Source organism: Pseudomonas sp. PWP3-1b2 (assembly GCF_049896045.1).
GTDB classification, from domain to species: domain Bacteria; phylum Pseudomonadota; class Gammaproteobacteria; order Pseudomonadales; family Pseudomonadaceae; genus Aquipseudomonas; species Aquipseudomonas antarctica_B.
Genome location: NZ_JAFCTN010000016.1, coordinates 1 through 54,616, shown reverse-complemented (window position 1 = coordinate 54,616; position 54,616 = coordinate 1). Strand labels below are relative to the sequence as shown.

Annotated in this window: 59 protein-coding genes (1 of these 59 cut by a window edge); 30 read left to right on the top strand and 29 right to left on the bottom strand. The window is 60.1% G+C overall.

From position 1 onward, the window contains the following. Positions 1-179 carry the 5' portion of an ABC transporter ATP-binding protein gene (locus ACP7A2_RS12895; protein ID WP_426134495.1) on the bottom strand. It extends 748 nt beyond the left edge of the window, so the window shows 179 of its 927 coding nt (coding positions 1-179); it begins with the start codon at positions 177-179; its stop codon lies off the left edge, out of view. A gap of 239 nt (positions 180-418) precedes the next feature. Between ACP7A2_RS12895 and ACP7A2_RS12890 the strand changes: the two genes are divergently transcribed. Both ACP7A2_RS12890 and greB read left to right on the top strand, forming a co-directional pair. After that, complete coding sequence (locus ACP7A2_RS12890) at positions 419-1,420, top strand: hypothetical protein (protein ID WP_426134494.1); 1,002 nt, start codon at positions 419-421, stop codon at positions 1,418-1,420. A 125-nt stretch (positions 1,421-1,545) separates the two neighbouring features. Then, entirely contained in the window at positions 1,546-2,019 is a 474-nt protein-coding gene (greB, locus tag ACP7A2_RS12885; protein ID WP_426134493.1) for a transcription elongation factor GreB, read from the top strand. Between the two features lie 45 nt (positions 2,020-2,064). Here the strand turns inward: greB and ACP7A2_RS12880 are convergent, their stop codons facing one another. Both ACP7A2_RS12880 and ACP7A2_RS12875 read right to left on the bottom strand, forming a co-directional pair. Further along, positions 2,065-4,575, bottom strand: coding sequence for an ABC transporter permease (locus tag ACP7A2_RS12880; protein WP_426134492.1), 2,511 nt, complete (start codon positions 4,573-4,575; stop codon positions 2,065-2,067). Then, entirely contained in the window at positions 4,575-5,258 is a 684-nt protein-coding gene (locus ACP7A2_RS12875) for an ABC transporter ATP-binding protein (protein ID WP_005786391.1), read from the bottom strand. The genes ACP7A2_RS12880 and ACP7A2_RS12875 overlap by 1 nt, the downstream gene beginning before the upstream one ends. Before the next feature lie 10 nt (positions 5,259-5,268). Between ACP7A2_RS12875 and ACP7A2_RS12870 the strand changes: the two genes are divergently transcribed. The 3 genes from ACP7A2_RS12870 to ACP7A2_RS12860 all read left to right on the top strand — a co-directional run bounded on the left by ACP7A2_RS12870 (position 5,269) and on the right by ACP7A2_RS12860 (position 7,281). Then, positions 5,269-5,874: an arylesterase gene (locus ACP7A2_RS12870; RefSeq protein WP_375068950.1), complete on the top strand. Its 606-nt coding sequence runs from the start codon at positions 5,269-5,271 to the stop codon at positions 5,872-5,874. 58 nt (positions 5,875-5,932) lie between these two features. After that, positions 5,933-6,226, top strand: coding sequence for a hypothetical protein (locus ACP7A2_RS12865; protein ID WP_003189866.1), 294 nt, complete (start codon positions 5,933-5,935; stop codon positions 6,224-6,226). 83 nt (positions 6,227-6,309) lie between these two features. Then, the gene (locus ACP7A2_RS12860; RefSeq protein ID WP_426134491.1) at positions 6,310-7,281 is read left to right on the top strand and encodes a L,D-transpeptidase family protein; all 972 of its coding nucleotides are present in this window, start codon (positions 6,310-6,312) and stop codon (positions 7,279-7,281) included. Between the two features lie 122 nt (positions 7,282-7,403). Here ACP7A2_RS12860 and oprI read toward each other — a convergent pair whose 3' ends face one another. Then, complete coding sequence (gene oprI / locus ACP7A2_RS12855; protein ID WP_003172710.1) at positions 7,404-7,655, bottom strand: outer membrane lipoprotei OprI; 252 nt, start codon at positions 7,653-7,655, stop codon at positions 7,404-7,406. A gap of 612 nt (positions 7,656-8,267) precedes the next feature. Here oprI and ACP7A2_RS12850 point away from each other — a divergent pair. After that, a complete protein-coding gene (locus ACP7A2_RS12850) occupies positions 8,268-8,549 on the top strand; it encodes a GNAT family N-acetyltransferase (RefSeq protein ID WP_003233387.1) in 282 nt (93 codons plus the stop codon). 58 nt (positions 8,550-8,607) lie between these two features. Here ACP7A2_RS12850 and ACP7A2_RS12845 read toward each other — a convergent pair whose 3' ends face one another. Beyond that, positions 8,608-9,684, bottom strand: a complete 1,077-nt coding sequence (locus ACP7A2_RS12845) for a 3-deoxy-7-phosphoheptulonate synthase (RefSeq protein ID WP_060753323.1) — start codon at positions 9,682-9,684, stop codon at positions 8,608-8,610. A 131-nt stretch (positions 9,685-9,815) separates the two neighbouring features. Then, positions 9,816-10,250, bottom strand: a complete 435-nt coding sequence (locus tag ACP7A2_RS12840) for a PilZ domain-containing protein (RefSeq protein WP_426134490.1) — start codon at positions 10,248-10,250, stop codon at positions 9,816-9,818. On the opposite strand from ACP7A2_RS12840, the gene ACP7A2_RS12835 reads away from it, so the two are divergent. From ACP7A2_RS12835 to cysB, 5 genes are all read left to right on the top strand, one after another. Continuing rightward, a complete protein-coding gene (locus tag ACP7A2_RS12835; RefSeq protein ID WP_426134489.1) occupies positions 10,249-10,635 on the top strand; it encodes a thioredoxin in 387 nt (128 codons plus the stop codon). The two genes, ACP7A2_RS12840 and ACP7A2_RS12835, sit on opposite strands and share 2 nt — an antisense overlap. Further along, positions 10,632-11,594, top strand: coding sequence for a putative 2-dehydropantoate 2-reductase (locus ACP7A2_RS12830; RefSeq protein ID WP_426134488.1), 963 nt, complete (start codon positions 10,632-10,634; stop codon positions 11,592-11,594). Before ACP7A2_RS12835 ends, ACP7A2_RS12830 begins: the two co-directional genes overlap by 4 nt. Positions 11,595-11,621: 27 nt before the next feature. Then, positions 11,622-12,539 (top strand): 5'-nucleotidase, encoded by a 918-nt coding sequence (locus ACP7A2_RS12825; RefSeq protein WP_426134487.1) that lies wholly within the window; start codon positions 11,622-11,624, stop codon positions 12,537-12,539. 66 nt (positions 12,540-12,605) lie between these two features. Further along, positions 12,606-13,112 carry a universal stress protein gene (locus tag ACP7A2_RS12820; RefSeq protein ID WP_426134486.1) on the top strand — a complete coding sequence of 169 codons (507 nt, stop codon included), beginning with the start codon at positions 12,606-12,608 and terminating at the stop codon, positions 13,110-13,112. A gap of 97 nt (positions 13,113-13,209) precedes the next feature. Beyond that, entirely contained in the window at positions 13,210-14,184 is a 975-nt protein-coding gene (cysB, locus tag ACP7A2_RS12815; RefSeq protein ID WP_348056370.1) for an HTH-type transcriptional regulator CysB, read from the top strand. Positions 14,185-14,395: 211 nt separating this feature from the next. Here the strand turns inward: cysB and ACP7A2_RS12810 are convergent, their stop codons facing one another. Together ACP7A2_RS12810 and ACP7A2_RS12805 are read right to left on the bottom strand one after the other, a co-directional pair. Further along, positions 14,396-14,878 (bottom strand): GreA/GreB family elongation factor, encoded by a 483-nt coding sequence (locus tag ACP7A2_RS12810; protein ID WP_426134485.1) that lies wholly within the window; start codon positions 14,876-14,878, stop codon positions 14,396-14,398. A gap of 5 nt (positions 14,879-14,883) precedes the next feature. Continuing rightward, positions 14,884-15,252: a hypothetical protein gene (locus ACP7A2_RS12805; protein ID WP_426134484.1), complete on the bottom strand. Its 369-nt coding sequence runs from the start codon at positions 15,250-15,252 to the stop codon at positions 14,884-14,886. A gap of 132 nt (positions 15,253-15,384) precedes the next feature. Between ACP7A2_RS12805 and earP the strand changes: the two genes are divergently transcribed. After that, complete coding sequence (gene earP / locus ACP7A2_RS12800; RefSeq protein ID WP_426134483.1) at positions 15,385-16,518, top strand: elongation factor P maturation arginine rhamnosyltransferase EarP; 1,134 nt, start codon at positions 15,385-15,387, stop codon at positions 16,516-16,518. 49 nt (positions 16,519-16,567) lie between these two features. Continuing rightward, on the top strand, positions 16,568-17,140 hold the full coding sequence (locus ACP7A2_RS12795) for an elongation factor P (RefSeq protein ID WP_071487782.1): 573 nt from the start codon (positions 16,568-16,570) through the stop codon (positions 17,138-17,140). A gap of 67 nt (positions 17,141-17,207) precedes the next feature. Here ACP7A2_RS12795 and ACP7A2_RS12790 read toward each other — a convergent pair whose 3' ends face one another. The 3 genes from ACP7A2_RS12790 to ACP7A2_RS12780 form a co-directional block, all read right to left on the bottom strand. Beyond that, complete coding sequence (locus tag ACP7A2_RS12790; protein ID WP_348056378.1) at positions 17,208-17,627, bottom strand: organic hydroperoxide resistance protein; 420 nt, start codon at positions 17,625-17,627, stop codon at positions 17,208-17,210. A gap of 198 nt (positions 17,628-17,825) precedes the next feature. Then, positions 17,826-18,278 carry a MarR family winged helix-turn-helix transcriptional regulator gene (locus tag ACP7A2_RS12785; RefSeq protein ID WP_375068925.1) on the bottom strand — a complete coding sequence of 151 codons (453 nt, stop codon included), beginning with the start codon at positions 18,276-18,278 and terminating at the stop codon, positions 17,826-17,828. An 80-nt stretch (positions 18,279-18,358) separates the two neighbouring features. Continuing rightward, on the bottom strand, positions 18,359-19,309 hold the full coding sequence (locus tag ACP7A2_RS12780) for a LysR family transcriptional regulator (RefSeq protein WP_426134536.1): 951 nt from the start codon (positions 19,307-19,309) through the stop codon (positions 18,359-18,361). A 109-nt stretch (positions 19,310-19,418) separates the two neighbouring features. Here ACP7A2_RS12780 and ACP7A2_RS12775 point away from each other — a divergent pair, with 109 nt between their 5' ends. Continuing rightward, positions 19,419-20,168 (top strand): sulfite exporter TauE/SafE family protein, encoded by a 750-nt coding sequence (locus ACP7A2_RS12775; protein ID WP_375068923.1) that lies wholly within the window; start codon positions 19,419-19,421, stop codon positions 20,166-20,168. On the opposite strand, the gene ACP7A2_RS12770 is transcribed toward ACP7A2_RS12775, so the two are convergent. Continuing rightward, a complete protein-coding gene (locus ACP7A2_RS12770) occupies positions 20,158-21,039 on the bottom strand; it encodes a LysR family transcriptional regulator (RefSeq protein ID WP_426134482.1) in 882 nt (293 codons plus the stop codon). The two genes, ACP7A2_RS12775 and ACP7A2_RS12770, sit on opposite strands and share 11 nt — an antisense overlap. A 70-nt stretch (positions 21,040-21,109) precedes the next feature. Between ACP7A2_RS12770 and ACP7A2_RS12765 the strand changes: the two genes are divergently transcribed. Beyond that, a complete protein-coding gene (locus ACP7A2_RS12765; RefSeq protein ID WP_426134481.1) occupies positions 21,110-21,316 on the top strand; it encodes a DUF1127 domain-containing protein in 207 nt (68 codons plus the stop codon). A 45-nt stretch (positions 21,317-21,361) separates the two neighbouring features. Beyond that, a complete protein-coding gene (locus ACP7A2_RS12760; RefSeq protein ID WP_426134480.1) occupies positions 21,362-22,582 on the top strand; it encodes a winged helix-turn-helix domain-containing protein in 1,221 nt (406 codons plus the stop codon). Between the two features lie 80 nt (positions 22,583-22,662). Here ACP7A2_RS12760 and ACP7A2_RS12755 read toward each other — a convergent pair whose 3' ends face one another. Next, positions 22,663-24,009 carry a class II 3-deoxy-7-phosphoheptulonate synthase gene (locus tag ACP7A2_RS12755; RefSeq protein WP_426134479.1) on the bottom strand — a complete coding sequence of 449 codons (1,347 nt, stop codon included), beginning with the start codon at positions 24,007-24,009 and terminating at the stop codon, positions 22,663-22,665. A 124-nt stretch (positions 24,010-24,133) separates the two neighbouring features. Between ACP7A2_RS12755 and ACP7A2_RS12750 the strand changes: the two genes are divergently transcribed. Next, complete coding sequence (locus ACP7A2_RS12750) at positions 24,134-24,889, top strand: spermidine synthase (protein WP_426134478.1); 756 nt, start codon at positions 24,134-24,136, stop codon at positions 24,887-24,889. A 117-nt stretch (positions 24,890-25,006) separates the two neighbouring features. On the opposite strand, the gene ACP7A2_RS12745 is transcribed toward ACP7A2_RS12750, so the two are convergent. Continuing rightward, on the bottom strand, positions 25,007-25,798 hold the full coding sequence (locus ACP7A2_RS12745; RefSeq protein ID WP_426134477.1) for a crotonase/enoyl-CoA hydratase family protein: 792 nt from the start codon (positions 25,796-25,798) through the stop codon (positions 25,007-25,009). A gap of 422 nt (positions 25,799-26,220) precedes the next feature. On the opposite strand from ACP7A2_RS12745, the gene ACP7A2_RS12740 reads away from it, so the two are divergent. Next, on the top strand, positions 26,221-27,894 hold the full coding sequence (locus tag ACP7A2_RS12740) for a DEAD/DEAH box helicase (protein WP_053255160.1): 1,674 nt from the start codon (positions 26,221-26,223) through the stop codon (positions 27,892-27,894). A gap of 197 nt (positions 27,895-28,091) precedes the next feature. Here the strand turns inward: ACP7A2_RS12740 and ACP7A2_RS12735 are convergent, their stop codons facing one another. Then, on the bottom strand, positions 28,092-28,859 hold the full coding sequence (locus tag ACP7A2_RS12735) for a DODA-type extradiol aromatic ring-opening family dioxygenase (RefSeq protein ID WP_426134476.1): 768 nt from the start codon (positions 28,857-28,859) through the stop codon (positions 28,092-28,094). A gap of 103 nt (positions 28,860-28,962) precedes the next feature. Between ACP7A2_RS12735 and ACP7A2_RS12730 the strand changes: the two genes are divergently transcribed. Then, positions 28,963-29,619 carry a thiopurine S-methyltransferase gene (locus ACP7A2_RS12730; RefSeq protein WP_426134475.1) on the top strand — a complete coding sequence of 219 codons (657 nt, stop codon included), beginning with the start codon at positions 28,963-28,965 and terminating at the stop codon, positions 29,617-29,619. 171 nt (positions 29,620-29,790) lie between these two features. Here the strand turns inward: ACP7A2_RS12730 and htpX are convergent, their stop codons facing one another. Together htpX and ACP7A2_RS12720 are read right to left on the bottom strand one after the other, a co-directional pair. After that, entirely contained in the window at positions 29,791-30,678 is an 888-nt protein-coding gene (htpX, locus tag ACP7A2_RS12725; RefSeq protein WP_012723005.1) for a protease HtpX, read from the bottom strand. Positions 30,679-30,981: 303 nt separating this feature from the next. Continuing rightward, positions 30,982-32,193, bottom strand: coding sequence for a pyridoxal phosphate-dependent aminotransferase (locus tag ACP7A2_RS12720; RefSeq protein ID WP_058411776.1), 1,212 nt, complete (start codon positions 32,191-32,193; stop codon positions 30,982-30,984). A 201-nt stretch (positions 32,194-32,394) separates the two neighbouring features. On the opposite strand from ACP7A2_RS12720, the gene msrB reads away from it, so the two are divergent. From msrB to ACP7A2_RS12705, 3 genes are all read left to right on the top strand, one after another. Next, the gene (msrB, locus tag ACP7A2_RS12715) at positions 32,395-32,787 is read left to right on the top strand and encodes a peptide-methionine (R)-S-oxide reductase MsrB (protein ID WP_426134474.1); all 393 of its coding nucleotides are present in this window, start codon (positions 32,395-32,397) and stop codon (positions 32,785-32,787) included. Between the two features lie 237 nt (positions 32,788-33,024). After that, positions 33,025-33,510, top strand: coding sequence for a glutathione peroxidase (locus tag ACP7A2_RS12710; RefSeq protein WP_426134473.1), 486 nt, complete (start codon positions 33,025-33,027; stop codon positions 33,508-33,510). Next, complete coding sequence (locus ACP7A2_RS12705; RefSeq protein ID WP_426134472.1) at positions 33,507-33,971, top strand: MarR family winged helix-turn-helix transcriptional regulator; 465 nt, start codon at positions 33,507-33,509, stop codon at positions 33,969-33,971. Before ACP7A2_RS12710 ends, ACP7A2_RS12705 begins: the two co-directional genes overlap by 4 nt. Here ACP7A2_RS12705 and ACP7A2_RS12700 read toward each other — a convergent pair. Further along, on the bottom strand, positions 33,952-36,261 hold the full coding sequence (locus ACP7A2_RS12700; RefSeq protein ID WP_426134471.1) for a response regulator: 2,310 nt from the start codon (positions 36,259-36,261) through the stop codon (positions 33,952-33,954). The two genes, ACP7A2_RS12705 and ACP7A2_RS12700, sit on opposite strands and share 20 nt — an antisense overlap. A gap of 165 nt (positions 36,262-36,426) precedes the next feature. Here ACP7A2_RS12700 and ACP7A2_RS12695 point away from each other — a divergent pair, with 165 nt between their 5' ends. Beyond that, positions 36,427-37,317: an ATP-binding protein gene (locus tag ACP7A2_RS12695; protein WP_348058830.1), complete on the top strand. Its 891-nt coding sequence runs from the start codon at positions 36,427-36,429 to the stop codon at positions 37,315-37,317. Further along, positions 37,314-37,796, top strand: coding sequence for a GAF domain-containing protein (locus ACP7A2_RS12690; protein WP_426134470.1), 483 nt, complete (start codon positions 37,314-37,316; stop codon positions 37,794-37,796). The genes ACP7A2_RS12695 and ACP7A2_RS12690 overlap by 4 nt, the downstream gene beginning before the upstream one ends. A 39-nt stretch (positions 37,797-37,835) precedes the next feature. On the opposite strand, the gene ACP7A2_RS12685 is transcribed toward ACP7A2_RS12690, so the two are convergent. From ACP7A2_RS12685 to ACP7A2_RS12650, 8 genes are all read right to left on the bottom strand, one after another. After that, positions 37,836-41,474 carry a transporter substrate-binding domain-containing protein gene (locus ACP7A2_RS12685; RefSeq protein WP_426134469.1) on the bottom strand — a complete coding sequence of 1,213 codons (3,639 nt, stop codon included), beginning with the start codon at positions 41,472-41,474 and terminating at the stop codon, positions 37,836-37,838. 8 nt (positions 41,475-41,482) lie between these two features. Then, positions 41,483-42,106, bottom strand: coding sequence for a response regulator transcription factor (locus ACP7A2_RS12680; RefSeq protein WP_348058824.1), 624 nt, complete (start codon positions 42,104-42,106; stop codon positions 41,483-41,485). 269 nt (positions 42,107-42,375) lie between these two features. Then, a complete protein-coding gene (locus tag ACP7A2_RS12675) occupies positions 42,376-42,759 on the bottom strand; it encodes a response regulator (protein WP_426134468.1) in 384 nt (127 codons plus the stop codon). Between the two features lie 173 nt (positions 42,760-42,932). After that, positions 42,933-44,264: a deoxyguanosinetriphosphate triphosphohydrolase gene (locus tag ACP7A2_RS12670; RefSeq protein WP_426134467.1), complete on the bottom strand. Its 1,332-nt coding sequence runs from the start codon at positions 44,262-44,264 to the stop codon at positions 42,933-42,935. 72 nt (positions 44,265-44,336) lie between these two features. Beyond that, positions 44,337-45,500 carry an EAL domain-containing protein gene (locus ACP7A2_RS12665; protein WP_426134466.1) on the bottom strand — a complete coding sequence of 388 codons (1,164 nt, stop codon included), beginning with the start codon at positions 45,498-45,500 and terminating at the stop codon, positions 44,337-44,339. A 93-nt stretch (positions 45,501-45,593) separates the two neighbouring features. Further along, a complete protein-coding gene (locus ACP7A2_RS12660; RefSeq protein WP_348058816.1) occupies positions 45,594-45,929 on the bottom strand; it encodes a hypothetical protein in 336 nt (111 codons plus the stop codon). After that, positions 45,926-46,312, bottom strand: a complete 387-nt coding sequence (locus ACP7A2_RS12655) for a phage holin family protein (protein WP_078741520.1) — start codon at positions 46,310-46,312, stop codon at positions 45,926-45,928. Before ACP7A2_RS12655 ends, ACP7A2_RS12660 begins: the two co-directional genes overlap by 4 nt. A 4-nt stretch (positions 46,313-46,316) precedes the next feature. After that, complete coding sequence (locus ACP7A2_RS12650) at positions 46,317-46,631, bottom strand: DUF883 family protein (protein WP_078741521.1); 315 nt, start codon at positions 46,629-46,631, stop codon at positions 46,317-46,319. A 358-nt stretch (positions 46,632-46,989) separates the two neighbouring features. Here ACP7A2_RS12650 and ACP7A2_RS12645 point away from each other — a divergent pair, with 358 nt between their 5' ends. Beyond that, a complete protein-coding gene (locus ACP7A2_RS12645; protein ID WP_426134465.1) occupies positions 46,990-48,198 on the top strand; it encodes an ammonium transporter in 1,209 nt (402 codons plus the stop codon). Here ACP7A2_RS12645 and ACP7A2_RS12640 read toward each other — a convergent pair. Continuing rightward, entirely contained in the window at positions 48,185-49,906 is a 1,722-nt protein-coding gene (locus ACP7A2_RS12640; protein ID WP_426134464.1) for a cation:proton antiporter, read from the bottom strand. The two genes, ACP7A2_RS12645 and ACP7A2_RS12640, sit on opposite strands and share 14 nt — an antisense overlap. A 153-nt stretch (positions 49,907-50,059) precedes the next feature. On the opposite strand from ACP7A2_RS12640, the gene ACP7A2_RS12635 reads away from it, so the two are divergent. The 3 genes from ACP7A2_RS12635 to ACP7A2_RS12625 all read left to right on the top strand — a co-directional run bounded on the left by ACP7A2_RS12635 (position 50,060) and on the right by ACP7A2_RS12625 (position 51,668). Continuing rightward, complete coding sequence (locus ACP7A2_RS12635) at positions 50,060-50,296, top strand: glutaredoxin family protein (RefSeq protein ID WP_375068882.1); 237 nt, start codon at positions 50,060-50,062, stop codon at positions 50,294-50,296. A gap of 74 nt (positions 50,297-50,370) precedes the next feature. Continuing rightward, a complete protein-coding gene (locus tag ACP7A2_RS12630; RefSeq protein WP_348058809.1) occupies positions 50,371-50,706 on the top strand; it encodes a transcriptional regulator in 336 nt (111 codons plus the stop codon). Positions 50,707-50,777: 71 nt separating this feature from the next. Beyond that, positions 50,778-51,668: a pseudouridine synthase gene (locus ACP7A2_RS12625; RefSeq protein WP_426134463.1), complete on the top strand. Its 891-nt coding sequence runs from the start codon at positions 50,778-50,780 to the stop codon at positions 51,666-51,668. Positions 51,669-51,724: 56 nt separating this feature from the next. On the opposite strand, the gene ACP7A2_RS12620 is transcribed toward ACP7A2_RS12625, so the two are convergent. Next, positions 51,725-51,946: a YgdI/YgdR family lipoprotein gene (locus ACP7A2_RS12620; RefSeq protein WP_065901933.1), complete on the bottom strand. Its 222-nt coding sequence runs from the start codon at positions 51,944-51,946 to the stop codon at positions 51,725-51,727. Positions 51,947-52,025: 79 nt separating this feature from the next. Next, on the bottom strand, positions 52,026-52,628 hold the full coding sequence (gene mobA, locus ACP7A2_RS12615; RefSeq protein WP_426134462.1) for a molybdenum cofactor guanylyltransferase MobA: 603 nt from the start codon (positions 52,626-52,628) through the stop codon (positions 52,026-52,028). Between the two features lie 76 nt (positions 52,629-52,704). On the opposite strand from mobA, the gene moaB reads away from it, so the two are divergent. Together moaB and glp are read left to right on the top strand one after the other, a co-directional pair. Then, a complete protein-coding gene (gene moaB / locus ACP7A2_RS12610; RefSeq protein ID WP_426134461.1) occupies positions 52,705-53,244 on the top strand; it encodes a molybdenum cofactor biosynthesis protein B in 540 nt (179 codons plus the stop codon). Between the two features lie 22 nt (positions 53,245-53,266). After that, a complete protein-coding gene (gene glp / locus ACP7A2_RS12605; protein ID WP_426134535.1) occupies positions 53,267-54,454 on the top strand; it encodes a gephyrin-like molybdotransferase Glp in 1,188 nt (395 codons plus the stop codon). Positions 54,455-54,616 lie beyond the last annotated feature (162 nt).

Below are 54,616 nucleotides of genomic sequence, written 5' to 3'. Positions count from 1 at the left end.
AGCGTGATTTGCCCGCCTGTGGGCTTTGCCAAACCGGCGATCAAGTTCAGCAGGGTTGTTTTACCCGCGCCACTTTCTCCGAACAAACCAATACATTCCTCGCGCCCGGCGCAAAACGAAACGTCATTGATGACGGGTCTCTTATTCAGCTGTTTAGTCAGGCCGCTTATCTCGAGCATTTTTTTACCGAATAAATTAGGCAGTGCGTAGGAAAAGTGCTCGCGGTGAACGGTTGAGCCTTAAAAAGCCTACGTTTAATAGTTGCTCTTGGGAACGACGGGGCGCGTTTAACAGAAAAGTCCTACGTCAAATCGGATTACTTGCTGAAACAATTGCGGTGTTTCGAGACTTATAAATAGTCAGATGTTTATCTGGCGCTTATGTAAGGTTTGCTCTTTTGTAATGAGGCCTGATTACCATGATGCTTCTACGTACTCTTGTTCTGGAACGCGACGGGCAAGATGCACTGGTCAACGGTGCGTTGCTCTGCGGTTTTGCTGTCGCTCAGACCGACTCCAACTTTCTCGTTTACAGCCTGGATGAAGAGACCGAGCCCGGTAACTCCAGGGTCTATATTGCTGCGCTGCGTAAAAAACTCGACCGGTACTTTCTGGGGGGGGTTGAATCCAAGGAAGACTTGCAAGTGGCCATGCAGGTGTTTAAACAAATCCTGATGGCGGCAGCAGCCTCGGGCACCAAGACAAGTGCCGCGCTTGACACCTCGATGGCCTACCATTTTATTGATCTGAAAGGTTGCAAGTTGCCGCCGGCCAGGCCCGAGGATCATCACTCGATGATCATCAAGAAAGCCCTGGTCATGAAGGTGATTACCCTGGGTATGTCGGCTCCCACATTGCCGGCAATCGAGAGCGCTTCGTTGATCGTGCCGTCCATTCGTTTCTCTTCGCAAATGGTCTCGCCGCCCAGAATCAGGAGCCAGCCTGAGCCCGCTCAGCCGCCTGTGCAGGAGCCTGTCAGTGAGGTAATGGAAACGGCGGATACCGCAGTTGAAGTGTCGCCGGTTGAATCCAGTGCGCCGCCTGTTCCGGTGGTTGAGCGCAGTGAACCTGTGCCAGCCAGACCCTCTGCCCAGATGGAACAGGCTTCGTTGGTCGAAGTTGACAGCACACTCACCAGCCTTGCCAGGGTTGCCCAGGAACTGACGCAACAGAAGCGCGCGGTCACTGAGCGTGAGGAGATGCTGGAACAATGGCAGGCTCGACTGGAGCAGGCGCAACACGAACTGGATGAAAAGGATCGTGAGGTGGAGCAGCGCGTCTCCAGGCTTCAGAGCGAGCAAGTGGAGCTGAGCCACAAAGCCGAGAAAACCACGCTGGCGATGTCGCAGTTGGTTGGAATGCGCGAGCGTTTGCGCGGTGCGCTCCTGGAGTTGGATCAGGCGTTGGAGGGGCAGGCTTGAATCGAGGTGTTATCCGATCTGGCTACTTTTGCCGGTTCATTTATCATCAACCCCTGCCCGCCGACGCCAAGGCATGATGCCCTGGCGTTTCGGCACCATTGGACACTGCCTGGGGATGCGAGCGTTTGAGTACCAAGCTGATTACCAAAGAAGGTCATGAGGCGCTGAAAAAGGAGCTGGATTACCTGTGGCGTGAAAAGCGCCCGGATACCACGCGCAAAGTGACCTGGGCGGCCTCGTTGGGGGATCGCAGCGAAAACGCGGACTACCAGTACAACAAGAAATTGCTGCGTGAGATCGACCGGCGGGTGCGCTACCTGCGCAAACGCCTGGAAGACATGCGCGTGGTGGAGTACATGCCCGAGCAGGAGGGCAAAGTCTTTTTTGGCGCCTGGGTCGATATTGAAAATGAGCGGTGCGAGACCAAACGGTTTCGCATTGTGGGGTACGACGAGATTTACGATCGGATGGATTACATCTCCATCGACTCGCCCATGGCGCGGGCGCTGCTGCGCAAGGAAGTCGACGATGAAGCCATGGTCCAGACGCCGAGCGGAGAAGTGTGCTGGTGGATCACCGGTATCGAATATGAAAAGTAGAGGCTGATGGCCCGCTCCCTGATGAAGGGGCGGGCCATTTGCTTTTCAGCCTTCGCGCAACACCGTCAGCGGGCTGGCATTCAAGGCGCGGCGCGTCCCGAATACTCCGGCACCGCCGATCAGCACGGCACCGATCACCGGCAGTAACAGCAGCCACGGGTGAGGGTGCCACGCCAAGTCAAATGCGTAGCGGTACAGCACCCATGTCACCAGTTCCGTGCCGAGTGCCGCCAGCAGGCCGCTGACGGCGCCCAGCAAGCCGAACTCAATGCGCCGGGCCTTGACCAGCAACTTGCGCTCGGCGCCCAATGCGCGCAGCAGCGCACCCTGGCGAATGCGCTCATCAAGGGTGGCCTGTAAGCCGGAAAACAGCACGGCCATCCCCGCCGCCAGCACAAACAGCAGTACATACTCCACCGCCAGCGTCACTTGGGCGAGGATGCTGCGCAACTGCTCCAGCAAGGCCTCGACTTGCAGGATGGTAACCGCCGGGAAGGCGCGGGACAGGTCAACAATCTGCTGGTCGTGCCCGGGTGCCAGGTAGAAGCTGGTCAGGTAGGTCGCTGGCAGGTCCTTCAAGGTGCCGGGCTGGAAGATCATGAAGAAGTTGGGCTGGAAGTTATCCCAGTTGATCGTCCGCAGGCTGGTCACCCGCGCTTCACGGTTTTCCCCGCCAACGGTGAACACCAGGTGGTCATTGAGTTTGAGTTTCAGGCTTTCGGCAACCTTGGCTTCAACCGAGACCCCAGGCACCTCATCGGTCGGTTGCTGCGACCACCAGGAACCTGCGGTCAGCACGTTGCCCGGTGGCAGGTCGGCGGCCCAGGTCAGGCTCAAGTCGCGTTGTACGGCGCGATCGCCGCTGGAATCCTTGCTGACGATTTCCTGCACGGGGGCGCCATTGATGCTGATCAATCGACCCGGAACCACCGGGTACAACGGCGCCGCTTGTGCCTGCACTTCGAGCAGCCGGGCACCAAACGCATCTTTGTCGGCGGGCAGGATATTCAGTGCGAAATAGTTCGGGGCATCCTTGGGCAGCTGGTTTTGCCAAGTGTCGAGCAGCTCGCCACGCAGCAAGGCGATCAAGCCCATCGACAACAGGATCAAGCCAAACGCCAGTGACTGGCCGGCCGCAGCCAGCGGGTGGCGCAGCAATTGGCCCAGGCCCAGGCGCCAGGGCAGGGAGGCACGTGCCAACAAACGCCGCAGGCTTTGCAGCAACAACAGCAGCAAGCCGCCGAGGATCAGCGCAGCCACCACGCCGCCGCCCAGTAAGGCGAAGGTCAGCACCAAATCGAGGCTCAGGCGCCACATGATCAAGCCGAGGGCGAACAGCGCAGCGCCGTAGACCATCCATGTACTGGAAGGGATAGGCAGCAAGTCCCGACGCAATACCCGCAAGGGCGGTACGCGACCCAGCGCCGCCAGCGGGGGCAGGGCGAAGCCGGCGAGAGCGACCAGGCCGGTGCCGATGCCGGCAACCGCCGGCAGCAGCCCGCCGGGCGGCACATCCGCTGGCAAAAGGTCATGCAGGAAATAGAACAGGCCAAACTGCGCCAGCCAGCCGAGTATGGCGCCAGCCAGGCTTGCCAGCAGGCCCAGCACGCTCAGTTGCAGGCTGAACAGCAGCATCGTTTCGCGGCGTGACAAACCCAGGCAGCGCAGCAATGCGCTGGCATCAAAGCGTCGGCTGGCAAAGCGGTTTGCCGACAGCGCCACGGCCACGCCCGCCAGCAATACGGCGACAAGGCTGGCCATGTTCAAGTAGCGCTCGGCCTTGCCCAATGCGCCACCGATTTGCTGGTTGCCATCGCGCGAATCCTGCAAGCGCTGGTTGGCGGCGAGGCCCGGCTTGACCAGGTCGCGATAGGTCTGCAGCACCGTCGTGCCTTGGGGCGCGCGCCACAGTTCGCGATAGCTCACGCGGCTGCCGGGCTGGACCACGCCGGTGGCGTCCAGGTCTGCCAGGTTGATCATCACCCGTGGCGTCAGGCTGTAGAAGTTGCCGGCGCGGTCGGGTTCGTAGGTGAGGATGCGCGCCAGGCGCAGGGTCTTCATGCCGACATCGATGCTGTCGCCGACTTTCAGGTTCAGCGCCGGCAACAGCCGCGCCTCCACCCAGGCCTCGCCAGGCTTGGGGCCGCCGCCCGTGGTTTCAGGGCCGAACGGCTGCGCAGCGCTTTTCAGCTCGCCACGCAGCGGGTACTGCTCATTCACCGCCTTGATGCTGGAAAGCTGAATGCCGTTATCCGTGGCGATGACGCTGGAAAACTCAACGATACGCGCGTGATCCAGGCCCAGTTCCGTGCCGGATTTGATTTGCTCGGGGCGGGCCGGTGAGCTGCCCTCAAGCACCAGGTCGGCGCCCAGAAATTCGGTGGCTCGCAACAGCATGGCGCCATTAAGGCGCGCGCCGAAGTAACCGATCGCGGTGCTGGCCGCCACGGCCACCACCAAGGCGAAAAACAATACGCGCAATTCACCCGCGCGGGCATCGCGCAGCAATTGGCGCATGGCAAGGCTGAACAGACGCAACAGCGGCAAGCGTGCCATCAAGGCTCCAGGGGCGCGACCATCAGGCCGGCTTCAAGGCGGATCAGGCGTCGGCAACGATGGGCCAGGCGCTCGTCGTGGGTGACGAGTACCAAGGTCGTGCCGCTTTCTTTATTGAGTTCGAACAGCAGGTCGCTGATGCGCTCGCCGGTGTGGCTGTCGAGGTTGCCGGTGGGTTCATCGGCAAACAGCACGTCCGGCTCGGCGGCGAATGCCCGGGCAATGGCGACACGTTGCTGCTCGCCACCGGACAGCTGGCGTGGCGAGTGGGTGAGGCGTTGCCCCAGGCCGACGCGCTCCAGCAGGTGTCTGGCGCGTTCGCGGGCGTCTTTGCGGCCGTCCAGCTCCAGCGGCAGCATCACGTTTTCGAGCGCGTTGAGGCTGTCGAGCAGTTGGAAAGACTGGAACACAAAACCCACGTGCTCGGCGCGGATGCGCGCGCGCTGGTCTTCGTCAAGCGTACTCAGTGCCTGCCCGGCAAGGGTGACTTCGCCGCTGCTGGGCAGGTCGAGGCCGGCGAGCAGGCCGAGGAGGGTGGATTTACCGGAACCGGAGCTGCCGACGATGGCCAGGCTATCGCCCTTGTTCAGTTCCAGGCTCAGTTCGTGCAGGATAGTCAGTTCACCTTCCGCGCTGGGAACCACTTTGCTAAGGTTTCGCGCGGTGAGAATGCTTGCGCCCATGGAGAATCCAATGCGAATGTGGTTTTTGAGTGCTGGCCTGGCCTTGATGTGCATGGCCCAGAACGCAGCGGCGGGTACAGTCCTGATCGTTGGCGATAGTATCAGTGCCGGTTTCGGCCTGGATACCAGCAAAGGGTGGGTAGCCCTGCTGGAACAACGGCTCAAGAAGGAAGGTTTTGACGATAAAGTCGTCAATGCCTCCATCAGTGGCGACACCAGTGCCGGAGGCCTGGCGCGGCTGCCGGCGGCGCTTGCAGAGCATAAGCCGGATGTGGTGATTCTCGAGTTGGGCGGCAACGATGGCCTGCGCGGCCAGCCACCTGCGCAATTGCAACAAAATCTTGCTTCGATGATCGACCAGTCCAAAGCGGGCGGCGCGAAGGTGTTGCTGTTGGGTATGCAGTTGCCACCCAATTACGGCCCACGCTACACCACAGCGTTCGCCGAAGTTTATGGTGAGTTGGCCAAAGAGAAAAACATCCCGCTGGTGCCGTTTTTCCTCGAAGGCATTGGTGGTCATCCGGAACTGATGCAGGCCGACCAACTTCACCCGGCAGTCGGTGCCCAGGGCAAGTTGCTGGAAAATGTCTGGCCGACGCTAAAACCGCTGCTATGACGCTTCTCTCGGGGCGGGCTTTCGGCTAAGGTGGCGCCCCCCCGATTTGGAGCCCCCGATGTCGCGTCCTGCCTGGTCCCTGTTTAACTACCAACTGATCGAGCCGGACGAGCAGTTGGATCTGTTCGCCTGCCAGGAAGTCCGGGTGCATCTGGTAGCGCGTCAGCTGGAATTGGGTGGCTCAATTGATCGCACGCTGTGCGGCACGTTATTGCCGGCGCAACCACGCTGGTCATCGGTCAATCGTTCGATCTTCCAGGACCAGCGGCTCTGCCCGTTGTGCCGGGCGATTCTGGAATCGCAAAAGCGCGGTACACCGCCGATCTGGCCAGAGCTGCGCTTCGAGCTGTAACGGCGGGCGGCTTGATGTTTGAGGCGCGCTTCACGTATACAATCAGATTTTTCCTACCCGTCGTTCTGCGAAGGATTTTCCGGATGTTGTCGCGCCTTTCCGTCGTCACCTGCTGCCTGTCTCTCGCTGCCCTCTGCGCGGCCGGTTCGGCAGCAGCCTTGCAGTTGCCTTTGCCACCACCCGGTGAAGACATCGTTGGTCAGGTCCAGGTGATCAAGGCCAAGTACGAAGACACCTTCGCCGACTTGGGCACCACCTATGACCTGGGCTATTCGGAAATGGTCGCGGCCAACCCTGGCGTCGATGCCTGGTTGCCCGGCGCCGGCACCGAGATTGTGCTGCCCACGCGGTTCATTCTGCCGCCGGGCCCACGCGAAGGCATCGTGATCAACCTCGCGGAATACCGGCTCTACTACTATCCGAAGGGTCAAAACGTCGTCTACACCTTTCCGCTGGGGATTGGCCGCGAGGGCTGGGGCTCGCCGGTTGCTCACACCACCATTACCGGCAAGATTCCCAACCCGACCTGGACGCCACCGGCGTCTATCAAGGCTGAACACGCCGCCAATGGCGACCCGCTGCCCAACGTGGTGCCGGCAGGTCCCGATAACCCGCTTGGGCCTTTCAAGTTCACCCTGGGTACGCCGGGTTACCTGATTCACGGTTCCAACATGAAATTTGGTATCGGCACGCGTACAAGCCACGGCTGCTTCCGCATGTTCAACAACAATGTGCTGGAAATGGCCGACATGGTGCCGGTGGGTACGTCGGTGCGCATCATCAGTGATCCCTACAAGTTCGGCACCAGTGGCGGCAAGGTCTACCTTGAAGCGCATACGCCGCTCAATGACGACGGCACGCCGTCGGTGGTCGACAAGCACACGGCAGTCATCAACGCCTTGCTCAAGCGTGAAGACCTGGCGAATAACCTGCGGGTGAATTGGGACCAGGTGCGTGACGTAGTGGCGGCTGAAGATGGCCTGCCTACCGAAATTGGCGTACCGGGCGGCAACCCACCCGTGGCGTCGAGCACGCCGGTCGATTTGCAGCAGTAAGCCTGGCTATTCAGAAGCCCGCTCCGGCGGGCTTTTTATTGCCCGGGATCCAGCGCCGAATCACAGGCAATAAAAAAGCCGATCCAAAAATGGATCGGCTTGATAACAACCCCGAAGGATTATTACTTGCGGCTTGCTTTTTCAAGCATGCGCAGAGCGCGCTCGTTAGCTTCGTCAGCAGTCTGTTGTGCTTTTTGAGCAGCAGCCAGAGCTTCATCAGCTTTACGGTAGGCTTCGTCTGCACGAGCCTGGGAGCGAGCTGCTGCGTCTTCAGTTGCAGTCAGACGAGCTTCGGTTTCTTTGGAGACGCTGCTGCAACCGGTAGCCAGAACTGCGGCCAGAGCCAGAGCAGAGAATTTCAGAACGTTGTTCATCGTGTTCCCCTTCAAGGACTTTCTATTAAATGGCTACTTTCTCAGAGTGAGCTGATAGCCGGCGTACATACTACTCATTACTTGTAGTAAGTAAACTGACGTAGCGCAAGAAGCAAAAAAAATTCATGCGACGATTCTATTTTGGCTAATCTTTTGGTGGTTTGTATAAAAACCGCGCAGAAAATTACATTTTTCAGGGAACTGGATCCATGCTGAAAGGTCCGGCCCGTATGTGTTAGGCCGTGCGGGCGAGTGAAATCTTATATAGCGTCGATGACACTTTCGTAACGCTCGCCTTTACCAGTCTCGGCATCTTTTGCGCATGTAGAGGTGACTTTAAGAGCGGCAGTTCGTCTCAAGCTTCAACTGCCGGCAATGTTCAGGCTATCGATCGCAGGTTGATCGAAGCCCTTCGTGTAACCGCCAGCGGCAGGGGATGATGAGTGCGTCTTGAGCTATTGCGGCATTGGTGCTTACTATTCCCTACGTGCTGGTCGTGAGCGCTATGGGTTTTCTCGTCGTCGAAACTGGCACGGGGTGGCGTAGATGTTCCTTCGCCGGAAAAACATCGGTAAGGTAGGGGTCGAAATTCAAGACCCGCGAGGAGTAGTGATGAGCGAGGCGTTGTCCATCCACCATGACCAGGCAGGTCATCAGTTCGAGACCAATGTGGACGGTCATCGTGCCTACCTGACCTACATGGACCTCGGGAAGCAGACCCTGGATATCTATCGGACTTTCGTGCCCAACGCACTGCGGGGCCGTGGCATTGCTGCCGCGTTGACCGAAGAAGCCTTGAAGTTCGCCGAAGAGTCCGGCTACACCGTGATCCCGTCGTGCTCTTACGTAGAGCGCTACATGGAGCGTCACCAGCGCCATGCCGCAAAGCTGTAAACCTTCTGCACAATGAAAAACGCCGGGCTAAGCCCGGCGTTTTTGTGTGCGCACGATTTCAGGTGCGTTTGCGTTTCGGCAATACGTCCTTGAGCTTGGCGTGCATGCTGCGCAGCGTGGTCTCGGTGGCAGACCAGTCAATGCAGGCATCGGTGATCGACACGCCGTATTGCAGGTCGGCCAGATCCTTTGGAATCGCCTGGCAACCCCAGTTCAAGTGGCTCTCGACCATCAAGCCGATAATCGACTGGTTGCCTTCGAGGATCTGGTTGGCCACGTTTTCCATCACCAGCGGCTGCAGCGCCGGGTCCTTGTTGGAGTTGGCGTGGCTGCAGTCGACCATGATGTTTGGCTTGATCTTCGCCTTGTTCAGCGCCTGTTCGCACAGCGCAACGCTCACCGAATCGTAGTTGGGCTTGCCGTTGCCGCCGCGCAATACCACGTGACCGTAGGCGTTGCCCTTGGTGGTGACGATGGACACGCCACCTTCCTGGTTGATACCCAGGAAGCGGTGCGGGCTCGAGACCGATTGCAGTGCGTTGATGGCAACCGTCAGGCCGCCGTCGGTGCCGTTTTTGAAGCCCACGGCCGAAGACAGGCCGGACGCCATTTCACGGTGAGTCTGGGATTCGGTGGTGCGCGCACCGATGGCCGACCAGCTGATCAAATCCTGCAGGTACTGCGGCGAGATCGGGTCGAGGGCTTCGGTGGCCGTCGGCAGGCCCATTTCGGCCAGGTCCAGCAGCAACTGACGACCGATGTGCAAGCCGTCCTGAATCTTGAACGAGTCATCCAGATACGGGTCGTTGATCAAGCCTTTCCAGCCGACAGTGGTCCGCGGCTTCTCGAAATAGACGCGCATCACCAGGTACAAGGTGTCGGACACTTCGGCCGCCAGCACCTTGAGGCGCTCGGCGTATTCGTGGGCAGCCTTGAGGTCGTGGATCGAGCAAGGGCCGATCACTACGAAGAGGCGGTGGTCGGTGCCGTCGAGAATGTCACGGATGACTTCGCGGCCCTTGGTGACGGTCTGCAAGGCAGCGTCGCTCAGGGGGATTTCGCGTTTGAGCTGATCGGGCGTGATCAGGGTCTCGTTGGATTCGACGTTAAGGTCGTTGATCGGTAAATCAGCCATCGTGTTACTCGTCAGGGTCACGGGTGCCGGCCGCCAGCCATCCCCGTGCGGCGGAGCACAGCATGATTTGGATGCAGGGGGGAGGAACCTTAGCGCGTAACACGGGCCCGCGACAATGGGCAAAGCCGGGTTTAATCCAGCACTGGCTGCACAAAAGTCTCTCGGGCGAACTCGCCGGCATGGCGCGAGATCCACTCGCGGGCCAATGTGTCGAGTTGCGCAGGTGTGGGCTCGGCGTCTTCGTGCAAGCGGCAGTAGCGTTCGATCTGGCACACTTGTTCGCCCATTCGCGCGCCAAACAAAGCGTGTTCATCGGTAAACGAGATGCCGATGCGATAACCATTTTCCACCTTGCGACACCAGGCCACATAGCCCGGATATCGGGCGCTGGCGCCCAGTGACGGGATGCGCAAATCCACGGCAGTGCCCTGGCGCCAGGCACGCGGGCAATTGCAGGCGACGCCGCCCAGGCCGATAGTGTGCAGGCGTTGGCGGGGAATGGCGGGAGCGGGACGTTGGATTAACTCGACAGCGACATCATCAGGGTGAGGTAAAAAACGACCCATGTACACGGACTCCGAGCACCGTCCAATTGACGGCGGTGGCAGCAGTATAGTGAAGGAACAGGAATTGACCGACCTGGATATTGACCAGCAATTGCTGGGATTGCCAGGTATTTCGCTCGTGGTGTTTACAAGCGTAGGCTGCTCCAGTTGCCGCTGGGCACGCCAGCAATTGCCCGGCTGGCGTTTGCCGGTGGACCGTGTGTGCTGGGTGGATGCCGGCCACAATGGCGGTGCGGTCGAGCGCTACCAGATCTTTCATTTGCCCGCATTGTTCGTGGTGTGCGAGGGTGAATTCTTCGGGCAATTACAGACACGTCTCACACTTGCCGACCTGACCGACGCCGTGAATCAAGCACTTACCCGCATCCCGGAGGATTTACCATGACCGCAGTTGCACCCAAGTCGCCACGCATTGGCATTATCGGCACCGGTGCCATCGGTGGGTTCTACGGCCTGATGCTGGCGCGTGCCGGGTTTGATGTGCATTTTCTGTTGCGCAGTGAATACGCGGCGGTCAGCGAGCACGGCCTGCACCTGAACAGTACGCTGCACGGCAAATTGCACCTGCACCCGGTGCAGGCCTACGCCCGCGCCGCCGATATGCCGCCGTGCGACTGGTTGCTGATCGGCACCAAATCCACCGGAAACCTGGACCTTGCACCCACGATCGCCCAGGTCGCAGCGCCGGACGCCAGAGTGGTGTTGCTGCAAAACGGCCTGGATGTCGAAGACAGCCTGCGCGAACACCTGCCGCCGTCGCTGCACTTGCTGGGTGGCCTGTGCTATATCGGCGTGCACCGCTCTGCGCCGGGTGTCGTCGAGCATCAGGCACTCGGCCGGGTCAACCTGGGCTATCACAGTGGCAGCGCGGCCAACGATGAAACCCGCCAGAAAGCCATCGTCGAAGAGGGCGCCGCACTGTTTCATACAGCAGGTATCGAATCCCAGGCGATGGCCAATGTGCACCAGGCGCGCTGGCACAAACTGGTGTGGAACGTGCCGTACAACGGTCTTTCCGTGTTGCTCGCCAGTGGCACCACCGCGATGATGGCCGATGAGTCGAGCCGCGAATTGATCCAGGCGTTGATGGCCGAAGTGGTGAAGGCCGCTCACGCCTGCGGTCACGAGATTCCCGCAAGCTACGCTGAGCAGATGTTCGCCATGACCGAAACCATGGACGACTACCTGCCCAGCATGTACCACGACCACGTACACAAACGCCCGCTGGAACTGGAGGCGATTTACGCCCGGCCGCTCGCGGCTGCCAAAGCGGCGGGTTGCGAATTGCCACGTATGCAGGCGCTGTATCAGGCCTTGAGCTTTATTGATCGGCACACTCGCTGAGGTGTGCGCTGACTCGGGGGAGATAGCATGGCAAAGGGACTGGGAGACAAACTGGTGCTGGCGATTTCGTCGCGAGCACTGTTCGACCTGAGCGACAGCCACAAGGTCTACCTGGCCGAAGGGGTTGAGGCGTACCGCAAATACCAGATCGAGCACGAGGAAGAAACCCTCGAACCTGGCGATGCGTTTCCGTTGGTGAAGAAACTCCTGAGCCTCAACGCCAGCCTGGGCCGTGCGCGGGTTGAGGTGGTGCTGGTGTCACGCAACAGCGCCGACACCGGCCTTCGGGTGTTCAATTCGATCCAGCATTACGGCCTGGATATTTCCCGCGCCGCCTTCGTCGGCGGGCGCAGCCCCTATCCTTATCTGGCCGCGTTTGGTTGCCATCTGTTTCTGTCGACCCATGCTGAAGATGTGCGCAGCGCACTGGATGCCGGCTTTGCAGCGGCGACGATTTTGTCGGGCGGGGCGCGGCGGGCGTCGAGTGACGAACTGCGCATCGCCTTCGACGGCGATGCCGTGCTGTTTTCCGACGAGTCGGAGCGTGTCTATCAGGCGGGCGGCCTCGAAGCATTTTTGACCAACGAACGGGAATCGGCACGCGAGCCTTTGCACGGCGGCCCGTTCAAAGGGTTCCTGGCGGCACTCAACCTGTTGCAGCGCGAGTTCGCCGATGAGGCCTGCCCGATCCGCACGGCCTTGGTCACTGCGCGCTCGGCGCCGTCCCACGAGCGGGTAATACGCACCCTGCGTGAATGGGATATCCGCCTGGACGAGTCTTTATTTCTTGGCGGCCTGGATAAATCCGCGTTTCTGGAAGCGTTTGGCGCCGATGTGTTTTTCGATGACCAGGCCGGACATTGTGAGAGAGCCAACGAGGTGGTCGCCACCGGGCATGTGCCCCATGGCATCAGCAATGAGTTGAAAATCCAGGCCGAGCCCTGAGTCGAACTTTGCGAGGCGCTGCTAAGCTCACTCAATCTCCGCCATCCTGGCCGTCCAGGAGGTTTTATGATTCGTTCGATGCTGTACGCCACCGACCTTGGTCTGTACGCGCCTTATGTGATGCACCATGCGCTGGCACTGGCCCGAACGTTTAAAGCAGATTTGTATGTGGTTCATGTGGTCGAGCCGATCGGGCTGTTCGCCGAATCGGTGTTGCACAGCTACCTTGATGAGAAGGCCTTAAGTGAGTGGCAAAGCCAGGGGCTGACCAGGGTGATGGCCACGATCGAGCAACGGGTGCTGGACAGTTTTCGCGAGGAGTTGGGAGACGGGGAGCAGGACTTGCAGTTGATTCGCTCGGTGCGGGTGATTCAGGGGGACCCGTGCGAGGTGATTCTCGACCAACTGCGCAAACTTTCCGTCGACCTGTTGATCGTAGGGAGTCATAGCCATGCAACCGCAGCGGCTACTCCGCTCGGACGCACCGCTGCACGGGTGTTGCAACTGTCCACGGTGCCGGTTTATCTGGTGCCCTCTTTACAGCGGCGACGCGGCAATGATGGTGACAGGTAAAAAACGATAAAAAGTTCTAGATTTATCCGTATTACCTTTAATATAGTTATATACCGTCGCTGATACCCGTGGCGTCTATCCGCTTTGAGGGACACATATGAAGCTTCAACAACTGCGCTACATCTGGGAAGTGGCGCACCACGACCTCAACGTTTCCGCTACCGCTCAAAGCCTCTACACCTCGCAACCCGGTATCAGCAAGCAGATCCGCCTGCTCGAAGACGAGCTGGGCGTTGAAGTATTCGCCCGCAGCGGCAAACACCTGACCCGCGTCACTCCGGCCGGTGAGCGCATCATCACCACCGCCGGCGAGATCCTGCGTAAAGTTGAAAGCATCAAGCAGATTGCCCAGGAATTCTCCAACGAGAAGAAAGGCACCCTGTCCATCGCCACCACGCACACCCAGGCACGTTATGCATTGCCGCCGGTGATCCGCGACTTCATCAAACAGTACCCTGACGTGGCATTGCACATGCACCAGGGTTCGCCGATGCAGATCGCCGAAATGGCCGCTGACGGCACCGTCGATTTCGCCATTGCCACCGAAGCCCTGGAGCTGTTCGGCGACCTGGTGATGATGCCGTGCTACCGCTGGAACCGTTGCGTGGTCGTGCCGCAAGGTCACCCACTGGCCAAGCTGCCGAAGCTGACCCTCGAAGCCCTGGCTGAATACCCGATTGTGACCTACGTGTTCGGTTTCACCGGCCGTTCCAAGCTCGACGAAGCGTTCAGTCACCGGGGCCTGACGCCTAAGGTGGTGTTCACCGCAGCCGACGCCGACGTGATCAAAACTTACGTGCGCCTGGGCCTGGGTGTGGGCATCGTCGCCAAAATGGCGGTCGACACCAACCTCGACAAAGACCTGGTCGTGCTCGACGCGAGCGAGCTGTTCGAGTCCAGCGTGACCAAGATCGGTTTCCGTCGCGGCACGTTCCTGCGTGGCTTCATGTGCGATTTCATCGAGAAATTCGCGCCGCACCTGACCCGCGAAATCATGGCCAAGGCGATCCAGTGCCACAACAAGCAGGAACTGGAAGAACTCTTCGACGGCGTGGAACTGCCTGTTCACTAATACCTTACGCATTCATGTGGCGAGCGGGCTTGCCCCGCGTTGGGTTGCGAAGCGGCCCCAAAACCAGCGACCGAGGAGTATCTGACTCATCGCACTCTGCCTTTTTAGGGTCGCTTCGCAACCCAACGCGGGGCAAGCCCGCTCGCCACAGGGATAGTATTCGCCGGTATCAGCCAGATATGGCGGGTTTCCAAAGACCTTGAAAGGGCTGCTACTTAGCCTCGGTAACCGTAAAGTGTTGCCGAGCGCCCGCCACCAGAATTTCCACCTCATCCCCCTCAAACTTCCCCAGCAGGCTTTTGCCCAACGGCGAGCGTGGGGTAATGACGGTCACCGGTTGCCCCACCACATCGATCTTCAAACCCGCGGCATCCGGCGCGAGAAACAGCCACTGTTCGCGACCGTTCTCGTCCTCCAGGCCCAGTAGCGTGCCCACCTCGATGCCGCGCTGATCATCGTAGGCCCCAAGCTGCATATTCTGGCACAGCGCCAGCGACTGCTTGATCTCCTCGACGCGCTTGGCTTGCCCGGCCGCCAGATAGGAAGCCTCCAGCCCCAACGTGTCGTATTTGTTTTCCGCGATGTTTTCTTCGTGGGTCGCGGTTTCGTAGGCGGTCTGTGCAGCGCGCTGGGCGATGTCGAGATCGACGCTGAGCTTCTCCAGCACACGCTGGTGAACGGTGTGTTTATTCATGGTCATCAATCGCAGAATTGCAGGACATTGGCCCGGGTTTTTTCATTGGGCGCGTTCTGGTCCTGTTGCAGCCAGAACTGGCATTTGGGGTTGGACAGGTTGCGCGCGTTGTTGCGCGCCTGATCCAGGCTTTGCTGTTGCTCCTGCTTGCGCTGGTTTTCCTGATACTGCTCGAACATACGGTTCGGCGGCTCCGGCGCAACGACGGCGGGCTTGCCCAATTGCTGAACGGCCTGCGCCACGGGGGCCAGGCTTTGCGGGAACAGGTAGCGCGAGGCCAGCCAGGTAGTCAGCACGATGGCGATAAACCCGAGCCAGATGCCAAGCGCGATGGCTAAACACAATTTGAAAAGCGACAGCGGACGGTCAGACATGGCGGCCTCCTGGCAGGCATTTGCGGCGTGGCGACGATTGTCGCACAGCCACTGTGCAGAATAATCGCGATCAAGCCTTCTGCATCGGCGCATTTATGCGGACAATCAAGCCTTTGAGTGTTGGAGCCCGGAATGAAAGCCCGCTGGGATATTTTTTGCAGCGTCGTCGATAACTTCGGCGACATCGGCGTGACCTGGCGCCTGGCCCGGCAACTGGTGGTGGAGCAGGGGTGCGACGTGCGTTTGTGGGTCGATGATCTGCGAGCGTTCGAGCGTATGTGCCCCGAGATCGACGTGAGGCTGAGCCAGCAATGGCAAGAGGGCGTCGAGGTTCGTCATTGGCCGGCCGAGTGGCCTCACACACCGTCCGCCGACGTGGTAATCGCCGCCTTTGCCTGCCAGTTGCCGCCCTCCTATATGGAAGCGATGGCCGCGTGTGAACGCACGCCGCTGTGGATGAACCTGGACTATCTCAGCGCCGAAGACTGGGTGGTCGGTTGCCATCGCCTGCCGTCGGTGAAGTTCAAGGGCGTGCAGAAGTACTTCTTTTTTCCGGGCTTTCGTGCAGGCACCGGCGGATTATTGCGTGAGGCGGGCCTGTTGGAGGCGCGTCAGGCATTTCAACAAGACGCTGTCGCGCAGCAACAATTCCTGCAAACCCTGGGCGTGTTTCCTGCAGCGGGTGCGCGGCTGATGTCGTTGTTTGCCTACGAAAACGCGAGTCTTGGCAGTTGGCTGGACGTGATGGCGACGGACGGGCGTGCCACTCATCTGCTGGTGCCGGAAGGGCGCATCCTCGGCGACGTGCAGCGCTGGCTGGGTGTGGAAGGGCTGGTGGCAGGGGACATCCATCAACGTGACGCGCTGACCGTGCAGGTCATTGCGTTCGTGCGTCAGGAGCAATATGACCGCCTGCTGTGGTGCTGCGACTTCAATGCCGTACGCGGCGAAGACTCGTTCGTGCGCGCTCAATGGGCTGGGCGACCGTTGTTATGGCATATCTATCGCCAGGACGAAGACATCCACCTGGACAAGCTCGATGCGTTCCTGGCGCTGTACACCGCCGCGTTATCCCCGGCTGCACGGGTGGCCCTGATGGCGTTCTGGCAAGCCTGGAACACGGATGGCGATATGGCACAACCGTGGAAAATGCTCTTGGAACACTGGCCTGAGGTCAGTCAGCACGCCGAATCGTGGTGTCTGGAACAAGGCTTGCAGGCCGATCTTGCGACGGCGCTGGTACAGTTTTATGAAAGTTGGATATGATACGCCACCTTGATTTTTGTAAATCCCATCCAAATTTCGGATATATGCAATGAAAACTGGTAAAGAACTGAAACCCGGTACAGTGATCCGTCTTGAAAACGACCCTTGGCTGGTTCAGAAAGCTGAGTTCACCAAGTCTGGTCGTAACAGCGCAATCATGAAGACCAAGCTGAAGAACCTGCTGACCGGTTACAAGACCGAGATCGTTTACAGCGCCGACGACAAACTGGACGACGTGATCCTCGACCGCAAGGAAGCGACTCTGTCCTTCATCAGCGGCGACACTTACACGTTCATGGACACCTCCGACTACACCATGTACGAGCTGAACGCTGAAGATATCGAAGCCGTTCTGCCGTTCATTGAAGAAGGCATGGAAGACGTCTGCGAAGCTATTTTCTTCGAAGAGCGCCTGGTTTCCGTAGAGCTGCCGACCACCATCGTGCGTCAGGTTGACTACACCGAAGGTTCCGCTCGCGGCGACACTTCGGGCAAGGTGATGAAGCCTGCCAAACTGAAAAACGGTACCGAACTGGCCGTTGCAGATTTCATCGAAATCGGCGACCTGATCGAGATCGACACCCGCGAAGGTGGTTCGTACAAAGGTCGCGCCAAGAAGTAATTCTGGCCAAACCGTACGAATGAAAAAGCCCGACCATGAGTCGGGCTTTTTTGTGGGCGTCGATTAATCAGACGGTCACGTGCAGGCGCACATCAACGTTGCCGCGGGTGGCGTTGGAGTACGGGCAGACCTGGTGAGCGGCGTCGACCAGGCTTTGTGCGTCGTCCTGGGTCAGGCCTGGCAGGCTGATGTTCAGGTCGATGTCCAGACCGAAACCGCCGGGGATTTGACCGATGCCAACGTGGGCAGTGATCGAAGCGTCATCCGGGATTTTGCGTTGGGTCTGGCTGGCGACAAATTTCAGTGCGCCGATGAAGCACGCCGAGTAGCCGGCGGCGAACAGTTGTTCCGGGTTAGTGGCCTGGCCACCGGCACCGCCCAGTTCTTTGGGGGTGGAGAGTTTGACATCGAGGATATTGTCGCTGGAAACAGCACGACCATCACGGCCGCCGGTGGCGGTGGCTACTGCGGTATAGAGAGTTTGCATGGCATTTTCCTCAGGGTTATAAGCGCTAAATGTTTGCGCGCTAAGTAGTTGGTGAGGTGAATGTATAGCGCTAATGTTTAGTGCGCAAGATAAATTTAAAGATTATTTTTTCGAGCGGATTTGCTGGCTCACCACAAAGCACTGTGGGAGCTGGCAAGCCAGCTCCCACAGTGGATTTTGTGTGGCCGGATTATCGCGTCAGAGGCTGGACTGCAAATTGGCGCGCAGCGCGATCAGGTCGCCTTGCAGCTTGCGCAACTGCTCCAGCTCAAGGCCGCTGGCGCCGAGAATGCATTGCGGAATACCCATCGCCTTGTCCTGCAACGCGCGGCCAGCGGCGGTGAGTTCCACCACCACCACGCGCTCGTCTTCACGGCTGCGAGTACGGCTAAGCAGGCCTTCTACTTCAAGGCGCTTGAGCAGAGGCGTAAGCGAGCCCGGATCCGTCAGCAACCGGCTGCTGATTTCTCCGACCGTCAAACCATCCTCTTCCCACAGCACCATCATGGCCAGGTACTGCGGGTAGGTCAGGCCGAGTGCCTGCAACAGGGGCTTGTAGACCTTGGTCATCAGCAGTGAGGTGGAATGCAGAGCGAAGCACAGCTGGTTGTCCAGCATCAGGGATTCGCACGGGTCGGGGTTTTTACTCATGGCAGTGCCTTAAAAAAGCGTGTCTGGGCTGGAATCTAGCGGGCAAACCTTTAATGCGCCAGATAATTCTGGCCGGACGGTCAGACCAAGCCGCTTTGCAGCGCCAGATCCCACGGTGGAACGGGGCTGAAGCGCGATTTCAGGTATTCCAGCAGCAGCTGGCTACGCGCATTGGCGTGTTGTTCCAGGCGCAGCGCATAAATGCCGCTGGTTTCCGGGCTTGGCAGGCCGTCTTCGCAAAACAGCGGCAGCAACTCGCCGCGCACCAGATATTCACTGGCCAGCCACGTGGGCAGATGGGCGATACCCAAGCCGGCGAGGGCACCGCAAAGCAGCGCTTCGGCGTTGTTGGCGCTCATGCGAATGCGCTTGGGGCGATACGTGGCGCGGCGCCCGTCGAGCTCAAAGCGCCAGGCGAACATTGGCGCCAGGCCGTCCCAATCCAGGCCGTCGTGGTCGCTCAGTTCGTGAGGATGGGTGGGTGTGCCACGGTTTTTCAGATACGCCGGGCTGGCGCAAGCGATGCGTACGATACTGGCCAGGGGCGTGGCGATCAGCCGGGTGTCGACGATGTGCCCCGCGCGCAACACCAAGTCGACCTTGCCCAAGTGCGCGCCCTGCATATCGACAAAGCTGTCGATCAAATGCAGGTGCACATCCAGCCCCGGGTACACATTCAAAAAGTCCGCAATCACGGGGGCCAGATGCCGTCGACCAAACGCCGCCGGCGCATCCACACGAATCAAGCCCTCCGGCGCATGGCTGAGGGAAACCGCCTCGGCTCGAGCCAATTGCAGCTCGCTGACGATCCGCCGCGCGCGTTCGGCGAAGGCCAGGCCCGCCGGGGTCGGCACCACGGCGTGAGTACTGCGCTGAAACAAGCGGCTGCCCACTGAGCTTTCCAGACTGTCGATACGCCGGGCCACAGCCGAGGGGGTCAGCGGATGGCGTCGCGCGGCGGCGGAAAAACTGCCGGTCTCCAGTACGTCAAGAAACAGGCCGAGCTGGTCGGTCAAGGCATTCGGGTTCATGGGCGCGCGCTTATGCAGGATTGGCACAGCCATTGTGCGTTGCTGTGCGTTTCCGCACCAGAGCCGACTGCGTAGCATGAGCGGCCTGGGATTTGTGGAGTAGCGCGCGGTGTTGGATTTAGTGATTTACCTGGTATTGGGCGCGGCTCTCGGCACCGTCGGCGGCCTGTTTGGCATCGGCGGCGGGCTGATCGCCATCCCCGTACTGGGCGTGTTGTTCGGCCTCGATCAGCAACTCGCCCAAGGCACCGCCCTGGTGATGGTCGTGCCCAACGTGATGCTTGCCCTGTGGCGTTACCACCAGCGCAACCGCATCGAATTGCGCCACGCACTGCCGTTGGGCGTAATGGGTTTCAGCTTTGCCTGGCTGGGTTCGATCTGGGCGGTTGGCCTGGATGCAGGTGCGATGCGCATCGGCTTTATCGCGTTTTTGCTGACGCTGTCGGCTTACAACCTGTTGCGCATGTTCACTCGCAATGCGCCGCCAACCGCCGAGATGCGTTATTCCTGGCCCTGGCTCGGCGTGCTGGGCGCCGCCTCCGGCTCTATGGGTGGCTTGTTTGGCGTGGGCGGCGCGGTGGTCGCCACGCCGGTGCTGACGAGCCTGTTCGGCACTACTCAGGTCGTCGCGCAAGGTCTGTCCCTGGCCTTGGCGCTGCCTAGCACAGGCGTGACCCTCGTCACCTACGCCTGGCACCACGAGGTCGACTGGATGATTGGCATGCCCCTGGCCGTCGGCGGCCTGCTGAGTATCAGCTGGGGCGTAAAAGTCGCTCACGCGCTGCCGGAGCGAGTGCTGCGCGGCCTGTTCTGTGGCTTTCTGGCGATCTGTGCGGTGATGTTGACGTTTAAAGTCTGAAGCCTTCGAGGATGTATTGCGCCAGGCAATCAGTAATCGGCGACGTCATCGCCGGGTTGCGCAACAAGCGCAGGTTCATCGACGGCAGTGGCGGAAAACCTTCGGCGCTCCCGAGTACGCGCAAGTCTTCGTTCACCAGGCTTTCCATGCTGGCCATAATCGCCAAGCCGGAGCTGACCACCGCCTGGATCGCCGCCACGTTGGAGCTGTGATACGCCAAGCGATAGTCCCGCCCAACTGCATCCAGTGCCGCGCGGGTCCACTGGCTGCAAAAGCTTTCTACGCCGGAAACTGCCAGAGGCAGGGAATCGTGCTCGTCCAGACAAAAACAGGGCGACGCTACCCACACCATGCGCTCGGAGCGCAACAACTCGCCGATTTCAACCCCCGGCTCACGGCTGATCACCGTCAACGCCAGGTCGCGGCGCTGCATCAGCACCCGTGACGACTCACAATGCATCTCGATCTGGATCAACGGGTAGGCTTTGGAAAACCGCTTGAGAATCCCCGGCAAAAACCGCATCACGTAGTCATCCGGCGTGCCGATGCGCACCAGCCCGACCATATGCGGCTCGCGCAGGGTGTTGAACACCTCACTGTGCAGTTTCAGGATGCGCCGCGCATAACCCAGCAGCACCTGGCCCTCGGGCGTCAGCCGAACCTGGCGCCCGTCGCGCTCAAACAGCTTGCGCTGCAGCACGTCTTCTTCCAGGCGCTTCATCTGCATGCTCACTGCCGATTGGGTGCGGTTGACCACTTCACCAGCACGGGTAAAACCGCCCAGATCGGCGATGGCAACGAAGGTGCGCAGCACTTCCGTGTCGATACTCGGGTAGCCAGACAATTGATCAATCTCCGAGATGTATTGCATAAGAAACATTCGTTGGATTGATCATAAGGCAGGCCACACACTCGCGTCATCCCCACTGGAGGGCGAGAAGATGAAAGGTCAGACAGGTTTTGTGTCGATGGCGAAGCGTCCGTTTTCCGGGCTGTTACACACAATTGCGCGTTGGCAGACGTTGCATCAGGAACGCCGGTTGCTGGCGAGTTTGAATGACAACGCGCTCAAGGACATCGGGCTCAATCGCAGCGAAGTCGAGCAGGAGCGCCACCTGCATTTCTGGCAAGACCCGATGCGAAAATGACCGGCGATGGAGTAGGGTGGTCGGCGCGCTCACACGGAGAATCGCATGCCCGCCGACCTGTTTTTTTCACTCAAGCAAGCACGCCGCATGGCGCTGGCGGCCCAGGGGTTTTCCGGGCGCCAGCCGCCTGCGTTGATCAAGGCTGCGCAGCTCAACCGGTTGATTGATCGCCTGGGTGTGTTGCAGATCGATTCGGTCAACGCCGTGGTGCGCTCCCATTACCTGCCGTTGTTTTCCCGTCTCGGCAGTTATTCCCCCTTGATCCTTGAACAAGCCGCCTGGAGCCAGGGCCGGCAGCGTTCGCTGTTTGAATATTGGGGGCATGAGGCGTCTTTGTTGCCCATGGCGCTGTACCCGTTGATGCGTTGGCGCATGGAAAGGGCAAAGCTGGGGCAGGGGATTTACTCGCAGATGGCGCGCTTTGGCCGTGAGCAACAGGCCACGATCCAGCGTGTGTTGCAGACGGTTGAGCAGCAAGGCGCATTGGGCGCGGGGAGTTTATCGACCCGCGAAGAACGCGCCGGGCCTTGGTGGGACTGGAGTGATGAAAAACACGCGCTGGAATGGCTGTTTGCCGCAGGCTTGGTCACCGTCGCCGGGCGGCGCGGGTTTGAGCGGCTGTATGATTTGCCGGAACGGGTAATCCCCGGCGAGATTCTTCAACACGCTCCGTTAACTGAAGCCCAGGCGCAACGCGGTTTGTTGTTGCACAGTGCGACGGCGTTGGGCGTGGGTACCGAAAAAGACCTGCGCGATTACTTTCGCCTGGACCCCGCAGACAGCCGCAATCGCCTCGCCGAACTGGTCGAAGACGGCCAGTTGTTCACGTGCCAGGTTCAGGGCTGGAGAGCCCCGGCGTTCTGCCTGCCCGAGCCGAAAGTGCCACGCAAGGTGCCAGCCAGTGCGTTGCTGTCGCCGTTTGATTCGTTGATCTGGGAGCGCAGCCGCACCGAGCGGCTGTTCGATTTTCGCTACCGGCTGGAGATCTACACCCCGCAACACAAGCGGGTGTACGGCTATTACGTGTTGCCGTTTTTGCACAATGAACGGATCGCTGCGCGCATCGATTTGCGCGCTGAGCGTGCGAACGGGCGGTTGGCGGTGCATGCGGTGCACGAGGAGGCGCCGGGGCTGGATGAGGAAGGGATGCAGGCGTTGGCGTTGAATCTGCTGCAGATGGCCAATTGGCTGGGGTTGGAGCAGGTACAGCTCAACTGCCAGCGGCCGAGTGCTGACCGGCTGAGGGTGGCAATGCTGCAGGTTTGAAGTGTTGTGGCAAGCGGGCTTGCCACAACAAGCACCCTCGCCACAACAGGCTCGCTAGCCACAGGCCTTGTTGTCGGGCCTTAGCGCTTGACCTGTTTCAACGTCTCGGCAATCAAAAACGCCAGCTCCAGCGACTGATCGGCGTTCATCCGCGGGTCGCAATGGGTGTGGTAGCGGTCTGACAAACCGTCTTCAGTAATCGGCCGCGCGCCGCCGATGCACTCGGTGACGTTCTGCCCGGTCATCTCGATATGAATCCCGCCGGCATAGCTGCCTTCGGCCTGATGCACCTGGAAGAATTCCTTCACTTCACCAAGAATCTGCGCGAAGTCGCGGGTCTTGTAACCGCTGCTGGCCTTGATGGTGTTGCCATGCATCGGGTCCGAACTCCACAGCACCTGCTTGCCCTCGCGCTGCACGGCGCGAATCAGGTTTGGCAGGTGGTCGCCAACCTTGCCGGCGCCCATGCGTGCGATCAGGTTGAGGCGGCCAGGGTCGTTGTCCGGGTTGAGGATGTCGATCAGGCGGATCAGGTCGTCGGGGTTCATGCTCGGGCCGACTTTAACGCCGATCGGGTTGTTCACCCCGCGCAGGAATTCAACGTGGGCGCCGTCCAACTGACGGGTGCGGTCGCCGATCCACAGCATGTGGGCCGAGCAGTCGTAGTAGTCGTTGGTCAGGCTGTCGCGGCGCACGAAGGCTTGCTCGTAGTTGAGCAGCAGCGCTTCGTGGGCGGTGAAAAAGCTGGTTTCGCGCAGTTGCGGCGAGCTGTCCATGCCGCAGGCGCGCATGAAGGCCAGGGTTTCGTCGATGCGGTCCGCCAGCTGGCTGTATTTTTCGGCCAGCGCGGAGTTGGCGATGAAGTCCAGGTTCCACTTGTGCACTTGGTGCAGGTCGGCGAAACCGCCCTGGGCAAAGGCGCGCAGCAGGTTAAGGGTCGCGGTGGACTGGTGGTAGGACTGCAGCAGGCGGTCCGGGTCCGGCACGCGGCTTTTGAGGTCGAAGCCGATGCCGTTGACAATGTCGCCACGGTAGGCGGGCAGGGTCACGCCGTCGATGGTTTCATCGTTGGCCGAGCGCGGCTTGGCGAACTGGCCGGCCATGCGCCCGACTTTCACCACCGGGCAGCCGGCGGCGAAGGTCATCACGATGGCCATCTGCAACAGCACCTTGAAGGTGTCGCGGATCTTCGCGGCGGAGAACTCGGCAAAGCTTTCGGCGCAGTCGCCGCCCTGTAACAGGAAGGCGCGACCCTGGGTCACTTCGGCGAACTGACGGCGCAACTCGCGGGCTTCACCGGCAAACACCAGTGGCGGGTAGCTGGCGAGGTTTTGTTCCACTTGCAGCAAGTGCGCAGCGTCCGGGTACTGGGGTTGTTGCTGGATCGGCAGGGCGCGCCAGCTGTCGGGGCTCCAGGGTTGGCTCATCATGAACTCGATAGGGTGATTGACGGTCGGGCGCCAATGTTATCAGCAATTAGTGCGTGACCTGCTGCCGCCGGTTGGCCGACAATCGCGCCTTTGCCCTGCGGTAAACCCTTTAGGAGTCGTGATGACCGAAGAGCGTGTCGAGCGCCTGTTGGCCGAGGTCCATGATGACTTCGGCATGATCCGCGTGCTCGAAGTGGCCGACTATCGTTTTCTCGAATTTGGCGACGCCATCGAGCAAAGCTGTGTGTTCACCGCCGACCCAAGCTGGCTGGAATACGACTATACCCGCGCGATGCTGATTGGCGCCTTGTGCCACGAGCTGCCGGAAAGCGCGTTGTTCCTCGGTTTGGGGGCTGGCACGTTGACTCAGGCCTGCCTCAAGTTCCTGCCGCTGGAAGACGTCGAAGCCATCGAACTGCGCCCTGACGTACCGCGCCTGGCCATTGAATATTTGGGCCTGGATGACGACCCGCGCTTGTACATCCGCATTGGCGACGCCCTGCAGTTGCTGGATACCGCCGAATCCGCCGACCTGATTTTCGTCGATCTCTATACCGACGTCGGGCCTGGCGTGGGGCACCTGGCCTGGACGTTTCTGGAAAACTGCCAGAAGAAGCTCAACCCCGGCGGTTGGCTGGTGATCAACCAGTGGGCGACCGACGACGGCAAACCGTTGGGCGCGGCGTTGTTGCGTGGCTTGTATCACCGCCATTACTGGGAGCTGCCGGTGAAGGAGGGCAATGTGATTTTGTTGGTGCCTTCGGAGCTGGACCAAGAGCTGGACATTGATGCGCTGTCGGCCCGCGCAGAGGGATTGGCGCCGCAGTTGGGCTATTCGTTGCAGGGGTTGATAAAGGCCATCCGGCCGGCAACTTAGTTGGCTGTTCTGACGCCTTCGCGGGCAAGCCCGCTCCCACAGGAGAATGCATTCAACAGGAAAATGCATTTCAAATGTGGGAGCGGGCTTGCCCGCGATGAGGCCCGCACAGCCCACTCAAATCCCTTTAAACACCCCCGGCCGCTTTTCAATTATCGCCCGCACACCTTCCTTGGCGTCTTCACTGTTCAGCAATTTTTCCACCATCACCTGCAGCCCCGCCGCCGCGACGGCCTCACCTTCCATGCGCGCCTGACGCGCCGACATCAACGTGGCCTGCACGCCCAGCGGCGCCTGGCGGGCGATCCGGTTAGCCAGTTCAATCGCGCGCGGCAGCAAGTCTTCACTGGCCATCACCTCCTGAACCAGGCCCAACCGCAAGGCTTCATGCGCATCAAACTCGTCACCGGTGAGCAACCAGCGCATGGCATTGCCCCAGCCGGCGATCTGATGAAAGCGCAATGTCGCGCCGCCAAACGGAAAGATCCCACGCTGCACTTCCATCTGCGCAAAGCGCGTGTTGCTCGCGCAAATATTGATATCCGCCGCCAGCATCAACTCGATACCGATGGTCAGGCAGTATCCTTTGGCTGCCACGATCACTGGCTTGCTGACCCTGGGGCCGGCGAACACGCCCCACGGATCGCAGCCGCCCAGCGGCGGCTGCCAGCCTCCCGACATCACCGCGCTGACATTCGCCAAGTCCAGCCCGGCGGTGAAATGGTCACCGTGGGCGAACACCACAGCCACCCGCGCGTCGGCATTTCGATCAAATTCGCCATAGGCCAGGCTCAGTTCATTGAGCAAATCCAGATCGAAGGCGTTGCGCTTGTGGACGCGGTCCAGGCCCAGCAGCAAGACATGGCCCTGTAATTCACGACTGACGCGACTGCTGCTGGCTTGATTCATCGGGTTTGCCCTCGGTTGCGGGTTGGGGTTTTAGACCAAAGGTCTCTATCGATAGGTGAACCGTTTAAGCTTTATGACCAACATGGCCGGGCCTTTGAAAAATAGACCTTGCCGGTGTTATCTGCAAAGACTGTGATCCAGCGCGGTTTATCAGTGTTTTCCGATAAAAAAAGCTCCCTTTTTGAGGTATTTCCGGTATAGTGCGCGCCGGCCTTTAACCGGGCCGCGTTTAGGTAGCGCAATTCCCCGAAGTCAGCTTCGGCTGCACGTCCGCACAGCGGACTCTCCCTTGACGAATCTTTTTCATTCATTCGTTTTCGCAAATCCCCGCCGACAAAGCAGCCAGGGCGACTCTTGAGTCTCAACACGGCATGCGCAGCTTTGGAGCATGGGTCTTTGCGGATGCACTTAGAGGCAGACCCATGACCCAGGAAACCGGCGGCTTCGCCGCTTTTAATCTTAACCCGAACATTCTTGCTGCCGTCATCGCGACTGGCTACGAAGAACCTTCGGCTATTCAGCAGCAATCGATCCCGATCATCATGGCCGGCCAAGACATGATTGGCCAGGCGCAAACCGGTACCGGTAAAACCGCCGCGTTCGCTCTGCCAATCCTGCACTGCATCGATCCTGCCAAGCGCGAGCCGCAAGCCCTGATCCTGGCGCCAACCCGTGAGTTGGCGCTGCAAGTAGCAACCGCTTTCGAAACCTACGCCAAGCAAATGCCGGGTGTAACCGTTGTGGCCGTTTACGGCGGCGCGCCTATGGGCCCACAACTGAAAGCAATCCGTAACGGCGCACAGATCGTTGTCGCCACCCCGGGCCGTCTGTGCGACCACCTGCGTCGTGACGAGAAAGTGCTGTCGACCGTGAACCACCTGGTTCTCGACGAAGCTGACGAAATGTTGAAGCTGGGCTTTATGGATGACCTGGAAGTCATCTTCAAGGCACTGCCACCGACCCGTCAGACCGTACTGTTCTCGGCCACCCTGCCACAGTCGATCCGTGCCATTGCCGAGCGCCACCTGCGCGATCCGCAACACGTGAAGATCCAGACCAAGACTCAGACCGTTACCGCGATCGAACAGGCTCACCTGTTGGTTCACGCTGACCAGAAGACCTCGGCTGTATTGAGCCTGCTGGAAGTTGAAGACTTCGACGCCCTGATCATGTTCGTGCGCACCAAGCAAGCGACCCTGGACCTGGCCAGTGCCCTGGAAGCCAAAGGCTACAAAGCCGCTGCGCTGAACGGTGACATCGCCCAGAACCAGCGCGAGCGCGTTATCGACTCCCTCAAGGATGGCCGTCTGGACATCGTTGTTGCGACCGACGTAGCTGCTCGTGGTCTCGATGTTCCACGTATCACCCACGTGTTCAACGTTGACATGCCGTACGATCCAGAGTCCTACGTTCACCGTATCGGCCGTACCGGCCGTGCGGGTCGCGAAGGTCGTGCACTGCTGCTGGTGACTCCACGTGAGCGCCGCATGCTGCAAGTGATCGAGCGCGTAACCGGTCAGAAAGTTGCCGAAGTCCGCCTGCCGGATGCCCAGGCAGTTCTGGATGCTCGCATCAAGAAACTGACCAACAGCCTGTCGCCGCTGGTGGCTGACGCTGAATCGACCCACGGCGAATTGCTCGACCGCCTGACCGCCGATATCGGTTGCACCCCGCGTGCCCTGGCTGCCGCCCTGCTGCGCAAAGCTACCAACGGTCAGGCGCTGACCCTGGCTGCGATCGAGAAAGAACGCCCACTGGTTCCGAACAACGCGCCACGCGGTGATCGTCCAGAGCGTACTGGCGACCGTCCAGACCGTGGTGATCGTGAGCGTCGCGCTCCGGTTCCATTGGCTGAAGGCCGTGCTCGTTGCCGTACCGCGCTGGGCGCGCGTGATGGTATCGCTGCCAAGAACCTGCTGGGCGCTATCCTCAACGAGGGTGGCCTGGCACGTGAAGCGATCGGTCGTATCCAGGTACGTGACAGCTTCTCCCTGGTGGAGCTGCCGGAAGATGGTCTGGAAAAACTGCTGGCCAAGTTGAAAGACACTCGCGTTGCGGGCAAGCAGCTGAAGCTGCGTCGCTATCGCGAAGATTGATCTGCCTTTTGGGCTGATTGATCGCACATGAAAAATCCCCGACTGGTTCGGGGATTTTTTTTGCCTGATTTTGGATCAGCACTCGGTCAACTGTGGGAGCTGGCTTGCCTGCGATGGCGGCGTAACAGTGAAAAACATGCTGACTGAACCACCGCCATCGCAGGCAAGCCAGCTCCCACAAGGGGGTATGCGTTTCGTTAGCCGAAGCGGTAAATGTCCATCCCCAGCGCACCCATGGTGAACCCTTGGTGCGCCACGCTGAAATCACCCCCAGCGCCACGCGCAAAGTACAGCGGCAGCAAATGCTCATCGCTAGGATGATTGCGCACCGCATGGGGCGCCTGACGACGGTAATCGTGCAAGGCCGCCTCATCATTGGCGGCGAGTTTATCCACCACCCAATCCCTGAAGTCCCGCGCCCAAGGCTCAATACTCTCAGGCTCGGCGTGCCAGTTCAGCTCACCCAGGTTATGGGTAATGCTCCCGGAACCAATCAACAGCACACCGCGTTCGCGCAGGCTGGCCAGGGCGCTGCCGACACGTGTCTGCAGGGCAGGGCCCATGCGACTAGGCAAAGACACCTGAACCACCGGGATATCCGCTGCCGGATACATCAATGACAGCGGCACCCACGTGCCATGGTCAAAGGGGCGCCGGTCATCGACGCGCGCATTCAAACCATCGGTGTGCAGCAGCTCAACAATTTCGCTCGCCAGTGGCGGGTCGCCCGGCGCCGGGTATTGCACGGCGAACAATTCACGCGGGAAGCCGCCAAAGTCGTGCCAGGTTTCTGGCGCAGGGTTGCCGCTGACCAGCAATTCCTGGCTCTCCCAATGAGCCGAGACCACCACAATCGCGTTCGGGCGCGGCAGTTCGGCGGCTAAGCGCTGAAGCGCCGGGCCACTGGCGCCGGGTTGCAGGGCCAGCATGGGCGAGCCGTGAGATATATACAGGCTGGGGAGCATAATGGGTGTCCTGAGCGTTAACATGAGCCCATCTTCAAGCAGATCATTGATCTAAATCTAATATAAGTTTTAGCGCCTTTTGATCGAATTTTCAGGAGGAATTATGGAGCCCAAGTTTTGGCAAGAGCGCTGGGCGCGCAATCAGATCGGCTTTCACCTGCCCGACGTTAACCCGTACCTGCAACGGCATTGGCCACAACTCGCGCTGGCTGAAGGCGCCAGGGTGCTGGTGCCGCTGTGTGGCAAGAGCCTGGATGTGATGTGGTTAGCGAGCCTGGGTCATCGCGTGATGGGGGTGGAGCTGTCGGAGCAGGCGGTGGAGACGTTCTTCAATGAGCAGGGCCTTACGCCACGCATCTCTTGGCAAGGCGCGTTCAAGGTGTATCAGGCTGACTCGATCGAGCTGTGGTGCGGGGATTTCTTTGCGTTGGGCGCAGAAGCTGTTGCCGGTTGCAGTGCTCTCTATGACCGCGCCGCGCTGATCGCCTTGCCGCCCTTGATGCGGGCGCAGTATGCGGAGCATCTGAGTACCTTGCTGGGTTCTGGCTGCCAGGGGTTACTGATCACCCTCGATTACGACCAGGCGCAAAAAGCCGGCCCGCCGTTTGCGGTGATGGATGAAGAAGTTGAGGTGCTGTTTGGGGCTCACTGGGGCCTGAATGTACTGGAGGAGCAGGATATTCTGGGGGAGAGCTGGAAGTTTGTGCAGGACGGCGTTACGCGGTTGGAAGAGCGTGTCTATCAACTGACAAGGTGCTGACCCTGCCATCGCTATCGCGGGCAAGCCCGGCTCCCACATTGACCGAGTTTTTCACAGTTTATGTGAGGCTGGGCAGATCCCTGTGGAAGTCGGGCTTGCCCGCGATGACAATTCAGGCACCCACAAAAAAGGGGCGATCAGATCGCCCCTTCCAGTGTCGCTGCCTCGCTGTCAGCCGCGACGACGCAACGCGTCGATACGCTCTTCCAGCGGCGGGTGGCTCATGAACAACCGAGCCATGCCTTGTTTTATGCCGCCGTTGATGCCAAAAGCGGTCAGGCTGTCCGGCATGTGCACCGGCAAGCCCTGTTCGGAGCGCAAGTGTTGCAGCGCTGCGATCATCGCCCCGGTACCGGCTAGGCGAGCACCGGCTTCGTCTGCGCGGAATTCGCGTTTGCGCGAGAACCACATGGTGATCGCACTGGCCAGAAAGCCCAGCACCACTTCAGCGAAGATGGTCGCCACGAAGTAGGCGATACCGCGGCCGCCTTCGTTTTTGAAGATCACCTTGTCGACGAAGTTGCCGATGATCCGCGCGAAGAACATCACAAAGGTGTTCACCACGCCCTGTACCAGCGCCAGGGTGACCATGTCACCGTTGGCCACGTGGCCGATCTCGTGAGCCAGCACAGCCTTCACTTCATCGTAGGAAAAGCGTTCCAGCATGCCCTGGCTCACTGCAACGAGCGCGTCGTTCTTGTTCCAGCCGGTGGCAAAGGCGTTGGCTTCGTAGGCCGGGAAGATCCCGACCTCAGGCATCTTGATACCGGCTTCGCGGGACAGCTGCTCCACAGTCTGCAGCAACCATTGCTCATGCCGGGTGCGGGGCTGGGTGATGACCTGCGTGCTGGTGCTCATCTTCGCCATCCACTTGGAGATGAACAGCGAGAACAGTGAGCCGGCAAAACCAAAGACTGCACAGAAAACCAGTAGCTGATTGAGGTTCAGATCGACCCCGTTGGCCGCCATGAACCCGTTGAAGCCGAACAGGCTCAGGGTGATGCTGGCAATCAGCACGACCGCCAGGTTAGTGGCCAAGAACAGCAGGATGCGCATCATGGTTGTAGAATTCTCCTCATGCTTAATATGTCGCGTACTGCGGGGTATATAAGGTGCGCCTTGGGGTGATTCAACTGGGCGACTATTTCAAACTGTGTCCTACAGCCTGAATGTAGAGCCCTGAAGGGATTTTCCGAGCTGGAAAGCCAACGGACTTCACCGCGATCTTGCCTCGCCGTCCCGTAATTACAGGGGCTGACCGATCCTTGGTATGCCGCGACAGAGGGGAAGGGGAGAAAGACAGAGAAGTGTTGCCAGATACTCGCTGTACGACCGAATACCGGCCGTACAGCGCAACATCCGTTACTGGCGATAGGACTTGAGGAAGTTGCCGATGCGACCGATGGCCATGTCCAGGTCATCCACACGCGGCAATGTCACCACGCGAAAGTGATCCGGCCACGGCCAGTTGAACGCGGTTCCTTGCACAACCAGCAGCTTTTCCGACAACAGCAGGTCGAGCACGAACTTCTCGTCGTTGAAAATCGGGCAGACTTTCGGGTCGATGCGTGGGAAGGCGTACAGCGCGCCCATGGGTTTCACGCAGCTGACGCCCGGAATCGCGTTGAGTAACTCCCACGTACGGTTGCGCTGCTCCAGCAGGCGGCCTTGTGGCAGCACCAGGTCGTTGATGCTCTGGTAGCCGCCGAGGGCGGTCTGGATGGCGTGCTGGCTCGGCACGTTGGCACACAGGCGCATATTGGCGAGCATGTCGATGCCTTCGATGTAGCTCTGGGCGTTGTGCTTTGGGCCGGAGATGGCGATCCAGCCGGAGCGGAAGCCCGCCACGCGGTAAGACTTCGACAGGCCGTTGAAGGTCAGGCACAGCAGGTCCGGCGCCAGGGAGCCCGTGCAGATGTGCACGGCGTCATCGTAGAGGATCTTGTCGTAGATCTCGTCGGAGAACACCACCAGGTTGTGCTGGCGCGCCAGTTCGAGCATGCCCAGCAGCACTTCCTTTGAGTACACGGCGCCGGTGGGATTGTTCGGGTTGATGATCACCAGGGCCTTGGTGTTGGGGGTGATTTTGGCCTTGATGTCGGCAAGGTCCGGGAACCAGTCGGCGCCTTCATCGCACAGGTAGTGCACCGGGTGGCCGCCGGCCAGGGTCACAGCCGCCGTCCACAGCGGGTAGTCGGGCGCTGGCACCAGCACTTCGTCGCCATTGTTGAGCAAGGCTTGCATGGACATCACGATCAGCTCGGACACGCCGTTGCCCAGGTAGATGTCTTCGATGCCGACACCTTCAACCTGCTTCTGCTGGTAGTACTGCATCACGGCTTTACGCGCGCTGAACAGGCCTTTGGAATCGCTGTAGCCCTGGGCGGTCGGCAGGTTGCGGATCACGTCCTGAAGGATTTCATCCGGCGCTTCGAAACCAAAGGGCGCCGGGTTGCCAATGTTCAGCTTGAGGATGCGATGGCCTTCCTCTTCCAGGCGTTTGGCGTGCTTGAGCACTGGGCCGCGAATGTCGTAGCAGACGTTGGCGAGCTTGTTCGATTTGCTGACCTGCATGGCGATGTGATCCTGAAAATGAACGATCCAGACGGTGTGGAGACTACCGTACTGTGAATCCCGCAGGGCCGCCCCCATAAATACGTTTGAATGCCGGTAGCGCGGGTGCCAGACTGGCGTTTTGAAGAGGCGCAATCATACGTGCCGCCTGATCCATGGAAAAGACACAGATCAGGGTTTTTCAGTTGCCGAGGTGTACCGATGGAAAAGCTGCAGAAAACCATTGATGAATGGAAAGCGATGCTCGACCCCGAGCAGTACAACGTGTGCCGCCTCAAAGGCACCGAGCGCCCGTTTTCGGGCAAGTACAATGCCACCAAGACCGACGGCGTGTACCACTGCATCTGTTGTAACGAGGCGTTGTTCGATTCGACCACCAAGTTCGATTCGGGCTGCGGCTGGCCGAGCTTCTACGCGCCGATTGCCGACAGCGCGATGATCGAGATCCGTGACGTCAGCCACGGCATGATCCGCACCGAAGTCACCTGCGCCAAGTGCGACGCGCACCTGGGGCACGTGTTCCCGGACGGCCCTCCGCCGACGGGTTTGCGATACTGCATCAACTCGGTGTGCCTGGACCTCGTGCCGCGCTAGGGCAACCAGCACCCTCCAACTGTGGGAGCGGGCTTGCCCGCGAAGGCGGTGCGTCAGTCTGCGAATAAATTGACTGATACACCGCCTTCGCGAGCAAGCCCGCTCCCACAATTGAATCGAGTAAGAGGGAAGAATGGGTGTAGGGCTATAACGCGCCATCATTGCGGTCAATTAAATTGCACACAATTGAATTGCCTACTATCGTTCCGGTTCTAACTCCTTATTCGAGGCGCTGCCATGAGCAACACCCTGCTGAGCATCCCGTCCACCACCCTCAAGGGCGAGCAAAAGACCTTGGCCGACTTCGCCGGCAAGGCCATTTTGGTGGTCAACACCGCCAGCAAGTGCGGCTTCACCCCGCAGTACAAAGGCCTGGAGCAACTCTGGCAGCAGTACAAGGATCAAGGTCTGGTGGTGCTGGGCTTCCCTTGCAACCAGTTCGGCAAGCAGGAACCCGGTGACGAAGGCGCGATTTCCGAATTTTGCGAGCTGAACTTCGGCGTCAGTTTCCCGCTGTTCAAAAAGATCGACGTAAACGGCAGCGATGCCCACCCGTTGTTCGTGCAGCTGAAAAAACAGGCCCCGGGCCTGCTGGGCTCCAAAGGCATCAAGTGGAATTTCACCAAGTTCCTGATCGGCCGTGATGGCCAGTTGGTCAAGCGTTTTGCTCCGACCACCAAACCCCAGGACCTGACCCAAGAGATTGAAGCCCTGCTCAAATGACCGACGCTCCCCTCGTGTCCCTGTCTCTTGACGATCAGCTGTGTTTCAAGCTCTACGCCGCCTCGCGGGCGGTGACGCGTGCCTACAAGCCAATGCTCGATCAATTGGGCCTGACTTACCCGCAATACCTGGCAATGCTGGTGTTGTGGGAATGGCATGGCGCAGCGCCTGCGCAACCCACGGTCAAGGCCCTGGGTGAGCGGCTGATGCTCGACTCGGGCACCCTGACGCCCTTGCTCAAGCGCCTAGAGCAGCTTGGGCTCGTGAGGCGTCAGCGCAGTGCGCGAGATGAGCGAGAAGTGCACTTGGGGCTGAGCGAGGCGGGCGTGCAGTTGCACGACGAGGCACACCGCCTGAAAACCCGGCTGCTCTGTGACAGCGGCGTCGACCTCAACAGCGCCGACGCCCTGCGCGATGGCCTTGATCAGTTGCTGGCACAGATCAAAGGCTTGTCGTCATAGGCACCCACACGTCGAGCAGGGTTTTGAGTTCCTCGCGGCGAAATGGCTTGGCCAGGTAATCATCCATCCCGGCCGCGCGGCAACGCTCGCGTTCTTCCGACAGTGCGTTAGCGGTCAAGGCGACGATGGGCAGGTCCGGCCAGCGCCCGCTGCGACGAATCTGCCGGCTGGCTTCGTAGCCGTCCATCACCGGCATATTGCAGTCCATCAGCACCATGTCGAAGCGTTGTTCCTCAAGCAGCTTGAGCGCCTCGCCACCATGGGCCGCGACGATCACTTCACACCCCAGCTTGCTGAGCATGCCCTTGGCCACCAGTTGATTGACCGGGTTGTCCTCCACCAGCAGGATGCGCGCCCGGTGCAGGAGGGGCGCGGCGTCCGTTTGAACAGGCTCGAGGATCAACTCCTCGTCGCTGCGCAGGTTGCGTTGCAGAATCTGGTACAGCGCATTGCGGCTCAAGGGGCGCGCCTGTTGCTGCAATGGCCCGAGGGCTGCGACCTCTTCGCTGGGCATGAAGTTGCCATAGGCGGTGACCAGCAGGATTGGCGCCGTAATGCCAGGTCGCAGGCGGAACAGGCATTCCGGGCAATCCGTGATCAACAGGTTGGGGGCTTGCCCATTCAAGTCATCATCGAGCGAGTAAAAGCGTGGAGCCAGCCCCCAATGAGGCAGCAGGGACGTGAGCAACTCGGTCAGCCCGCTACCGGCATGGGTGATGACCATCACGTCGCCTTTGAGCGGCAGTTGTCGGGTAGACGGCAGATGGCTTGGCAGCGGCAAGTCGGCGCAGAACTGGCTGCCAAACCCCACTTCCGAGCTGATGCTCAGGCGGCCCTTCATCGCTTCACACAGGTTATGCGTCAGCGCCAGGCCCAGCCCTGTGCCGCCAAACTGGCGGGTGATGCCCGCGCCCGCCTGGGTAAAGGGCTGAAAGATCTTTACCTGCGCGTCCATGGCGATGCCAATGCCGGTGTCACACACTTCAATGTTCACCCGGTCGTCGCTGGCGCTGAGGCGCACGTCGACGCGGCCGAAACGGGTGAACTTCAGTGCATTGGAAAGCAGGTTGCTGACGATTTGCCGCACGCGGGTCGGGTCGCCGATCACCTGGGCGGGAAACAGCGGGTCAATCAGGCAGGTCAGTTCGACACTCGGCGCAGCGTTCTGCGACAGCAGGTTGGCGGTGTCTTCCACCAATGAGCCGAGGTCGAACGGAATGCGCTCCAGCTCCAGCTGCCCGGCGTCGAATTTGGACAGGTCGAGGATGTCGTTGAGCAACTCCACCAGCACTTTGCCCGAATCATGGGCGATCGACAGTTGCTGGCGTTGCTCGGCATTCAGCGGGCTGTCCAGCGACAGCGCGATCATCCCCAGCAGGCCATTGAGCGGCGTGCGGATTTCATGGCTCATGTTGGCCAGGAACGCCGCTCGCGCCTGGGCCATGCCCACGGCGGTCATCTTCGCGGCTTCCAGTTCCTCGTTGGATTGGCTCAAGCGCTGGTTGCTGGCCTTCAGCTCAAGCGTGCGCGCGGAGACGATATCTTCCAGTTGCCCCAGGTATTCGGTGAGGCGGTCTTCGGCGTTGCGCCGCTGCTGGATTTCGGTTTGCATGTTTTCGAACTGCTGGTTGGCGACGCTGACCAGCACGCCGATTTCATCGTGTTCATGCCCGGGCGGGCAGTCCAGACGGGCCTGCTTGCTGGTGCTCAGCGCCCGAATAATGCGCACCAGTGGTTGCGTCAACATCACGTAGAACAGGCCCAGCAAGATCCCGGTCAGCAACAGGCTGCGGGTAAAGCCATTGAGCAAAGTGATCTCGGCGCGGTGCAGGAAACGGCTGCCGAAGGCATAGGTGTCGACGTCCAGGCGCAACACGCCGAGGGCGTCGTTGGGCATGTGGTTGAGGAACAGGCGGTCCTCAAACTGCCGGTTGGCGCCAAACAGGAAGTCGCTGATGGGCCGGTAGGTACTTTCCTTGCGGGGGCGATTGACGTCGGCCAGCACCACGCCATTGTTATCGACCAGTTGCGCGCGGGTAATCGCCGGGGAGTGCAGCAGGCCGAGGGTCAGTTCCTGGGCAAGTTCGGCATCAATGTTGTAGGCGATCCGTGAGGCCGGGTTATGGCTGATTTCGATCAGCGAGCGGATTTCACGGTTGATGGATGCGTCTTCACTGGCATAATCGATGCCGATTTGGATCAGACTGAGCAGGGTTCCCAAGACGAAACCGACCAGCACAGTCAATCTGGCTTGTTTATAAGACAAGCGGTGGGCGAACTTGATATCCATTGGGTGTTGAACCACTTCACGTTTCCCTTCGCCCGGCAAGCATAGCTGAACATCCACAGGCCCTGGCTTGCCCGGCATGAATCGAATTTTATACGCAGCCTCGTGCGGTCTGCCGCAGGGTTGCCAATACGCCATCTTTTGCAAGAACTTGCCAGAGGAATAATCGTGGATTCTCGATTGAATGCCTTTCTTGAGCGTGCCGACGCCGTACTCGCACGCCTGGAACCCTTGCTGCCCGCGCCGCGCCAGGCCATCGACTGGAACACGTGCCTGGCGGCCCGCTGGCAACGTGAAGGCCGCAGCGGTTTTTTGCTGCCGCTGGAAGTGAGCCTGGACATGCGCCTGTCCGACCTGATCGGCGTCGACAAACAACTTGAAACGCTGGCCCGCAACACCCAGCAATTTCTCGATGGCCTGCCCGCCAACCACGCGCTGCTGTGGGGCTCGCGCGGCACCGGCAAATCGTCGATGGTGCGTGCCTTGCTCGCCCAGCATGCAACGGCAGGCTTGCGCCTGATCGAGATCGAGCGCGACCACCTGGCCGACCTGCCACGGGTGGTCGAGCAACTGATCAAGTTGCCGCAGCGTTTCATTTTGTTCTGCGACGACCTGTCGTTCGAGGCGGGCGAGGGCGATTACCGCGTGCTCAAGAGCGTGCTGGACGGCTCCCTTGAACAGGCGCCGGAAAACGTGCTGTTGTACGCCACCTCCAACCGTCGCCACCTGGTGCCGGAAAACCAGAGTGACAATGACAACTGGAAGCGCGTGGACGGCGAACTGCACCCAAGCGAAGCGGTGGAAGACAAAATCGCCTTGTCCGACCGTTTTGGCTTGTGGCTGTCGTTCTACCCGTTCACTCAGGAACATTTTCTGAATGTGGTGGAGCACTGGATCGGCGAGCTGGCGACCAAGGCTGGCTTGCAGTGGCAGCGCGATGAAGAACTCGACATCCTGGCGGTTCGCTGGTCCACCGGGCGCGGCAACCGCAACGGTCGTTGCGCATATCAATTCGCCCGCTACTGGGTGGGTCTCAAATTGCTGGAGCGTCAAGCATGATTGATTTACAGCAGGCCGGTACCGGCCTGGACGGCTATGCCATGTTGTGTGCGCAGCTGGAATCGCTGTTGGCCGATGAGCGTGATTTCATCGCCAACAGTGCGCAATTCTCTGCGTTTTTGTTCAACCAGCTGGATGACCTTAACTGGGCCGGTTTCTATCTCAACCGCAACGAAGAGTTGGTGCTGGGGCCGTTCCAGGGCCAGATCGCCTGTGTGCGCATCCCGTTCGGTCGTGGCGTGTGTGGCGCGGCGGCGGCCTCTCGGCAAACCCAACGGGTGGAAGATGTGCACGCCTTCCCTGGGCATATCGCCTGTGACAGCGCGTCGAACAGCGAGTTGGTAGTGCCGCTGGTCAAGGATGGCCAACTGATTGGCGTGCTTGACCTGGACAGCCCGTCACTGGCCCGCTTTACCGCGCAAGACCAAGTGGGTATCGAGCAGCTGGCGGCGATTTTCCTGCGCTTGACCGACTGCTGACGGGTTGTTGCGGGAGCGAATCGCCACATTCGCTCCCGCCTACACCGGGGCGTCCAAACCATTCAGGCGCATTTGCAGCATCCGCTCCAATTCAAGCATGCATTTCTCCAGCGTCTTGATGCCTGTTTCGATCGCCGGCTGATCTTCACCCCGCGCGCACAGCTGTTCCAGCGCTTCGCATTGGTCGGCTAACGCCGTCGCCTGCACGATGCGCGCGGCGCCCTTGATTTTGTGCGCCTGGTCAATGATGTCCTGGGGCGGTGCCTGCCGAGCCAACAGCGCAACCAATTCCTGGCGGTCATGACCGCTGCTGCTCAACAACTCCTCAAGCAAGCGACGACTCAACTGCAGGTCGCCTCCCGTCAGCGCGTCCAGGCTGCTGATATCCAGCTGCGTGCCGCATGATTGCGGCCCGATCTGCGCCAGTTGGCGCTCCAGCGCCGTGAGGCTGATCGGTTTGAACAGGCAGTCGTTCATCCCCGCTTCGGCGCACCGTAGCTTCTCTTCCGGCTGGGCATTGGCGGTGAAACCCAGTACGACACAGGGCGCAAGGTGCTCTCGCTGTTCATATTCACGAATCGAGCGGCTTAGCTCGTAGCCATTCATGACGGGCATGTTGCAGTCGGCGATGACCAGGTCGAAGCGTTCCTGGCGCCAGGCCTGGAACCCCGCCGCACCATGCTGGGCCGCGGTGAACTGGTGCCCCAGGTAGCCCAATTGCTGGCACATCAGCAGGCGATTGGCCGGGTGGTCGTCCACCACCAATACATTGAGCACCGGCGCAGGCGCAGGGGCCGCTGGCTTGAGTTCCTCCACCGGTTGAACCGGCTGCAGGCGCGGCATTTTCAAGTGCATATGCACTTGTGTGCCCACCATGGGCACGCTGCTCAGGCTCAACTGCCCACCCATCATCGCGCACAGGCTGCGGCAAATCACCAGCCCCAGGCCTGCACCGCTCCTGGCCAGTTGCCCGGAGTTGTCGGCTTGGGCAAAAGGCTCGAAAAGGCGCAGTTGGTCCTCGCGGCTGATGCCGATGCCGGTGTCTTCCACCGCCAGTTTCATTTCAACCTGCTGCGGCAGATCAGCGGTGTGCACATCCACTTTGATTTTGACCTGGCCGCGCTCGGTGAATTTGATCGCATTGCTCACCAGGTTTGACAGCACCTGCTTGAAGCGCAAGGGGTCGATCAGCACATCGGTGTCGTCGAGTTCGGGTGTGAATTCCAACACCAAACTGAGGGTTTTCTGGCGTGCCAGACCATCGAACACACGTACCACCGACTCGATGACTTCCCGCAGGTTTACGCGCTCCGGCGCAAGGCTCAAACGGCCGGACTCAATACGCGCAATGTCCAGAATGTCGCCAATCAGTTCCAGCAGGTCCTTGGCCGAGTTGTAGGCCACTTCAATGGCCGGGCGGTCGAGATGCCCCTGGTCTGCCCGCTTGAGGGTTAATTCCAGCATGCCGATCACCGCATTCATCGGCGTGCGGATTTCATGGCTCATGGTGGCGAGGAAAGTGCTTTTGGCGCGGTTGGCTTCATCGGCGCGCTCCTTGGCGGCGCGCAATTCGTCGAACAACTGGCGCCGCTCACTGATATCGATCCAGCCGCCGATGACGCCCTGGACTTCGCCGTCGGAGTCACGGTAAGGCAGAATCCAGTGATAGATCGTCAGCTTTTTTCCAGGCGTATGCAGGGTCCGATCGAGGATCAGCGGAGTGCCTTCTGCCACCACTCGCTGGTAGTCAGCGTGGTATTGCGCGGCCTCCGCTTCGAGGGCCATGTTCATCTGGATAACGCTTTTTCCGATCACGTCTTCGCGCTTGACGTCGAACACTTGCAGGTAACTGTCGTTGCAGGTTTTCAGCAAGCCCCTGCGGTCTCGCACGTAGATGGGGTGCGGTGTCTCGTTGACCAGCGCGCGCATGAACTCGAATTGATCGTTGAGGGCGCGCTCGGCCATTTTTCGGTGCTTGATCTGGCGGCGCATGTAGGCATTCCAGGTCAGGGATATCAGCAATAACAGCCCGGTACCGATGATGATTTGCGCAATCAATTCGTGGTAATTGCGCCAGTAGCTGTCGGAGGCGGCCGTGTAGCCGCGCCACCGGCTATTGATGATGCCCAGCTCGTCCGGGGCAATGCTGAGCAAGGCTTTGTCGAGGATCGAACTCAGTTCGGTCGCCCGCCGTGACGTCGCCAGGGCGAAGGTGGCCGGTTGGGTACCGACGCTGGAGCTGATTTGCAGTTTGTCCTGGAACACCTGCGACGACAGGAAGTAGTTGGCGATCACCAGCGAATTCACGGCGCCGTCGACCTGCCCTTGCGCCAGCAATTCCGATGCCTTGAACGTGTCGCTGGTCTCAACCAGTTGAATCTGTGGGAAACCCTCGCGCAGGGTTTGTTCCAGCGGGTTGCCTTGAGTGATCGCCAGGCGTTTGCCGGCCATTTGCTCCAGGCTCAAGGGCGCGCCAGGCTCCTTGCGCGTCAGCAGTACATAAGAGTTTTCAAGATAAGGGCGGCTGAAACTCAGTTGCGCTTCCCGTTCGACGCTGGGAATGATCGCACCGATGATGTCGGCGTTGCCGCTGTCGACCTGTTCAATCATCGAATGGACATCACGGCTGCGCTGGATCTCGAAGCGCATCCCGGTGCGCAGGCGAATCAACTCCAGCAAGTCTGCAGTGATGCCGCGAAAGGTGCCGTCAGAGTCGAAGAACGTCAGGGGTGCAAAGGTTTCGTTGACCATCACCTTCACCACCGGGTGGTCTTGCAGCCAGCGTTCTTCGCGCTGCGTCAGTTGCAGCTTCTGGTCGGTCAGCAGGATATCGCTTCCCGCACTCCAGCGTTTGGCAATGCTGTCGCGATTATTGGTGGGGACGACGGCCAGAATTTCGTTGACGATACTCAACAGAATCCGCTGGTCCTGGCGCAGCGCAAAACTGAAACCATAGGCTTCATGTTTGCCGAAATTGGCCATGCGGATGTTTTTCAGGTAGCCCTTGTTGATCATGTAATGGGTGGAAATGGTGTCGCCCAGAAAGACATCCGCTTGATCGAACGCGACCGCATTCAACGCATTCTGATAAGACGGGTAGGCGCGGATGATCGCATGGGGGTACAGCTTTTCCACTTCATTGAGTGGCAGGTAATGGTAGACAAGACTGACGCGGAGCCCGGCCAAACCATCGCTGAGGCTGCGTGTTTCACCTTCGCGGGTGACCAGTACCGGTTGGTCCACGGCGTAGGGCTCCGACAGCGTGATGTTCGGGTTGGCGGCCTCAAAACCGTTGGAAGAACCCAACAAGTCAATTTCACCGGTTTCGAGGGCGTGAATCGCCGCCTCACGGGAGGGGTAGCGCAGTACCTGTATCGGCAAGGCCATCGCCTTTGCCAACAACCCAGCGTAGTCAGCGGTGAGCCCCTCGTAGTCGTGACCACTGGACGTCAGATCGAAGGGAGGGTAGTCGGGTGCTGCGGTGCCGAGTACCAGCGCGCGCTTGTGCTGCAACCACTGGCGCTGAGCCTTATCCAGTTGAATATCGAGTTGAACGGCACTCGTACGGCTCAGTAACGTGAGGTGTTGCGGGCCGGTTTGAGGGTCCGCGGGCGCGGCAGTGCTGATGCACATACCGGCAATCAATATAATCAAATAGTCCTTTATACGCCTGGGCATCCGCTTTCTCACACTAGCGCGTTTCGTTTTGCCATCTCGATAAGTTCTACCAAGGATTTGGCTTTGAGTTTTTGCATAAGCCTCTTTTTGTAGGTGCTGACAGTTTTATTACTTAGAAACATACCTTTGGCAATTTCCTTATTGGTACGGCCCTGTGCGAATAGTTGCAATACCATTAGCTCGCGGTCATTGACGGTCTTGAACAGTTCAAGTTCCAGCGAGTTGCTGTCTGCACCGTTGCCATTCAATGCCTGGCTCGGGAAATAGTTGTAGCCGGATAATACCGCGCGAATGGCACTCAGAAGTTCACTTAGATCACCTTCCTTACACACGTAGCCATCCGCGCCGGAGCGCATGCAGCGGGTAGCGAACAGCGTTGGGCATTGTGCGGTGAGGATGAGTGTTTTCATCGGCGTGTTCATGGCGTTGAACCGGCAGAGCACTTCAAGGCCGTCCAGTTTGGGGATGCTGATATCCAGAATGATCAGGTCTGGAAGGCATTCACGGACCATTTGTATCGCGTCACAGCCATTATCTGTTTCACCGACGACTTTATAGCCCTCATGTTCCAGCAACATACGAATGGCCAGCCTGATAACAGGATGGTCATCAATGATAAAAACTGTGTTCATAATCACATTCCATGCAAGTGCAAATTAAGCGGGCACATTAGCCCAGAAATTGAGCGAGGCGCATGAGTCATGGAGGGAGTAGATATAAAACAGGAGAATTCCTACGTTAGAAAAGGTAATTGCCTACCAGTCGTTAAGGCTTTGTAACCCCCGTTGTAAGAGGATTTTGCATTGAACCCATCATGCAGGCGTGCCTGGAATCTCACAGCAGCCTTTGGGTTAACTTTCGCAGGCGCACAGTGTTTAAAGTCCTACATGCACACTTGGCGTCAGAGGCTGATCAACCGTGCCAACTCGTCTTTGTTCAGGGGCTTGGATAGATAGCCCAGCAATGGCAGACCGCGCGTCATGGCTTGGGCCATCAAGTTGGACAGTTCCGAGTCGGGAAGACCACTTAACAAAATGGCGCCGATTATAAAGTGTCGGCGACTGGCAATGTCCACCAGTTCCAGGCCTGGCAGATCCGGCAGGCATTGATCGCACAACATCAGGTCAAAAGGCGCATGGGCCCGGGACATCGAGCAAATAGCCTGTTCGGCGTTTTCTGCGAGGGTCAACTGTTCGAAGCCGAAGCTTTTAAGCAGGCACTCGGTGGCCAGGAGCTGAAAGGGGTGATCCTCCACCAACAGGATTCGAAGAGGGGGTTTGGGCATAGAGGGCACACGGATCAGTCAAGCGTCGATGGGGTGGGGCGTAGGAATAGCTCGCCTAGTCCGCCGGAAGCGTGCGTGATTATTCTTCGAATGGACGTAAGAATTCGATCAGGCCGCTCTGTTCCCATCGTAGGCAGATTCTGTTCGGGAGACAGGCGGCGTGACCGGCATCGTTATTGTGGGCTGGAACGCCCGGTCATCTCCCGTGCCATCTCGGTGGCGTAGCTGTCCGTCATGCCGGCGATAAAGTCGATCATGCGCAGGAACGACGCGTGCAGCGACCACGCCGGGTCGGGCGCGCTATTGCCCAGCAAGTCGAGAATCCGCCGGTTCTTGAACGACGGAGTGCGCCCGCCATGCTGCTCCAGGGCTGCACCGCAAAAGGCGTTCAGCAGGATTTCCAGGGTCGTGTAGGCACCAATTTCATGCAGGGTCTTGCGCTTGTCCTGGAAGATTTTCTTGCGCGCCATGTCCTTGGCATCCAGCACGCAGCGTTTGGCCGGGCCATGCATGTGTTCCACCAGATCGCCAGGCAGCGTGCCGGCGAGCAAGGCGTCCTGTTGCTCGACAAACGCACGCGCCGCCGCGTTGGTCAGGTGCTCGATGGCTTTGCCACGCAGGATCGCCAGCTTGCGCCGACGCGAGTCCTGCGCGCCCAGTTGCCGATAGGTCTGGGGCAGGTCGTCGCCCACCAGATCAAGCAGCAAAGACTCGACCTCGGCGTACTCCAGCAGCTCCATTTCCAGGCCGTCTTCGAGGTCGATCAAGGCGTAGCAGATATCGTCCGCCGCCTCCATCAGGTACACCAGCGGGTGGCGCGCCCAGCGTTGCTCTTCAAGCTGTGGCAGGCCGAGCCGGCGGGCGACCTGCTCAAGAATCGGCAGCTCGCTCTGGTAGCAGCCGAACTTGTGTTTCTTGTAGCCCAGCGAGTCTGCGTGGCGCGCGGTCCACGGGTATTTCAGGTAGGTGCCCAGCGTGGCGTAGGTCAGCCTGGTGCCGCCGTCGAACTGGTGGTACTCAAGCTGGGTGAGCACGCGAAAGCCTTGAGCATTGCCTTCGAAATTGAGGAAGTCATTGCGTTCGGCGCTGCTCATATCATCCAGCCAGCCGCGCCCGGCGGCCTGTTGAAACCAATGGCGAATGGCATCTTCGCCGGAGTGCCCGAACGGTGGGTTGCCGATGTCATGGGCCAGGCAGGCCGATTGCACCACCATGCCCAGGTCGCTGGGGTCACACCAGTCGGGCAGGGCGCTGCGCAAGGTTTCGCCCACGCGCATGCCCAGTGAGCGCCCGACGCAACTGACTTCCAGGGAGTGGGTCAAGCGGGTGTGAATATGATCGTTGCTGGAGACCGGGTGCACTTGGGTCTTGCGCCCCAGGCGGCGGAACGCGCCGGAGAAAATAATGCGGTCGTGGTCTTTGTGAAACGGGCTGCGGCCCAATTCTTCCGGGCTGTGCAGGGGTTTACCAAGACGTTCGCGAGTCAGCAGGGTGGGCCAATCCAAGGCGGGTATTCTCCGAGCGGTAAATGACAGCGCCCAGCTTCCCGGTTCCGCCTTGGCGGGGCAAGCGAAAATCTACAGACCGGCTGCGTCGATATCGATTAACAGCAAACGCTGACCGTTATCAAAGAATTGTCCTGCGGTCAGGCAATACTGATTGGTGGTGGCGTCGCGATAGGTAGAGGACAGGATCAGCCGCCGTTCGTCCCAGCCTTCAGCGAGCAGGTGATAGAAATACGGCCGCCACGACCAGTTATGCCCCAGGTAGCGGCTGTCGGCCTGCCACGCGTCCTGGCGCCATTCGAAGTTGGGCGTCAGTTGGGTACCGTGGCGGTCGCACTGATAGAAGCGCAGCAGCCACGGAAAGTCCGGCAGTTGTGGCAGTTGGCTGAGTGGTTCCTGACCCTGTGCCCAGGTTTGCAGAATCTTCATCAACTCGACCAATTGCAGGCGCAGTTGCATGATGCGCCCGCGCTCTGCGAGTTTTTGCTGGACGTAAACGCAGCGCAACTGGGCAAAGCGCGGCACGAAGGCATCCGTGGCGAACCAATCCAGCTGAGCCTGGGCAAACAGATAACCCTGCACATAACGCGCGCCGCATTCCAGGGCGAAGCTCAATTGCGCCTCGGTTTCGACCCCTTCGGCGATAATCCAGCAGCCGGTCTTCTCGGCCATTTGCGCCAGGGCGCGCACCACCTCGCTGCTCGGCCCGCCGCGAGCGGCTTCCTGGAACAGGCGCATGTCCAGCTTGAGGATATCCGGCTGCAAGGCCAGTACCCGGTCGAGCTGGGAATAACCGGCGCCAAAATCGTCTATGGCAATACGTGCGCCGGCCTCACGGTAGCGCGCCACCACGTCGGCCAGACGCTGGATATTGCCGCCCAGTTCGGTGATCTCAAACACGATGCGTCGCGGGTCAACGCCGTGGGCGTGCACCTGTTTCAGGCTGGGCAGTGCCTGGCCTTGGCGCAGGCGGTTGATCCAGCGCGGCGAAATGTTCAGGCTCATGAACCAGTCTTCCGGGGCTTCATGCAGACGGCTCAAGGCATTGTCGCGGATCTGCCGGTCGAGGGTGCGCAGCGCCACGCCCGGTGTGCGTGGGTCGGCGAACAGCGGGCCCACGGAGTGCAAACGGCCATCGGCCTGGCGCAGTCGACCCAAGGCCTCGACGCCAGCAATGCGCCCGGTGGCAGTGTCGATGAACGGCTGAAAGCAGGCGAGCGGTTGCCCGTCGATCACGGGGCCTCCTTAATTGAACTGGCGAAAAAAAGGCCCGGCCCTCGATAACGAGGGCCGGGCCGATTCTGTTTGCAAGAATGCAGCCAGTAGCGCTTAGCGCTTGCGTCCGGCCATGGCCAATTTGATCAGTGGGATCAAACCGGCGCCCAGCCGCACCAGGCGCGTCACGCCGCTGATACCGCCGCCCTTGGCACCTTTACCGGTGAAGAAACCCATCAGCGTCACCGCCGCTACGCCCCACAGCGGCGCGTGCTTGATGCCCAGGCTGTCCTGCCAGTTAGTGCCCATGTTGCGCACTTTGTGCAGGGGCGCCATCAGTTGCTGGGACTCGTGACGGATTTCCTGGCGGTGCATTTCCATGCGCAGGCGAATCAACGCTTTGCGCATTTCCCGCCGGGACGTGGTTTTTGGAACTTCTGTCAGGTTCATGGCAGCAGGCGCTCCCGGTCGTTGGCCAGCTCTTCGAGGGTGGCATGGAACGGCGTAGACTCATCGAATATCGCCGCTTTCAAGCGCAACCCGCAGAACCCTGCGGCCAGGATGTAAAACACGCAGAGGCTGATGATCCCGGTAAGGCGATAGGTGTCCCACACCAGAATCATCACCAGCGCCGACAACCCCACCAGCAGCAGCAGGGCGAACACCAGTGCCAGGCCTGCAAACAGCAGCAGGCTCACGGTGCGCGACTTTTGCTCCTGCAATTCGATGCCAAACAACTCGACGTGGCTATGGAGCAAGCCCAGAACGGCTGCGCCCAGGCGCCGGGAGGTAGAACTTGTGCCCGATGACGAGCCGGTTTCGCCGATAGACATGATGTTAGCGCCTTGTTGCCAGCAGACCGATCAAAAAGCCCACACCGGCAGCGATACCGACGGACTGCCAAGGGTTGGCCTGCACGTAATCCTCGGTAGCGGTGACGGCCGCCTGGCCGCGCTCGCGCAGCGAGTCTTCGGTCAGTTGCAGGGTTTCACGGGCCTTGAGCAGGCTGTCATGGATCTTGGTGCGCAGTTCGTCTGCCTGGTCACCGGCCAGCACGGCGGTGTCGTCCAACAGCTTTTCGGTGTCACTCACCAGGGTTTGAAAATCCGCCAACAGAATTTCTTGAGCGGTCTTTGCAGTTCTTCTGGCCATGGTTATCTCCGTGATTGGCTGATCTTTACGTGTGCGTGTAGGTGTGGTTTCGAGTCACCGGCTTCGGTGAAGGTTCAGTGCAATTGTGTGGTACAGCTTTTGCTTTGCCATGGTGCGCACGCCCCGGGGCTTGCGCTGAATATGGGCGGTTGAAGCTAAAACCTTGAAAAACCTTACCCTAAATAACTGAAACTCGCGGAAAAACCCTCTCGGCAACGGCTTGTTGAGTTGATCGCTGCGCTAAAGCGGTTCACGCCCCCTCAAGAGGGGCAAGGCCGGCGGCACCCCTTTAGTGCGCGGCGCGCTGGCTTGAACCGCTTTGGTGCTTTTTGCCTTTAATGCAGGCCTGCCAACCTCCATGGAAAATTTGCAAAGTGCAGTGGACACCCTCGTCCACAGCTCCAATACCCTGTTTATCCTGATTGGCGCGGTCATGGTGCTGGCCATGCACGCGGGCTTCGCGTTTCTGGAAGTCGGCACCGTGCGCCAGAAAAACCAGGTCAACGCGCTGTCGAAAATCCTCAGCGACTTCGCCATCTCCACCCTGGCTTATTTCTTTATAGGCTATTGGATCTCCTACGGTGTGAGCTTTATGCAACCTGCGGCGGTCATCAGCGCCGATCATGGCTATGGCCTGGTGAAATTTTTCTTCCTGCTGACCTTTGCCGCGGCGATTCCGGCGATCATTTCCGGGGGTATTGCCGAACGGGCGAAGTTCGCTCCTCAGCTGTGCGCCACCGCGTTGATCGTCGCGTTTATCTACCCGTTTTTTGAAGGCATGGTGTGGAACGGCAATTTCGGCCTGCAAGCCTGGTTGCTCGCGACATTTGGCGCCAGTTTCCATGACTTCGCCGGTTCCGTGGTAGTGCACGCCATGGGCGGCTGGCTGGCGCTCGCGGCGGTGCTGTTGCTGGGGCCGCGCAACGGGCGCTACCGGGAAGGACGCCTCGTGGCGTTTGCACCGTCGAGCATCCCGTTTCTGGCGCTGGGCTCGTGGATTCTAATCGTCGGCTGGTTCGGTTTTAACGTCATGAGCGCGCAAACCTTGAACGGCGTCAGTGGCCTGGTGGCGGTCAACTCGCTGATGGCGATGGTCGGCGGCACGGTTGCGGCGCTGGTCATCGGCCGCAATGACCCGGGCTTCCTGCACAACGGGCCACTGGCCGGGCTGGTGGCCATCTGCGCCGGTTCCGATTTGATGCACCCGGTGGGCGCGCTGGTAACGGGCGTGGTCGCCGGCGGTTTGTTCGTGTGGTGCTTTATCGCCGCTCAGGATCGCTGGAAGATCGACGACGTGCTGGGTGTATGGCCATTGCACGGGTTGTGCGGCGTGTGGGGCGGCATCGCGTGCGGAATCTTCGGCCAAACCGCCTTGGGTGGATTGGGCGGCGTGAGCCTCATCAGCCAGTTGATCGGCACCGCTCTCGGCGTGGCTGTGGCGCTGGTCGGCGGGCTGTTGGTGTACGGCGCGATCAAGCGGGTGCATGGGCTGCGCCTGAGCCAGGAAGAGGAGTACTACGGCGCGGACCTGTCGATCCACAAAATTGGCGCGGTCAGTCAGGATTGATCGGCGCCTCTTCGGCCTGCGGGTAGAAACCGTGCAGCAGGCGGTAGCGGCTCTGGCGAACTTCATCAACCCGCGCCTGTACGTGTTGGTCCGGCAGGCCCAGCATGATCAAGGCGTGGGAGGCGAGCATCAGGCTCGACTCCAAGAGTTCGGGCACCACTTCAGTGGCGCCCGCAGCTTTCAGTTCAGCCAGTTGGCTGTCATCGCGAGTGCGCACCAGAATCGGCACGTCGGCATTGATGCGTCGTGCCTCTTTCAACACGGTCAAGGCGACGTCGCTGTTGTCCACGGCGATCACCACCAGCCGCGCGCGCTCCAGGCCGACCGCACTGAGCAACGCGCCACGACGGCAGTCGCCGTAATGCACGCTGCTGTCCTCAGTGGCAGCTTCTTGCACGCGTTCCGGGTCGTCATCCAACGCGATGAACGCCTGCTGTTCCCGGCGCAGAAAACGTGCGATGGATTGCCCGACCCGGCCATACCCGCAAATCAGCGCATGGCCGCTTAACTCAGCATTGAGTGCGGTGATTTCTTCAAGTTGCACCTGCTGGTTGGGCTTGCGGTGCAGGCGCAGAGCGATCGCCGGGGCTGCGCGCAGCAGCAGCGGGGTCAGCAGCATCGAGCAGAACGTGGCCGCGAGCAGCAAACCGTTGAGCTCGTCCGGTAGCAAGCGGCTCTGCTGCATCTGCGCCATGAGCGCAAAGCAAAACTCGCCGCCCTGGGCCAGCGCCAAGCCGCTGCGCCAGGCGGTTTCGCCGTCGCTGCCGCGCAATTTCACCAGCGCCGCGACGATGCAGCCTTTGATCAGCATCAGTGCGAGGGTCAGGCCGAGAATCAGCAGGCTGTGGCTGACGAACAGCTGCAGGTCGATCAGCATGCCGATGCTGACGAAAAACAGCCCCAGCAAAATGTCGCGAAACGGCCGGATGTCGGCTTCGATCTGATGACGATAATGGCTTTCACCGAGCAACATGCCGGCCAGAAATGCGCCGAGGGCAGGTGAGAGGCCAAGCAAATGGGTGAGCCAGGCGGTGAGCAGCACGATTACCAGCGCCAGCAGCACAAACAGCTCAGCGGAGTGGGCGGCGGCGACTTCATGGAACAAGCGCGGTAACAACCAGCGGCTGGCACACAGCAAGCCGACGAACAAAACCACGGTTTTGCCCAACGTCAGCGGCACCGCCCAATACCACGCTTGGGCGCCGCTACCCGCAAACACCGGCACCAGGGTCAGTAGCAGCACGGCCACTACGTCCTGAAACAGCAGCACACCAATCGCATTCTGGCCATGGCTGCTGAAGATTTCCCCGAGGCTGGTCAGCTCCTTGCTGACGATGGCGGTGGATGACAGCGCCAGTCCCGCCCCCAACAGCAAGGCGATGCCCGGCGCCACACCCAGGCTCAGCAGCAATACGCCCAACAGCAGTGCGCAACTGAGCACCTGCAAGCTGCCCAGGCCAAACACCACGCTGCGCAGGGCATGCATTTTGGTCAGGGAAAACTCCAGCCCCAGCGAGAACAGCAGGAACACCACGCCCAATTCGGCAAGGTCAGGCAGGTCTTCGCTGTCATTCACCCAGCCCAGTGCGGTAGGCCCCACGGCGAGCCCGACGCACAGATAGCCCAGCACGGGCGGCAGTTGCAGCCGGCGAAACAGCGCAATCACCACCAGGGATGACGCCAGAATGATCAGCAGGTTGGCGAACACGAGCAGCTCCCTTGCAGGTCGTACGGACAAAAAGTCGCGAGAATCGCTGAACCAGTTATAGGTCATGCTGACCTGAGTCAAGGTTTACCGGCTCGCCACCGGCAGTGGGCGGGCATAGAATAAATGCCTACTGTCTGAACCGGTCTATTAGCCATGCTTCCTGAATGCCAGTTGTTCGGCACCCTGGGTTGCCATTTGTGTGAAATCGCTGAGGCTGAAATCATGCCGCTCGTCGAACACGGGCTGCTTGTCGAACTGGTGGATATTGCTGATCCCCAGGACCTGACTGAAGCCTATGGGCTAAGGATTCCGGTACTTCGCCGGGTAGATACCGGGGCGGAGCTGGATTGGCCATTCGACACCGGACAGGTTGTCGCCTTCCTTCTCTAGGCGTTATCCGATAGCGGGTTTCCAAATATTACGTTACTGTATGTTTGTACAGCGATTGAATAGAGGGAACGCCCGTGGTGAATGTTGAACAATTGAAAAGCAGCGTCAATCGCATGTCCGCCGACGTCGTGCGCGACGCGGTGAACGAGCTGCGCCTCGATGGCTTGGTCACGGAAGGCAAGACGCCGTTTAACAAGGTGCATTTCAACACCTGCTTTGCCGAAATCGAGGCATTGTTCCAGCGCGCCGGTTACCACAAGCAGCTGGATGTGGTGGGGTATCAGGGCTTGTTGTACGCGCTTTACGACCCCGGCCGTTGGGAAGCGGTGGACGTGCTCCGGTGGCTCAAAGAGTTCACCGACGCTGCCAGCGCTTCGCCGATCCTGCGCGCCGGTTTGGCCAAGGCCTGACATCCGCCCTAGGCTCCATCCCGCGTCATGCGGGATAATGCCCCGGTGTTTTTTCAGGCATCGAGCATTTCATGTCCACATCCGGTTTTTCCGCGTCCCGGCACCAAGCCAGCACTCTGTATTTGCCCCCTGGCCCTTGGGCGACGGTGCTGGATTGCTTGTGCGAGCACTTTCCGGCCATTGGCCGTGAGCAGTGGCTGGACCGCATCGGCCGTGGCCGCGTGCTGGATATCAACGGCAACCCGATAAGCGCGCACCTGGCGTACAAGGAAGGCCTGTGCATCTATTACTTTCGTGAAGTGCCGAACGAAAAGGTGATCCCGGTTCAGGAAACCATCCTGTACGCCGACGAGCATTTGGTGGTGGCGGACAAACCGCATTTTCTGCCGGTGACGCCTGCCGGCGAATACGTCGAACAGACCCTGTTGCGCCGTCTGATTCGCCGCCTGGACAATCCCTCGCTGGTGCCTCTGCACCGTATCGACCGGCACACCGCAGGCCTGGTGTTATTCTCAGCCAACCCGGCAACCCGCTCGGCGTACCAACAGCTTTTTCCCACGCGGCGTATCGACAAATTCTACGAAGCCATCGCCCCAGCGTTGCCACAGCTGACGTTTCCCAGGGTGCATAAAAGCCGCCTGGTCGATGGCGAACCGTTCTTCCGCATGATGGAAGGGCCGGGCGCCAGCAACACCGAAACGGCCGTGGAAGTGCGCGGAAAAAACGGCGATTTGTGGCGCTACGGCCTGTTCCCGGTGACCGGCAAGAAGCATCAGTTGCGCGTGCACATGACCGCGCTGGGGGCGAGCATCTGCAATGACCCGTTCTACCCGGATGTGATCAAGGACGCCGAAGACGATTACGCCAACCCGCTCAAGCTGCTGGCCCAGGGTGTGCGGTTTATCGACCCGGTTACCGGTGAAGAACGCAGTTTTCGCAGCGCGATTACCCTCGACTGGTAACCCCCGGAAACGACAAGGCCCGCGCGAGGCGGGCCTTGTGGGTTCAGCGTTAAGACTTACAGGTCTTTAACGGTGCGAACCTGGTCCTTGTTGATGCGGGTCTGCTTGCCGTCAAGTTGTTCGAACTCGTAGAAGCCCGAAGCCTTGTCGAATTTAGGCGTGTCGACAGCCTGGATTTCGCGACCGTCATTCAGGGTGATCACTGTAGGCGAAGCGCAACCGGCAAGAGTAGCCAGGCCCAGTGCAAGCATGAGAGCGGCGATGGTCCGTTGAGTCATGAGTTTGTCTCCGAGAGAATTCTTTTAAATTGCTGACCCTGTGACGCACGAGGCGCCGACAAAGTTCCTTGTGCGAGGTTCATTCTGACACGCCCAAGCCCGGGTGCAAAAGCTCGGGTGTGTTCAGGTTGGCAAAGCGTGGGTCATTTGCCGGGCATTCCAGGCCCACGCCGCCCAGTTGCATGAAGAGTTTGCGCGGGCTGCGTTCGCCTGTTTCCCATGCACGTTCTACCGCGTTTCGCAGGCCGGTAGGGATGATGCAAATCAAGGGTTCCCAGAATTCACCGTGGCGCACCATCAGGGGCACCAGCGGGTTGCGCTGCGCCGTCGCCCGCAGCTCGGCTAACAGGTGCGCGTCAATGTGCGGCACATCGCACGGCAAGATCAGTAAGTGTTCATGACGTGCTGCAGCCAGCCCGGCGCGGATGCCCGCCAGCGGGCCGGGAAAATCCGCGCTGTCATCGCTCACCAACTGGTCGGCATAGGGCGCATAGATGTCACGGTTGCGGTTGCACGAGATGATCAAGTCATCTGTCAGTGGCCGGGTCAGGCGGTGCAAATGGGCGATCAAAGGTTCGCCGTGCCAGGGCAGCAGGCCTTTATCCCGGCCACCCATGCGTTGGCCTCGACCACCGGCCAGCAGCAAAATCGAACACGGCAAAGGCGAAGAATCGAGAGACATGGTGGTTCCGCTGCGGCAGGTAAATAGGGCCCTGTGATATAACATCGGGCTGTTCCTTCGACAACCGGACCGTGCCATGACCGCCAAGGCAGATGCGCCCTTCGTACCCCTGAATATTGCTGTATTGACCGTCAGCGACACCCGCACCCTCGACACTGACACCTCGGGCCAGGTCTTCGTCGACCGCCTCACCGCCGCTGGCCACCACCTGACCGAGCGCGTGCTGCTCAAGGACGACCTGTATAAAATCCGCGCCAAAGTGGCCCACTGGATCGCCGAAGACGTGGTGCAAGTGGTGCTGATCACCGGCGGCACCGGCTTCACCGGCCGCGACAGCACGCCCGAAGCGGTGAGCTGCCTGCTCGACAAGCACGTCGATGGTTTTGGCGAACTGTTCCGCCAGATTTCCGTGGCCGATATCGGCACCTCCACCGTGCAATCCCGCGCACTGGCCGGCCTGGCCAATGGCACGCTGGTGTGTTGCCTGCCGGGTTCCACCAATGCCGTGCGCACCGGTTGGGACGGCATCCTCGCCGAGCAACTCGACAACCGTCACCGCCCGTGCAATTTCGTGCCCCATTTGAAGCAGGCCGAGCCCTGCGAATCCCGTGGATAAGCCCGGCAAAACCGGCGCCTTGATGCCGGTCGAACACGCGCTCAAGCAATTGCTGGACATGGCCGACGCCGCGCCGATCCGCGAGCATGAAACCCTGGCGCTGGCCGACTGCGACGGCCGCGTGTTGGCGCAGGATCTGGTTTCCACTCTCGACCTGCCGCCCTGGCCCAACAGTGCCATGGACGGTTATGCGCTACGCCTGGCCGACTGGTCCGGCGAGCCGCTGGCCGTCAGTCAGCGGATTTTCGCCGGCCAGGCACCGCAGCCTTTGGCCGCTGGCACCTGCGCGCGCATCTTTACCGGCGCTCCGGTACCCGAAGGCGCGGACTGCGTGGAAATGCAGGAAAACGCTGTGGTTCACGCTGATGAGCGCGTGAGTTTTACCGAGCCGATGCAGGCGGGCCAGAATATTCGCCCCCAGGGCCAGGAAACCACCGTCGGCGAATTGGTATTGAACGCCGGCACCCGCCTGGGGCCAATCGAACTGGGCCTTGCCGCCTCGCTAGGCGATGACCGCCTGAGCGTGGTGCGCCGCGTGCGTGTGGGCGTGCTGTCGACGGGCGACGAGTTGATCGAACCCGGCCTGCCGCTCGGTCCGGGGCAAATCTACAACAGCAACCGCCGTGTGCTGTGCTCCTGGCTGGCACGCATGGGCTGTGAAGTGATCGACGCGGGGATCCTGCCGGATGACCTGGAAAAAACCCGTACGCGGCTGGCGGATTTGGGTGGCGTTGACCTGATCCTGTCCACCGGCGGTGTGTCGGTGGGCGAGGCGGACTTTCTCGGCATCGCCCTGCGCGAAGAGGGCGAACTGGCCCTGTGGAAGCTGGCGATCAAACCCGGCAAACCGCTGACTTTCGGCCACTTTCGCGGCGTGCCGGTGATCGGCCTGCCCGGCAATCCGGCGTCGACACTGGTGACCTTTGCGCTGCTGGCCCGGCCTTATCTGCTGCGCCGCCAGGGTGTGGCGGATGTGGAACCGTTGCGCTTCGAGGTACCGGTAGGGTTTGTATGGCCCAAACCGGGCAACCGCCGCGAGTACCTGCGCGGGCGGCTCGAGCAGGGCAAGGCGATCATCTACCGCAACCAAAGCTCCGGCGTGCTGCGCAGCGCGGCGTGGGCGGAAGGGTTTGTGGAGGTGTTGGAGGGGACGACGCTGGCGATTGGCGACCGAGTCAATTTCATCCCTCTGAGTGAAGTCCTGAACTGATCACACTCTAAATGTCAGCCCTTTCAAGGTCTTTGGGAATCTGTCTGAAAGGGCGAACACTATCCCTGTGGCGAGCGGGCTTGCCCCGCGTTGGGCTGCGAAGCAGCCCCAAAACCAGCGCCCGGAGAATGCCTGACCCACCGCATTCTTCTTTCTAGGGTC

Coding starts and splice junctions, on each gene's coding strand:
- oprI (WP_003172710.1), bottom strand. CDS start 7,655: ATGAACAACGTTCTGAAATTCTCTGCTCTGGCTCTGGCCGCAGTTCTG.
- ACP7A2_RS12635 (WP_375068882.1), top strand. CDS start 50,060: ATGCTTCCTGAATGCCAGTTGTTCGGCACCCTGGGTTGCCATTTGTGT.
- glp (WP_426134535.1), top strand. CDS start 53,267: ATGCCGGTCGAACACGCGCTCAAGCAATTGCTGGACATGGCCGACGCC.
- ACP7A2_RS12795 (WP_071487782.1), top strand. CDS start 16,568: ATGAAAACTGGTAAAGAACTGAAACCCGGTACAGTGATCCGTCTTGAA.
- msrB (WP_426134474.1), top strand. CDS start 32,395: ATGGAAAAGCTGCAGAAAACCATTGATGAATGGAAAGCGATGCTCGAC.
- ACP7A2_RS12730 (WP_426134475.1), top strand. CDS start 28,963: ATGGAGCCCAAGTTTTGGCAAGAGCGCTGGGCGCGCAATCAGATCGGC.
- ACP7A2_RS12705 (WP_426134472.1), top strand. CDS start 33,507: ATGACCGACGCTCCCCTCGTGTCCCTGTCTCTTGACGATCAGCTGTGT.
- ACP7A2_RS12785 (WP_375068925.1), bottom strand. CDS start 18,278: ATGAGTAAAAACCCCGACCCGTGCGAATCCCTGATGCTGGACAACCAG.
- mobA (WP_426134462.1), bottom strand. CDS start 52,628: ATGTCTCTCGATTCTTCGCCTTTGCCGTGTTCGATTTTGCTGCTGGCC.
- earP (WP_426134483.1), top strand. CDS start 15,385: ATGAAAGCCCGCTGGGATATTTTTTGCAGCGTCGTCGATAACTTCGGC.
- ACP7A2_RS12625 (WP_426134463.1), top strand. CDS start 50,778: ATGTCCACATCCGGTTTTTCCGCGTCCCGGCACCAAGCCAGCACTCTG.
- ACP7A2_RS12650 (WP_078741521.1), bottom strand. CDS start 46,631: ATGGCCAGAAGAACTGCAAAGACCGCTCAAGAAATTCTGTTGGCGGAT.
- ACP7A2_RS12675 (WP_426134468.1), bottom strand. CDS start 42,759: ATGCCCAAACCCCCTCTTCGAATCCTGTTGGTGGAGGATCACCCCTTT.
- ACP7A2_RS12660 (WP_348058816.1), bottom strand. CDS start 45,929: ATGAACCTGACAGAAGTTCCAAAAACCACGTCCCGGCGGGAAATGCGC.
- ACP7A2_RS12805 (WP_426134484.1), bottom strand. CDS start 15,252: ATGTCTGACCGTCCGCTGTCGCTTTTCAAATTGTGTTTAGCCATCGCG.
- ACP7A2_RS12710 (WP_426134473.1), top strand. CDS start 33,025: ATGAGCAACACCCTGCTGAGCATCCCGTCCACCACCCTCAAGGGCGAG.
- ACP7A2_RS12835 (WP_426134489.1), top strand. CDS start 10,249: ATGTACACGGACTCCGAGCACCGTCCAATTGACGGCGGTGGCAGCAGT.
- ACP7A2_RS12735 (WP_426134476.1), bottom strand. CDS start 28,859: ATGCTCCCCAGCCTGTATATATCTCACGGCTCGCCCATGCTGGCCCTG.
- ACP7A2_RS12765 (WP_426134481.1), top strand. CDS start 21,110: ATGAAAGGTCAGACAGGTTTTGTGTCGATGGCGAAGCGTCCGTTTTCC.
- ACP7A2_RS12790 (WP_348056378.1), bottom strand. CDS start 17,627: ATGCAAACTCTCTATACCGCAGTAGCCACCGCCACCGGCGGCCGTGAT.
- ACP7A2_RS12680 (WP_348058824.1), bottom strand. CDS start 42,106: ATGAACACAGTTTTTATCATTGATGACCATCCTGTTATCAGGCTGGCC.
- htpX (WP_012723005.1), bottom strand. CDS start 30,678: ATGATGCGCATCCTGCTGTTCTTGGCCACTAACCTGGCGGTCGTGCTG.
- ACP7A2_RS12760 (WP_426134480.1), top strand. CDS start 21,362: ATGCCCGCCGACCTGTTTTTTTCACTCAAGCAAGCACGCCGCATGGCG.
- ACP7A2_RS12840 (WP_426134490.1), bottom strand. CDS start 10,250: ATGGGTCGTTTTTTACCTCACCCTGATGATGTCGCTGTCGAGTTAATC.
- ACP7A2_RS12740 (WP_053255160.1), top strand. CDS start 26,221: ATGACCCAGGAAACCGGCGGCTTCGCCGCTTTTAATCTTAACCCGAAC.
- ACP7A2_RS12655 (WP_078741520.1), bottom strand. CDS start 46,312: ATGTCTATCGGCGAAACCGGCTCGTCATCGGGCACAAGTTCTACCTCC.
- ACP7A2_RS12830 (WP_426134488.1), top strand. CDS start 10,632: ATGACCGCAGTTGCACCCAAGTCGCCACGCATTGGCATTATCGGCACC.
- cysB (WP_348056370.1), top strand. CDS start 13,210: ATGAAGCTTCAACAACTGCGCTACATCTGGGAAGTGGCGCACCACGAC.
- ACP7A2_RS12820 (WP_426134486.1), top strand. CDS start 12,606: ATGATTCGTTCGATGCTGTACGCCACCGACCTTGGTCTGTACGCGCCT.
- ACP7A2_RS12685 (WP_426134469.1), bottom strand. CDS start 41,474: ATGCCCAGGCGTATAAAGGACTATTTGATTATATTGATTGCCGGTATG.
- ACP7A2_RS12645 (WP_426134465.1), top strand. CDS start 46,990: ATGGAAAATTTGCAAAGTGCAGTGGACACCCTCGTCCACAGCTCCAAT.
- ACP7A2_RS12870 (WP_375068950.1), top strand. CDS start 5,269: ATGCGAATGTGGTTTTTGAGTGCTGGCCTGGCCTTGATGTGCATGGCC.
- ACP7A2_RS12880 (WP_426134492.1), bottom strand. CDS start 4,575: ATGGCACGCTTGCCGCTGTTGCGTCTGTTCAGCCTTGCCATGCGCCAA.
- ACP7A2_RS12845 (WP_060753323.1), bottom strand. CDS start 9,684: ATGGCTGATTTACCGATCAACGACCTTAACGTCGAATCCAACGAGACC.
- ACP7A2_RS12745 (WP_426134477.1), bottom strand. CDS start 25,798: ATGAATCAAGCCAGCAGCAGTCGCGTCAGTCGTGAATTACAGGGCCAT.
- ACP7A2_RS12750 (WP_426134478.1), top strand. CDS start 24,134: ATGACCGAAGAGCGTGTCGAGCGCCTGTTGGCCGAGGTCCATGATGAC.
- ACP7A2_RS12875 (WP_005786391.1), bottom strand. CDS start 5,258: ATGGGCGCAAGCATTCTCACCGCGCGAAACCTTAGCAAAGTGGTTCCC.
- ACP7A2_RS12810 (WP_426134485.1), bottom strand. CDS start 14,878: ATGAATAAACACACCGTTCACCAGCGTGTGCTGGAGAAGCTCAGCGTC.
- ACP7A2_RS12690 (WP_426134470.1), top strand. CDS start 37,314: ATGATTGATTTACAGCAGGCCGGTACCGGCCTGGACGGCTATGCCATG.
- ACP7A2_RS12850 (WP_003233387.1), top strand. CDS start 8,268: ATGAGCGAGGCGTTGTCCATCCACCATGACCAGGCAGGTCATCAGTTC.
- moaB (WP_426134461.1), top strand. CDS start 52,705: ATGACCGCCAAGGCAGATGCGCCCTTCGTACCCCTGAATATTGCTGTA.
- ACP7A2_RS12620 (WP_065901933.1), bottom strand. CDS start 51,946: ATGACTCAACGGACCATCGCCGCTCTCATGCTTGCACTGGGCCTGGCT.
- ACP7A2_RS12890 (WP_426134494.1), top strand. CDS start 419: ATGATGCTTCTACGTACTCTTGTTCTGGAACGCGACGGGCAAGATGCA.
- ACP7A2_RS12780 (WP_426134536.1), bottom strand. CDS start 19,309: ATGAACCCGAATGCCTTGACCGACCAGCTCGGCCTGTTTCTTGACGTA.
- ACP7A2_RS12825 (WP_426134487.1), top strand. CDS start 11,622: ATGGCAAAGGGACTGGGAGACAAACTGGTGCTGGCGATTTCGTCGCGA.
- ACP7A2_RS12700 (WP_426134471.1), bottom strand. CDS start 36,261: ATGGATATCAAGTTCGCCCACCGCTTGTCTTATAAACAAGCCAGATTG.
- ACP7A2_RS12860 (WP_426134491.1), top strand. CDS start 6,310: ATGTTGTCGCGCCTTTCCGTCGTCACCTGCTGCCTGTCTCTCGCTGCC.
- ACP7A2_RS12865 (WP_003189866.1), top strand. CDS start 5,933: ATGTCGCGTCCTGCCTGGTCCCTGTTTAACTACCAACTGATCGAGCCG.
- ACP7A2_RS12720 (WP_058411776.1), bottom strand. CDS start 32,193: ATGCAGGTCAGCAAATCGAACAAGCTCGCCAACGTCTGCTACGACATT.
- ACP7A2_RS12770 (WP_426134482.1), bottom strand. CDS start 21,039: ATGCAATACATCTCGGAGATTGATCAATTGTCTGGCTACCCGAGTATC.
- ACP7A2_RS12755 (WP_426134479.1), bottom strand. CDS start 24,009: ATGAGCCAACCCTGGAGCCCCGACAGCTGGCGCGCCCTGCCGATCCAG.